Source organism: Streptomyces sp. NPDC001157 (genome assembly GCF_053598255.1).
Window position 1 is genome coordinate 1 of the sequence record NZ_JBSFJW010000046.1, and the last position, 55256, is coordinate 55256.

Sequence of the window (55256 nt, forward strand, 5' to 3'; positions counted from 1 at the left end):
GTGCACATAGGCGTACCGCACGTCGAACGGCGCGGCGGCCGCCGAGGAGTCGTCCATCGAACCGCCGACGAGCACCGTGCTGCTGCCCATGAAACGCTTCGTCGAGCTGCCGCCACCGGTCACGGGAGACGGAGTCGACGACGGGTGCGAGCCGCTCGGAGCCTGGCTCGCCGGAGAGCTGCCGCCGGGCGTGGGCGTGGGGGTGGGGGTGCTGCCGGGGTTCCCCGCGTTCCCGGTGCCGCCGAAGCTGCCTGCCGGGACGAGCTTCCACTGCTGGTTGGCGCCGCCCCGGTCGCGGTTCTGGACGATGTGGCTCCCGTCGGACTTGGAGCCGCCCCGGACCTCGACGGCCATGCCGCTGAAGCGGTTGATCAGACGCACGTAGCCGTCCGACGACTTCTTCATGCGGAACTGCTGGTTGGCGCCGTTCAAATCGCGCCACTGCACCAGCTTGGAGCCGGCGGTCTTCGACCAGCCGTAGTCGTCCAGCACCTTGCCGGAGTTCCGGTTCTGCAGCCGGTAGTTCCCGTCACCCGCGTCGATGAACTTCCACTGCTGATTGGTCCCGCCGTTACGGCTCCACTGCACCAGCGAACCACCGTCGGACGTGCCGTAGGCGACGCTGTCCAGCACCTCGCCGCTGTTGCGATTGACCAGCACGTACCAGGCGTTCGTGTTCACGGTTCCCGCTGAGGCCGTGCTTCCCGCTGAGGCCGTGTTGACCACGACCACGGAGCCGCCCATGACCGCCAGGCCGACGGCCGCCCAGAAACTCCGGCGCTGGTACAGCCGACGGCCACGGTGAGTCTGCCGCCGCCCCAGAACGGCCGAGCGGAACGACGCGCGATCACGACGGGCGCGGCCACGGCGGGCGCGGCCGCCGGCCGACGCCTCCGGCGACGTGGATGGGCGAGGGACCATGTCCATGCTCTCTTTCAGCTGTGGCTTCTGATCTGACGTCCTGTCCGGACACCACCCAGTTGTCACAGCCCCCGGAAAGGTTGCCCGACCAGGAGATCTTTTTTCAGGCTCCGCGCGCCGACCGGCGATCACGTCGTCGGCTCGGAGCGGCGGGTTCGCGACCCGCCCACCCGTGGTCCAAGCGGCTGTGCCTGGCGTCAGCGTGCGAACTTTTCGATGGCCGCCGGGGTGACGGGGGTGAAGAAGTTGACGAGGTTGCCGTCGGGGTCGCGGAACAGCAGCGACCGGTTGCCCCAGGGCATCGTGGTGGGCCCGTTGACGAAGTCGGTGACGAAGCCGATCAGGTTCTGGTGCACGCGGTCCACGTCGTCGACGAGGAACTCGGTGATCACGCTGTGGTTGTCCGCCGGGCGGGCGGAGCCCGGAGCGAACAGCGGGACGGTGCGGGTGCCGGCGATCGCGAGGGTGGCGCCCGCGGTCCTGAGTTCGGCGAAGTCCTCGGTGGCCCACGTCGCCCGCGCCCCTGTTGCTCGCTCGTAGAACTCGACGAGGCGCGCCACGTCGCCGGTGATGATGCGGATCGAGACGAAGTCCATGGGGATCTCCTTGCTGCTGGAATCGTCGACGTCGCTGCACGTCGCTCGCATCGCAGGCTAGGAGAAATAGGGGACAGAATCGGTCCTCTATCGGCGTTAGGCTGCGAACATGCCTCGACCCACCGGCCGCGTGCTGACACTCCTGGAGCTGCTGCAGTCGGGCGGCACCCGGACGGTGGCCGAACTCGCCGACCGGCTCGGCGTCGAGGGGCGCACCGTGCGGCGGTACGTGGACCAACTGGTCGACCTGGACGTGCCGGTGGAATCGGTACGCGGCCGCTACGGCGGGTACCGGCTCGCCCCGGGGTACCGCCTGCCTCCGCTCATGCTCAGCGACGACGAGGCGCTGGCCGTGCTGCTCGGCCTGGTCGCCGGACGCCGGGCGGGGTTGACGACGGCAGTGCGCACGGCGAGCGAGACGGCGTCGGCGAAGATCCGGCGAGTGCTGCCGGGGCACATCGCCCGCAGGCTCGACACCCTCCTGGAGGCCGTCGCCTTCACGGATCAGCCCGGTGATTTCGACAGCCCGGACGCCGAGGTCCTGCTCACCATCGCGGATGCGGTGCGCCACCGCCGGCCGGTCTCGATCCGCTACACCGATCGTGACGGACAACGCAGTGAACGCACGCTGCACGCGTACGGGGTCGTGGCCCACGCGGGTCGGTGGTACGTCACCGGCCGGGACGCCCGGATCGGCGAGGACCGGACCTTCCGGCTCGATCGCATCGCAGACGCGCGGACCCTGCCCGGCTCATTCGAAGCGCCCGCGGGACCCGATCCGGCACAGCGCCTGTTGTCAGCGTTCGCCACGGCCGCGTACCGGCACGAGGTGACCTTGCGGATCCACGGGACGGTCGAGCAGATCCGCGCCCGCCTTCCCGCCGGCGTCGCGAGCCTGGAGGAGTACGCGCCCGTGGCGGGCGAGGACACGGCGACCGAGCGCTGGCTGCGCGTCGAGCTGCGGGCGGAGCGGCTCGACTGGTTGCCTCCGGTACTCGCCTCACTCGACCGGCCGTTCGTCATCGAGCGCCCGGATGAACTGCGCGACCTCGTCATCGCCCTCGCCGATCGCCTCGCGTCCCACGCCCGCCAGGCCTGACGGCGCTCTTTTGACTGGATTGCGCTGCTCGCGGCAGAGCGTCACAAGCGGGTGCCCCACCAGGGGGCTGCTCGGCAACAAGTTCCGCAAGGCGCCACACGTTTCTCAGGGTGTGGGTGCGGTGAGATACCGCTGGATTGTGGGGCCGAGCCAGTCCACGATCTCCTCGCGGCTGAGCGCCACGCTCGCCGGGAACCGCAGGACGTAGCGTGTCAGCGCGAGTCCCAGCACGGTCGAGGCGCACAGTGCCGCCCGTGTCTGTGCCTGCTCCGGTTCGGGGCCCACCTGGCGGGCCAACGGGATCAACTGCTCGCGCAGCACGCTCTGCATGCGTTCCGCGGCGGCGGGGTCGGTGGCGCCGACCCGCATCAGTGCGGTGAGCTCCCCGTTCTCCTCCCACAGGGTGAGGAAGTGGCTCACCAGCGTGCGGCCGAGCGCCTCGATCGGTTCGACGGGCAGGTCGGGCAGCCCGGGGTCGATCGCGACGGCAGCTGCGAACAGGCCCGCCTTGCTGTCGTAGTAGCGCATCACCATCGACGGGTCGATCTTCGCGTCGCGCGCGATGGCCCGGATGGTCGCCTTCTCGTAGCCCTCCGACGCGAACCGCTCGCGGGCCGCGGTGAGGATCGCGGCGCGGGTTGCGTCGGAACGCCGTACGGCCTGCTGGTTATCCGTGGTGCCGGTCATGCCTACGAATGTAGGCCAACGGCTGTTGACAGTCCAGGGTCACGCCCTTACGTTTGCCAACAGCCGTTGCCAACACTTGTTGACCATCAGCATGGGCACAAGTGTCGGCTGGATCGCGGCGCCCCTGAGCGGACAACCGATGGCGAGAGGACCTACCGAAATGGCCACGCTCCAGAGTCTCGACCCGCACATGCCGATGTTCGCGCAGCTCCAGGAGAAGACAGGGCCCGTCGTCCTGGCCAACACCTTCGTCGTACCGAAGGACAGGTCCGAGGCGTTCCTGGCCCTCTTCCGACGACAGGCCGAGTTCATGAAGGCGCAGCCGGGATTCGTCTCCTTGCAGATGCACCAGGGGACGGCGGGCAGTCGGCTACTCATGAACGTGGCGGTCTGGGAATCGACCGAGGCCCTCGCCACCGCGCTCGGCAGCCCGGAGTTCCAGCGCATGGCCGCCGACTTCCCCGACGACATCGTGTCGTACCCGCACATCTTCGAGCAGGTCGACGCCTGACACGGCGGCCGATCAACCCATCACGTGCAGCTCATCCCTGACGAGGGGTCACCATGCCGCTCGTCTGTGGGCCGTCAGCGGCGAGCTCCTCGGCGGACCGGCCCGCGGAGCACCAGGCACCGCGGGCTCAGCCCCCGGTGCCCGTCCCGCTCCCCGGCACCCCGCCCACGGTGAACCCGATCACCGCCCCGCCCCCTTCCCGCTGAGCCGCGAACGGCGCCCCGCCGTGAGCCATGGCGACCTCCCGCACGATCGACAGGCCGAGCCCGGAACCGGGCAGGGAGCGGGCGTCGGCCGCGCGGTAGAAGCGGTCGAAGATACGGATCAGGTCGCCGTCGGCGACGCCGGGGCCGCGGTCGAGGATCTCCACGCGGACCGTGCCCGTCCGGGCGGGCCCGGAGACGGCGATCTCGATGGGCCCGGTGCCGTCGCGGTCGAACTTGGCGGCGTTCTCGACGAGGTTGGAGATCGCGCGCTGCAGCATCCCGGGACGCCCGTCGGTCGTCGTGTCGCCGCTCGCCCGGACCATGACCTGCCGCCCGCTGCGCCGTCGCGCGAGCCCGGCCACGTCCTCCGCGATGTCCGCGAGGTCGACCCGCTGCGGCGGCTCGGTGTCGGACTGCCCGGCCGCCAGGTCCACCAGCTCGTTGACCAGGTCGGTCAGTTCGCGCGCCTCCTGGCTCAGGTCCGCGACCAGCTCGTCGCGGGTGGCCGGAGGCAGTTCGTCGATCCGGCGCAGCAGGGAGATGTTCGTACGCAGCGAGGTGAGCGGCGTCCGCAGTTCGTGGCCCGCGTCCTGGACCAGGCGCCGCTGGTCCTCCTCCGACTGGGCGAGGCGGCCCAGCATGCGGTCGAAGGCGCGGCCGAGGCGGCCCACCTCGTCGTAGCCGGTGACGGGCACCTCGATGCCGAGCCGCCGGGTGCGCGCGACATCCTCCGCGGCCGAGGTCAGCAGGATCAGACGGCGGGTGATGCGCCGCGCCAGCCACCAGCCGAACAGACCCGCCGCGATCACCACCGCGCACATCAGGATCAGCGTGCGCTGCTGCAGCGCCCGCAGCAGGTCCTCGGTGTCGCTGAACTCCTGCGCGACCTGCACCGCGCCCCGCCCGGCGCCGAGCGAGACGGTCGCGACGCGGTAGACGTCCGTGTCGACGTCGACGTCCTTGTGCACGACCAGCTTCCCGGCCGTCCGGGAAGCCGCGACCGACCGGTCGGCGGCGACCACCGGCAGCCCGGGGCTGCCCGGGTCGTCGACCTTGCCGTCCGGCCCCAGTACCTGCACGTCCGTACGGGCGGGCCGCACGATGTCATGGCCCGGCGCCGAGGAGGAGAAGTCGTCCGTCGTCATCCGGTGCTGCCGCACCTCGTCCCGCAGGTCCTGCACGACCTGGTCGAACACGGACTCCTGGTCCACCCGCACCAGCCGGGCCGCGGCACTGTACGACAGCACACCGACGAGCACCGTGACGGCAGCGGTGACCGCGGCGAACGACACCGCGAACGTGGTGCGCAGGGAGACCAGCCCGGGCCGCCTTCTCGCCAGCAGCCGCCTGATTCTCCCCACTAGTCTTCCCGCAGCACGTAACCCACACCGCGCACCGTGTGGATCAGCGCCGGTGCGCCCGGCTCGTCGAGCTTGCGGCGCAGATAGCCGACGTACACGGCGAGGTTCTTGGAACCGGGCCCGAAGTCGTAGCCCCAGATGCGGTCGTAGATGGTGGAGTGGTCGAGGACGATCCCGGCATTGCGCACGAGCAGCTCCAGCAGCTCGAACTCGGTCCGCGTCAGCTCCAGCTCCCGCTCGCCGCGCCAGGCCCGCCGCGCCTGTACGTCCATGCGCAGTCCGGCGGCCTCGATCTGCCGGTCGGAGGCCGCGGGCAGCTCCTTCGGGACGTCGGCCGGGGCCGCGGGGTCCGTGCTGGTCCGGCGCAGCAGCGCACGCAGCCGGGCGAAGACCTCCTCGACGTCGAACGGCTTGACCACGTAGTCGTCCGCGCCCGCGTCCAGGCCGGCGATGCGGTCGGCGGTCTCGACGAGCGCGGTGAGCATGAGGATCGGCGTGCGGTCGCCCTCGGCGCGCAGCACCCGGCAGACCTGCAGCCCGTCGATGCCGGGCATCATCACGTCGAGCAGGAGCACGTCCGGCGGGGTCTTGTGGGCCTGCGCCAGCGCCTCGACGCCGTCGGCGACCGCGGTCACCTGGTAGCCCTCCAGGCTCAGGGCCCGCTCCAGGGCGTGACGGATGGCGCGGTCGTCTTCGGCGAGCAGCACAGTTTGGGGCACGTACCCATACTGCCAAGGCGGCCCGCGGTTCAGCCGAGGACGGAGGCCGTACGATCTGCCTTTTTACCGGCCTCTCACCGTCACACGGGCAACCCGGCGGTCCCTCCTACCGTCCTCTCACGGAAGGGCCGGACAGTGCCGCCAGCTGCTCCGCGAACGGCACCACCTCGAAGCCATCGGTCCGGGCCGGGCCCGCCGCCGACAGGCCGCTCATCAGACCCGCCAGTTCCCCGGCCGCCCGTTCGATCCGCCCGTCCAGTCCCTCCGCGCCCCAGTCCTCCGACGCGGCGTACACCCCGGTCGGGACGACCACCGCGCGCAGATGGGCGAAGAGCGGACGCAGCGCGTGGTCCAGCACCAGGGAGTGCCGGGCCGTGCCGCCGGTCGCCGCGATCAGCACCGGCTTTCCCGCCAGCGCGTCTTTGTCGAGGACGTCGAAGAAGGACTTGAACAGCCCGCTGTACGACGCCGAGAAGACAGGGGTGACGACGACGAGACCGTCGGCCCCGGTGACCGCTTCCTGCGCGGCGGAGAGCTTCCGCCCGGGGAACCCGTTGGTGAAGTTGTGCGCGATCTCCACCGCGAGGTCGCGCAGCTCGACGACCTCGATGTCGACCGTGGCCTGCCGACCCACCGCGGCGGCCAGCCGGTCGCCCAGCAGCCGGGTGGACGACGGGACGCTCAGCCCCGCCGAGACGACGACCAGCTTCATACGGCGGCCTCCTCCTTCTCCGCGGCGGCCTTCAGCGACGCGTGCGTCGGCGCCTCGGGCACGTTCGCCGGGCGCCCGGCCGCGAACTCCTTGCGCAGCACCGGCACGACCTCCTCGCCCAGCATGTCGATCTGCTCCAGCACGGTCTTCAGCGGCAGCCCCGCGTGGTCCACCAGGAACAGCTGGCGCTGGTAGTCACCGGCGTACTCGCGGAAGGACAGCGTCTTCTCGATCACCTGCTGCGGGGAGCCGACGGTGAGCGGGGTCTGGTCGGTGAAGTCCTCCAGGGAGGGCCCGTGGCCGTAGACCGGCGCGTTGTCGAAGTACGGCCGGAACTCCCGCACCGCGTCCTGCGAGTTGTGCCGCATGAACACCTGGCCGCCCAGGCCGACGATCGCCTGCTCGGGGGTGCCGTGCCCGTAGTGCGCGTACCGGGACCGGTACAGCTCGACCATCCGCTTGGTGTGGTCGGCCGGCCAGAAGATGTTGTTGTGGAAGAAGCCGTCGCCGTAGAACGCGGCCTGTTCGGCGATCTCCGGCGAGCGGATCGAGCCGTGCCAGACGAACGGCGGGACGCCGTCCAGAGGCCGCGGGGTGGAGGTGAAGCCCTGCAGCGGGGTGCGGAACTTGCCCTCCCAGTTCACGACGTCCTCGCGCCACAGCCGGCGCAGCAGGGCGTAGTTCTCGATGGCGAGATTGATGCCCTCGCGGATGTCCTGGCCGAACCAGGGATAGACCGGTCCGGTGTTGCCGCGGCCCATCATCAGGTCCACCCGGCCGTCGGCCAGGTGCTGGAGCATCGCGAAGTCCTCGGCGATCTTCACCGGGTCGTTGGTGGTGATGAGGGTGGTGGAGGTGGAGAGGATCAGCTTCTCGGTCCGCGCGGCGACGTAGCCGAGCATCGTGGTCGGTGACGATGGCACGAACGGCGGGTTGTGGTGCTCACCGGTCGCGAAGACGTCCAGGCCGACCTCCTCGGCCTTCAGCGCGATGGCGACCATGGCCTTGATGCGCTCGCGCTCGGTCGGCGTACGCCCGGTGGTCGGGTCCGGCGTGACGTCGCCGACGCTGAAGATCCCGAACTGCATGGTCGCTCAACCTCCAAGTTGTTGACCGTTCAACTATAGCCGCTCAACAGTCCCCCCGGCCCCCTTATTCCGGCGATTGTCAGTGCCCCGTCCTACGATCCCGACATGGCCGCCCCACGCCGTGACACCCGAGGCATCGTCGGCGCCGCGGACTTCCTCGCCCGCGTGGACTTCCGCCGCCCGGACCCCGCCGAGCCGCTGCGCCGCCATGTCGAGCACTACTGGCTGATCGACTGGGACCTGGACGAGCCGTACGTCTCGCACGTGGTCCCGCACCCCGCGGTCCACATCGTCTTCCAGCAGTTCGCGGACCAGGAACCGTTCGTCGAGGTCGCCGGCGTCCAGCAGGGGCTGTTCGCGCAGAAGCTGGAGGGGCGCGGCCGGGTGTGCGGCATCAAGTTCCGGCCCGGCGGCTTCCGCCCCTTCGCACCCGGGCAGCCGGTGAGCGAGTGGACGGGCCGGCGGGTCCGTTTCCCCGAGGCCTTCCCGACAGCGGATCCCGCGGCCGTCCTCACCCCGGCCGACGAGAGCGCCCGGATCGCCGCCCTCGACACCTTCCTGCTCTCCCTCTCCCCTCGCCCCGACCCGCAGGCCGACCTCGCGAGGACCCTGGTCGAGCGCATCCGCACCGACCGCACGATCCGCCGAGTCGCCGACTTCGCCCGCGCCGAGGGGATGTCCGTACGGCTGCTGCAGCGGCTGTTCGCCGGGTATGTCGGCGCGGGCCCCAAGTGGGTCATCCTGCGCTACCGCATCCATGAGGCCCTGGAGCACGCGGAGACGGACCGCGAGGTGGACTGGGCTGCCCTGGCGGGCGACCTCGGCTATGCCGACCAGGCCCATCTGGTGCGGGACTTCACGGCGACGGTCGGGGTGCCGCCCACCGCCTACGCCGCCAGAACCGCCGGCTAGCGAAATCCCCTTGACGCCCGGCGGCGCACTCCGCATATTTATCTGCGTGACACAGACTCTTCTTAACGCAGCGGAAAGTCCTCCGCTCTCCACCCGTGCCCGCTGGGCCGTCCTCGCCGTCGTGCTCGCCGCCGACGTCCTCGACCTCCTCGACGCGACGATCACCAACATCGCCGCGCCCACCATCACCCGGGACCTCGGCGGCGGCGCGAGCCTCGTCCAGTGGCTCGGCGCCTCCTACGCCCTCGCACTCGGCGTGCTGCTGGTGCCCGGCGGACGGCTCGGCGACAAGTACGGGCGCAGACGGCTGTTCCTGACCGGACTCGCCGGGTTCGTCGCCGCCTCGCTGGCCTGCGGACTCGCCCCGAACCCGACCGCACTGGTCCTCTCCCGGCTCGTCCAGGGCGCCTTCGGGGCGCTCGTCATCCCGCAGGGCTTCGGCATCCTCGGCGCGACCTGGCCACGCGAGGAGATCGGCAAGGCCTTCAGCCTCTTCGGGCCCGTCATGGGCCTGTCCGCGGTCGGCGGCCCGATCCTCGCCGGCTTCCTCGTCGACGCCGACCTCGCCGGCCTCGGCTGGCGCCCCATGTTCCTGATCAACCTGCTCCTCGGCGGCGCCGCCCTGCTCGCCGCCGTCCGGCTGCTCCCCCGCGACACCGGCGACCCGTCCGTCCGCGTGGACATCCCGGGTGCGGCCCTGCTCGGCGGCGCGATGCTCGGCCTGCTCGGCGGCCTCATCGACGGCTCGGCGTCCGGCTGGACGACCCGCCCGCTCGCCCTGCTGCTGCTCGGTCTCGCGCTGTTCGCCGCCTTCTGCCACCGCCAGCGCACCGCCGCCGAACCCCTGATCCGCCCGACCCTGCTCCGCAACCGCGGCTTCACCTCGGGCCTGGTCCTCGGCGTCCTCGCCTTCGCCGCGGTCGCCGGCCTCCTCTACGTCGTCTCCCTCCACCTCCAGCGAGGCCTCGGCCGCTCCCCCGCCGGCACCGCACTCGGCCTGATCCCGCTCTCCGCGGGCATCGTCGTCGCGTCCATCGCCTGCTACCGGCTGATCCACACCTACGGCCGACGGCTCGTCGTCGCCGGGCTGCTGATGATCCTCGGCGGCTGCGGCTGCCTCGCCCTCCTCCCCCACGGGTCCGGCTGGACCCTCGTCCCGCCCCTCCTGCTGACCGGCCTCGGCATGGGCACCTGCTTCGGCACGGTCTACGACGTCACCATCGGCGACATCGCCCCCGACGAGGCCGGCAGCGCGAGCGGCTCCCTCAACGCGGTGCAGCAGCTCGCCAACGCGATCGGCGCGGCAGCCGTGACGACCGTGTACTTCAAGGCGGTCGGCGGCGGCGAGACCCACGCCCTGCTCGCAAGCCTCGCCGTGGTCGCCGCGGCCGTCACCCTGTGCCTGCCCCTCGTACGGCTGCTGCCGCGCAAGGCCCCCCAAGGGGACCACTAGGCCCTACGGGACGAGAACCAACCGGCCGCGCACCCCGCCCTCCGCCAGGCGGGCGTGCGCCTTCGCCGCGTCCTCCAGGGCGTACGTCTCGGCCACCCGCAACGTCAGCACCCCCTCGTCCACCAGCCCCACGAGCTCGGCCAGCCGCGCCCCGTCGGCGCTCACCTCCACCGCACCGGTCCGCACACCGCGCACCGACGCCGGGGCCGCCTGCGGGATGACGCCGACGTACGCGCCCCCGTCCCGCACCCACTCCACGGCCGCCTCACCGAGGATCGCCGCGTCCAGCACGGCGTCGACGCTCCCCGCCCCGACGGCTGCGGAGGTGAAGTGCGCGGCCCCCAGGGACCGTACGAGCTCCTCGTCGTCCTCCCTGGCCAGCGCGGTCACGGTCACCCCCCGATGCGCGGCGAGCTGCACGGCGAACCCGCCGACCGCACCCGCCGCCCCCGTCACCAGCAGCGACTGCCCCGGCGCCAACTCCAGCAGATCCAGGGCCTGTACGGCGGTCAGGGCGTTCAGCGGCAGGGTCGCCGCGTGCACGGCGTCCACCGTGGCCGGCGCCTTGGCGACCGCGTTCGTGTCGACGACGACGTACTCGGCGTGCGTGCCCAGCGGCTGCACCATGCCGTAGTCCAGCGCGACCACCTCGTCGCCGACGCTCCACGCGGTGGCCACTCCCGTCGCGTCCACGGTCCCGGCGACGTCCCAGCCGAACCCGATCTGCTTGCCCGCGCCCCCGAAGGCACCGGCCCGCACCCCCGCGTCCACCGGGTTCAGCGCGGCCGCCGCGACCCTGATCCGCACCTGCCCGGCCGCCGGCTCCGGCACCTCCACGTCCACGACCTCCACAGCCTCGGGCCCGCCGAACGTCCTCACCACTGCAGCACGCATCGTCATTTCTCCCGTAATGAGACTCGATGAGCCTCTTCGAATGGTTTCGCTCTGCGGGCAACAACCCTAGGAAGAGTTACTATCCAGGAGGAAGTAGTTACCTGGAGGTGCCTACCTCACCGGAAGGAGAGCCATGGCGACCATGACCGCGGCCCAGAAGCGCGAACAGGCCCGCGTGGAGTACGACGCGTTCCTCCGCGCCTGCCCCACCAACCAGCTCCTCGACCGCCTCAGCGACAAATGGGTCAGCCTCGTCCTCGCGGCCCTCACCTCCGGACCCATGCGCTACAGCGACCTCAGCCGCAAGATCGCGGGCGTCAGCCCCAAGATGCTGACGCAGACGCTGCGTTCACTGGAACGCGACGGCATCCTCACCCGCACGGTCACCCCGTCCGTACCGGTCCGCGTCGACTACGAACTCACCGAACTCGGCGGCAGCCTCGCCCAGTTGATGACCGCGGTGAAGACCTGGGCCGAGACCCACTTCGACGAGGTCCACGAGGCACGCGAACGCTACGACACCGAGAACGCCTGACCGCTCACACCTCGCCCGCGCGCAACCGCGCCACCTGCTGCGCGCTGAACTCCACCGTGCGCCGCATGTGCCCGATGACCACGGCGAGCTCGGCGTCGTCCAGCTCCGCGAAGAGGGCGGACCAGCCACCGCCCAGCCGGTCCCACATCCGCCCGAACTCCGCGATCCGCTCCGGCACCGTCGCCACCAGCACCCGCCGCCGGTCCTCCGCGTCCCGCTCCCGTACGACGTAGCCCGCCTTCTCCAGGCGGTCCACCAGCCGCGTCGCCGAACCGGTCGTCAGCCCCGTCATCTCGGCGATCCGGCCGCTGGTCACCGGACCGCCCTCCAGCGTCAGCAGATTCAGACACTGCAGATCGGTGGGATGCAGCCCCAGATGGTCGGCCACGGCCTGGTTGAACAGGGCGTACGAAGCCATGTAGCGACGCGAGACACCGGCCAGCTCGTCGAGCAGCCGCTCCCGCACGTTCCCGGCCATGCCCCGCTCCTCTTCGCCCCACTTCGTCTGCGCCGTGCAGAGATCGTACGACGCAACCTCCCTAGAAGGAGTACTCGTCCCCGGTGGCGAGCACGAGCACCCGCTCCCGGTCGTTGTGCCGGTGCCGGTCGACCGTGCCCCCGTTCCACGCCGTGTCGATCTCCACCCGCACCTCGGACGGCGTCCCCCGCAGCCGCAGCCGCAACCGGATCGGCCGGGCCACCGCCTTCGCGGCCAGCGCCCCCACCCGGCACAGCATCACCCGCTCCCCCGACCGCACACACCCGGCCGGCAGCGCCTGCTTGTTCACCGGCGCCACCGACCAGCGCAGCCGCACCGTCGCATCCGGCACCGCGGACGGCCCGTAGTTGCGCGGCGTGAGCCGCAGATCCACCCGGCCGCCGACCATGGACACGACACCGTGGTACGCCAGATCGGCCTCCGGAGCACCGACGGCACCGACGGGCAGAGCCGCCACCAGCACCACCCCCAGGGCAGCAGCCCCGACCACAGGAACCCGCATCCTCCGCATACCGCCACTCCTCACTCCACGCAGTCGTACGGATGTATCCCACGCGGAGCACAGGGCAGGCGCCGTCCAACAGGTGACAGGACACCTGCCGGTGAAAGTCGGCATGCCAAGCTGCAGGCATGCTCGTCGCCCGCTCCGCCGCCCTCTTCGTCGTCGCCGCCCTCTTCGAGATCGGCGGCGCCTGGCTGATCTGGCAGGGCGTGCGGGAACACCGCGGCTGGCTCTGGATCACCGGCGGCATCCTCGCCCTCGGCGCCTACGGCTTCGTCGCCACCCTCCAGCCCGACGCCCACTTCGGCCGCATCCTCGCCGCGTACGGCGGCATCTTCGTGGCCGGCTCGATCCTGTGGGGCATGGTCGCCGACGGCTACCGCCCCGACCGCTGGGACGTGACGGGCGCCCTGGTGTGCCTGGCCGGGATGGCTCTCATCATGTGGGCGCCGCGGAACGGCGGCTGAGCCTCACTTACGCTGGACGGACCCGACCGCCGACCCAACACCAGGAGCACCGCATGGCACCCGCACCGTCCGCCGCCTCCCGCATCGCCGTCGTGACGGGTGCGAGCAGCGGAATCGGCGCCGCCACCGCCCGGCAGCTCGCCGCAGCCGGCTACCGGGTCGTCCTCACCGCCCGCCGCAAGGACCGCATCGAGGCACTGGCCGAGGAGATCAACGCGGCCGGCCACCAGGCCACGGCGTACCAGCTGGACGTCACGGACCGCGCCGCGGTCGACGAGTTCGCGACAGCCTTCAAGACCATCGGCGTCCTGGTCAACAACGCGGGCGGCGCACTCGGCGCCGACCCCGTCGCCACCGGCGACCCCGCCGACTGGCGCACCATGTACGAGACCAACGTCCTCGGCACCCTCAACGTCACCCAGGCCCTGCTCCCCAAGCTGGTCGCAAGCGGCGACGGCACGGTCGTCGTGCTCTCCTCCACCGCCGGCCTCAGCACCTACGAGGGCGGCGCGGGCTACGTCGCCGCCAAGCACGGCGCCCACGTCCTCGCCGAGACCCTCCGCCTGGAGATCGTCGGCCAGCCGGTCCGCGTCATCGAGATCGCCCCCGGCATGGTCAAGACCGACGAGTTCGCCCTCACCCGCTTCGGCGGCGACCAGGAGAAGGCCTCGAAGGTCTACGAAGGCGTCGCCGAACCCCTCACGGCCGACGACGTCGCGGACACCATCACCTGGGCGGTCACCCGCCCCCACCACGTCAACGTCGACCTCCTGGTCCTCCGCCCGCGCGCGCAGGCCTCCAACACGAAGGTCCACAGGGAGCTGTGATGGCGGAACCGGAGCCTGCCGCGGAGGCGAACGACGCAGAGAAACAGCGCCTCGCACTCGAGAAGAAGCGCGAGCGCTATGTCTGGTACTACCTCGCATACTTCCTCTTCGGCATCCACATCGTGGCCTTCGTGATGATCTACGCGGTGCTGCACGCCAAGTAGGCATAGGGTCACAGCCTGTGGACCGACACTTAGCTTTCGACGCGCTGCACAACTTCCGCGACCTGGGCGGCTATACGACACCGGACGGCCTGCGCATCCGCCCCGGCCGCCTGTACCGCGCGGACTCCCCGGGCAAGCTGACCGAGGGCACACAGGACTGGGACCGCTTCCTCTCCCTGGGCATCCGCACGGTCATCGACCTGCGCCACCCCTGGGAGGCGGAGGCGCGCGGGCGCGTCCCCTCCCACCCCTCCTTCGCGTACCACAACCTCAGCATCGAGCACCGCCCCTACGACCAGGCGGCCCAGGCCCCGGGCGTCGACCCCGGCCCGTACCTGGCGGAGCGCTACATGGAGGTGGCGGAGGACGGGGTGAAGGAGATCCGCCGAGCCCTGGAACTGGTGGCGGAGGCAGCGGAGTCGGCAGAACCGGTCGTCTTCCACTGCGCCTCGGGCAAGGACCGTACGGGCCAACTGGCGGCGCTGATCCTGACGTTGCTGGGCATCCCGGAAGAGACCGTCATCGAGGACTACAGCCTCACGGAACTGGCCACACCCGGAATCCTGGCGAGCTGGAAGTCGCGAAACGACGGCCGCGAACCGACCTGGCCGGGCTTCGGCCGGGCCCCACAGCAGGTGATGCGCACCTTCCTGGCCTCCATGAAGCAGCGCTACGGCTCGCTGGAGGACTACATCACGCGGGAACTGTCCCTGGACGCAGAGGCGTTGGCGACAACCCTCCGCACGGCCCTCCTGGAACCCCGGCCCACCGACTGGCCCACCCTCACCTTCCGCAAGGCGACCCGGCCCGACGCCCGCACCCTCGTCCGCCTCCGCGACTCCGCCGCCCTCTGGCAACTGGCCCGGGGAATCGACCAGTGGAAGCCGGGCGAGAAGGACGAGACCCACTTCCGCACACGCATGCAGGAGGGCGAGGTCTGGCTGGCCCACTCAGGCCCCCACCTGGCCGGCGCCTGGGAACTCTGCTGGGAGGACGAGGCCGCCTGGGGCCCCCGCCCAGCCGACGCGGGCTACATCCACCGCCTGATGACGACCCCGCACACGGCGCCACCGGGGACAGGCCGCAGCATGCTGACGGAGGCGGAGTCCCGCATCGCGGCCACGGGCCGCCCGTACGCCCGTCTGGACTGCCTGGCGTCCAACCCGAGGCTGCGCACGTACTACGAGTCGGCGGGCTACAGGGTCGTGGGCGAACAGCGGGCGAAGGACGGCGGGTTGGGGAGTCCGTATGCGGTGACGTTGCTGGAGAAACGGCTCGCTTAACTCACAGGAGTGAACCTCGTCGATCACCCGAACGGCCGGCGAACTGGCGATCTAGGCTCGCAGTACAACATCAAAATGACGGCCCTCGACCGGGATGCCGCCCAGCCGAGGGCCTGACCAGCAAGGAAGGAATAGCTTCCTCATGGCTGACTGCGAGCCTAGCGCCCACCGGTTCATGGACCTGAGGGTGCCCGAGTACGCGTACATGTTCGGCTTCTTGCAGGCGGACGGGCACCTCAAGCAAGGGCCCGGCAGGAAAGGCCGGTTGAGCGTCGAGATCAACGCCCGGGATATCGATCTCCTACGCAAGTTCCAGAAGCTGACGCCGTACTACAGCAGCGTCACCGAGCGGACCCGGTCCACGAACTTCGCCGAGACCGCTCACTCAGCGATCTGGAGCCTCTGTTCTCTGGAGGCCAGGACCATCGTCAACGAACTCGGCCTGCCCTACGGCCGCAAGTCGAAAACGATCGCTCCCCCTCACGTCGAGGTCTCGACTGGCGACTACCTGCGAGGTCTCATCGACGCAGACGGCTCGGTCGGCTTCACGGGCAAGGGGGTCCCGTTCATCTCCCTCACCACGGCCAGTACTGCCATCGCGTCTTACCTGCGCGACTACGCCAGGGATGTGACGGGAGCCGAGCGCATCATCAAGCCCAACGCCCGGGACAGTATCTACAACCTCTTCTATGCGAGGGGAGCAGCCCAGCGCCTGGCGGCCGACCTGTACTACCCCGGTTGCCTGTCCCTGGAACGCAAGCGCACGACTGCCAGCTCCATCACGTCCTGGATCCGCCCGACCGGTCGAAAGCCGGGGCCAGAACGCATCCAATGGACTTCCGAAAAGGACAGGTTGCTGCTCTCCGCAGCGACTATCGACGACGCCTGCGCCAAGCTGGGTCACTCGCAGAATGCCTGCCGAGCTCGCTTGAACAAGTTGCTCGATGGGCTTGTACCACTGCCCAACTGAAGAAGGCCCCCGGTTTCAACCGGGGGCCTCTTGCATCAGCCCTTCACGCAAACGACCTGCTTCAACTTCGCCACGACCTCGACCAGGTCCCGCTGCTGATCGATGACCTGCTCGATCGGCTTGTAGGCACCCGGAATCTCGTCCACGACGCCGGAGTCCTTACGGCACTCCACGCCCCTCGTCTGCTCCTCCAGGTCCTTCGTCGAGAAGCGCCGCTTGGCCGCGTTGCGGCTCATACGCCGACCCGCGCCGTGCGACGCCGAGTTGAAGGCCTTCTCGTTGCCGAGGCCCTTCACGATGTACGAACCGGTGCCCATCGAGCCCGGGATGATGCCGTACTCCCCAGTCCTCGCACTGATCGCCCCCTTGCGCGTGACGAGCAGGTCCATGCCCTCGTAGCGCTCGCGGCTCACATAGTTGTGGTGGCAGCTCACCTCAGGCTCGAAGGTCACTCGTGCCTTCTTGAACTCCCTGAGGATCACGTCCTTGAAGAGGGCCATCATGATCGACCGGTTGTACTTCGCGTACTCCTGAGCCCAGTAGAGATCGTTCTGGTACGCCGCCATCTGCGGGGTGTCCGCGACGAAGACCGCCAGGTCCCGGTCGATCAGCCCCTGATTGTGCGGGAGCTTCTGAGCCACGCCGATGTGATGCTCGGCCAGTTCCTTGCCGATGTTCCGCGAGCCAGAGTGGAGCATGAGCCAGACCGAACCCTGATCACTTATGCAAACTTCTGCAAAGTGGTTTCCGGATCCGAGCGTTCCCATCTGCTTTTCGGCACGATCGTGACGGAATTTGACCACTTCGGCGACCCCGTCGAACCGCCCCCAGAAGTCCTCCCACCCCCCGGTGGCGAACCCATGCAGCCGCCCCGGCTCCACAGGACTGTCATGCATCCCCCGCCCCACCGGAATGGCCTGCTCGATCTTCGACCGAAGCCGCGACAGATCCCCCGGCAGATCGTTAGCGGTCAGCGACGTCTTGACGGCAGACATCCCGCACCCGATATCCACCCCCACCGCCGCAGGACAAACAGCCCCCTGCATGGCAATGACGGACCCGACCGTCGCCCCCTTCCCGTAATGCACATCCGGCATCACGGCCAGCCCCTTGATCCACGGCAGTGTCGCGACGTTGCGGAGCTGCTGCAGGGCCACGTCCTCGACCGTCGCCGGGTCCGTCCACATGCGGATCGGGACCTTCGCGCCCGGCATCTCTACGTACGACATATCGTCCTCATTCCCCCGAAAACATGACAGAAGTCTTAGATCGCAAAACCGGCGCCAAGGTCGATGAAAAAGGACAACGGACCGGCGTCCACGGCAGTGCGTGCGATACACATTGTCTCCAGGGGAAGCCCCCGCGCGGCAAGCGATTAACCAGCGGGGACACTGGAGCAACGGCCACAGAGCCACCGTCGAGAGGAGCCTGACCGTGCAGCGGAAGGCGTACGTATCCGGCGTCGCCGCGCTCCTCGTGGCGCTGCTGGCAGGCTGCACAAGCGGTTCGGGCAGTGGTGGTGCGACGGATGACGCGAACCCCGGTGATGCCGGTACGGCGAGTGTCGTGGCGCAGCCGGGGAAGTACCGCACGCTGCCGGGGCCGTGCAGTGCGGTGAGCCATGACACGCTGGACTCGCTGCTGCCCGGTATCGAGCAGATCGCGGACGCGGACCAGCAGGAAAGGGCGTACGCGGGCGACGCCACTCTTGCGTATGACAACGACCGCAAGGCCGGTTGCCGCTGGAAGGTGGACTCGACGACAGCGACCGACCGGTTGCTGGTGGATTTCGAGCGTGTCGTCTCCTATGACAACTCGGTGAGCGACGACACCCAGGCGCAGGAGTTGTTCGCGGGGAAGGAGACGGCGGCCGATCTGCCCGAGCCGACGAGTTCCGACAGCGGTTCCAGTTCCGCTTCCAGTCCCAGTACGAGCGCCAGTGCCAGTGCCAGTTCGAGTCCCAGTGCCGCCGCTGCCGGTTCTTCGGCCTCGGTCTCACCTTCGGACTCCGGCTCCGGCTCCGAGTCCGCCTCGTCGTCCGCGACCCCGGCCAATCTCCAGCCCCGTACTCTCGACGATCTTGGTGACGAGGCGTTCCTGGACGACGTTGTGAGTGGCTCGGGTTCGACGGCTCGGCAGCGCACGGTGACTGTGGTGTTCCGCACGTCCAACGTCATTGTGACCATCGAGTACGAGGAGCAGCCGGCTGCTGTCGGTGTCGTGCCGGACAGCAAGGAAATGCAGGACAGGGCCCAGAAACTGGCGGCACAGCTGGCGGACACGCTGGGTGGTTAGGGGTCGTTCGGGTGCCTCGGGCGCCCCTTCGTAATGCTGAAGAAGCGGAAGCACACAGTTTCCTCACCGCGTACGGTGGCTCCTCGGACCCGATCCGCCGACCTCAGGAACCACAGCGTCATGAGTGAAGGAACCATGCAGCGACCAGCAGAGCGAGACCAGCGCAGCCGGCGAGTGAAGCGAGTGGGGCGGCCAGGCCGTCTGCTTGCGGGCGCGGTCGCAGTCCCCGTGATGGTGTTCGCCGCCGGCTGCTCCTCGGACTCCGGCTCCGGTGACGGGGGCAGCAAGGGCGCGAGCGCCGGTGAGACGGCACCCGCGACGGCGAGTACGGCGCCGACGGTGCAGGCGGCGGCGTACAAGAAGTTGCCGGGTTCGTGTGGGGTGTTGTCGCAGAAGACGCTGGGTTCGCTCGTGCCGAAGGGTGTCAAGTCCGGCAAGGCGGGCAAGTCCGGCGATACGGCGACGCGGGCGAGCTGTTCGTGGAGCAGTCTGGACAACAACGGCGTGAAGGGCTCGCAGTTCCGGTGGCTCAATGTGTCGCTGCTGCGCTTCGAGTCGGATGCGACGCGCGGTGAGGGCGACCAGTTGGCGCATGCGTACTTCGAGAAGCAGGTGAAGGACGCCCAGGGGGCTCAGGGTGCGAAGAACCTGAAGTCGCAGCCGGTTGCCGGGACGGGTGCCGAGGCGATGCTGGTGCGCTACGACCTGAAGAAGAAGGAAGGCGCCTTCAGGCAGCAGACGGTGGTGACGCGTGTCGAGAACGTCGTGATCACGCTGGACTACAACGGTGCGGGTCTGGCTGGTGAGAAGACCCCGAGTGCGGACGATCTGGTGAAGGCCGTGGAGGCGGCGGCCAAGGAGGCGGTGGCCTCGGTGTCGGCGGCGAACGGCGCCGGCGGCGGGGGTACGGGCGGTGGTGCGGGCACGGCGAAGCCCTCGCCGTCCAGGTCGGCGTCGAAGTCGGCGTCCCCGTCTCCTTCGAAGTCCGCTTCGGCGTCTCCGTCCTCCTCAGCGTCGAAGAAGAGCTGACTGTCACATCTGGGCCGCGTCTGGACGCCAACTCGCAGCTCAGCACCGCTTTTTGAGGGAGTCCGGCCCCCTGCTTGGGTCGGGCTCCTCCCGTTCCGTTACCTCGTTCGGCGTACACATGTGCCACTCTGTTGCGCGCAACAGCACGCAATGGGAGGGGAGTACGGGTGGCCGCGCCACTGCAGCTGACTCGGATGCACCGGATTCTCATCGGCGTGGTCGTTTCCGGCGCCGTGATCATCGCCGGCATCGGCTTCGCCGGTTCGTATGCGGCGGTCCGTGAGTTGGCCATCAAGAAGGGTTTCGGGAACTTCTCGTATGTCTTCCCGATAGGCATCGACGCGGGTATCTGTGTCCTGCTGGCCCTGGATCTTCTCCTGACGTGGATCCGCATACCTTTCCCGCTGCTGCGTCAGACGGCGTGGCTGCTGACGGCGGCGACGATCGCGTTCAACGGTGCGGCGGCCTGGCCGGACCCGTTGGGTGTGGGGATGCACGCCGTCATCCCTATCCTGTTCGTGGTCGCGGTGGAGGCCGCGCGCCACGCCATCGGCCGTATCGCGGACATCACGGCGGACAAGCACATGGAGGGTGTCCGTCTGACGCGGTGGATGCTCTCGCCGATCCCGACGTTTCTGCTGTGGCGGCGGATGAAGCTGTGGGAGCTGCGCTCCTACGAGCAGGTGATCAAGCTGGAGCAGGAGCGGCTGGTCTATCAGGCCCGGTTGCGTTCGCGCTTCGGCCGGGCGTGGCGGCGGAAGGCTCCGGTGGAGTCGCTGATGCCGCTCAGGCTGGCGCGGTACGGGGTTCCGTTGGCGCAGACGGCTCCGGAGGGTCTGGCGGCGGCGGGCATCGAGCCTGCGTTGCTGCCGCCGGCGCCGGAGATCGCCCGGCCGGTGGAGAGCCGTCCGGCGGTGGCGGCGCCGGCTCCGCGGCCGGTGGAGCAGTTCGAGCAGGTTCCGCAGGCGCAGCTGCCGGAGCAGAGCCAGTGGCTGCATGCCCGGCATCCTCAGCAGGTCGAGTACCACGGTGACTACGATCCGACGTACGACCCGGAGCAGTATGCGCAGTGGTTCGCGGAGCAGCAGCAGGCCGAGCAGTACCAGCAGGAGCAGTTCCGGGAGGAGCAGTTCCGGGAGGAGCAGTTCCGGGAGTCCTCTTCGGAGGAGACCGGCAGCTTCCAGATCCCGGTCAGCCCGGGCCGTACTCGCGAGCTCGGTGAGGGCGGCGGGCCGCCGGAGCCGGACGAGGACGCGTACTACCAGGTCTTCCGTGAGTCGATAAAGAGCGGGAACGGAGCGCCCACTCCCAAGGGGTTCATTGCCGATGTCGAGGCGACGTACGGCATCACGCTTCCGGAGGCCGAGTCCAAGCGCATGGTGAACCGCTTCTCCAACCGTCTCAACGCGGAGATGCAGGAAGAGCACATCGCATGAGAAAGCGCCCGGTGCCGTGCGGCACCGGGCGCTTTCTCATGGCGTCACTGCCCGAGCAGGGCCCGTACGCGCTCCTGCCCGACCGCCAGCAGCAGCGTGGGCAGTCGCGGTCCGGTGTCGCGTCCCACCAGCAGGTGGTACAGCAGCGCGAAGAAGGTCCGCTGGGCGGTCTTGATCTCCGGCGGGAGTTCCTTGGGCGTGGCGTCCGCGGGGAATCCGGCCTGGACCTTGGGCACGCCGTACACGAGGTGCGTCAGTCCGTCGAGGGACCAGTGGTCGGCGAGGCCGTCGGTCAGCAGCCGCAGGGACTGCTGGGATGCCTCGTCGAGGGACTTGAGCAGTTCGGCGTCGGGTTCGTCGCGCACGATGGTCCGCTGGTCGGCGGGGACGTGCGTGTTGATCCAGGCCTCGGCCTTGTCGTAGCGCGGGCGGGCCTCGTCGAGTGAGCCGAGCGGGTCGGCGGGGTCCAGTTCGCTGAGGATCCGCAGGGCCTGGTCCTCGTGGCCGGCGGTGATGTCGGCGACGGAGGCCAGGGTGCGGTACGGGAGCGGGCGCGGGGTCTTCGGCAGTTCGCCGCCGGCGGTGCGCACGGCACGCGAGTGGGCCGCCACGTCGGCCGGGAGGGCGGAGCCGTCGGTGACCTTGGCGTCGAGCTTGTCCCACTCGTCGTAGAGGCGCTGGATCTCCTGGTCGAAGGCGATCTTGAAGGACTGGTTGGGGCGGCGGCGGGCGTACAGCCAGCGCAGGAGCTGTGGCTCCATGATCTTCAGGGCGTCGGCGGGGGTGGGTACGCCGCCGCGTGAGGAGGACATCTTGGCCATGCCGCTGATGCCCACGAAGGCGTACATCGGTCCGATGGGCTGCTTGCCGCCGAAGATTCCGACGATCTGTCCGCCGACCTGGAAGCTCGACCCCGGGGAGGAGTGGTCGACGCCGCTCGGCTCGAAGATCACGCCCTCGTAGGCCCAGCGCATGGGCCAGTCGACCTTCCAGACGAGCTTGCCGCGGTTGAACTCGTTCAGCCGGACGGTCTCGGAGAAGCCGCAGGCGGTGCAGGCGTAGGTCAGCTCGGTCGTCTCGTCGTCGTACGAGGTGACCGTGGTGAGGTCCTTCTCGCAGTTGCCGCAGTAGGGCTTGTACGGGAAGTAGCCGGCGGAGCCGGACGAGCCGTCGTCCTCGGCGGCGGCTCCGGATCCCTCCTCGGCCTCCAGTTCGGCCTCGTCGACGGGCTTCTGCTGCTGCTTGGGCTTGGCCGGGGCCTTCTTGGTGCGGTACTGGTCGAGGATCGCGTCGATGTCGGCGCGGTGTGCGACGGCGTGCAGGATCTGCTCGCGGTACACGCCGGAGGTGTACTGCGCGGTCTGGCTGATGCCGTCGAACTCGACGCCCAGCTCGGCGAGCGACTCGACCATGGCGGCCTTGAAGTGCTCGGCCCAGTTGGGGTGCGTGGACCCCTTGGGGGCGGGCACGGACGTCAGCGGCTTGCCGATGTGCTCGGCCCAGGTCTCGTCGACGCCTGCGACACCGGCCGGCACCTTGCGGTAGCGGTCGTAGTCGTCCCAGGAGATGAGGTGGCGGACCTGGTGGCCGCGGCGGCGGATCTCGTCGGCGACGAGGTGCGGGGTCATGACCTCGCGGAGGTTGCCGAGGTGGATCGGGCCGGAGGGGGACAGGCCGGACGCGACGACCACGGGTTTGCCGGGGGCCCGGCGCTCCGACTCCTCGATGACGTCATCCGCGAAACGGGAGACCCAGTCGGCGGTCTCGGTGCTCTGAGCCACGATCGGTACGTCCTTCTTTCTCCGGGCAGCCAGTACGGTCAATTCGACTGCGCCCCCAGTCTAGGCGGCGCAGCCGCCTCCTTTAGGGGCGCGGGGAACTGCGCGATCAACCCCCACCGCCCCGCAGCCAAAAAAACCGCTTCACCCCCCATGGGATACTGACCACGTCTATCAATCCACGAGGAGAACGGCACCCACTCCCATGGCCCCGGTCAAGTCCCTCAGCAGCTCCGTCAACCAGCAACTCGCCGACGCCATCACTTCCGCCACGCCGGAAACCGACGGAGTCGACCCGCTGCTGCGACGTAGCGACCGGGCCGACTTCCAGGCCAACGGCATCCTCGCGCTGGCCAAGAAGGCGAAGGCGAACCCGAGGGAGCTGGCGACGCAGGTCGTCTCCCACATCACCACCGGTGAGGGTCTGATCAAGGACGTCGAGGTCTCCGGCCCCGGCTTCCTGAACATCACGATCGCGGACCGGGCGATCATCGAGACGCTGGCGGCGCGTGCCGCGGACGGCGACCGGCTCGGTGTGCCGCTGAAGGAGAACCCGGGCATCACGGTCGTCGACTACGCCCAGCCGAACGTGGCGAAGGAGATGCACGTCGGCCATCTGCGCTCGGCGGTCATCGGTGACGCGCTGCGCGGCATGCTCGACTTCACCGGCGAGCAGACGATCGGTCGGCACCACATCGGCGACTGGGGCACCCAGTTCGGCATGCTCATCCAGTACCTGTTCGAGCACCCCGGCGAGCTGGCCCCGGCTCAGGACGTCGACGGCGAGCAGGCCATGTCGAACCTGAACCGGGTGTACAAGGCCTCGCGTGCGGTCTTCGACGCGGATGACGAGTTCAAGGAGCGGGCGCGGAAGCGGGTCGTCGCCCTGCAGTCCGGCGACAAGGAGACCCTTGAGCTGTGGCAGCAGTTCGTGGACGAGTCGAAGGTCTACTTCTACTCGGTCTTCGAGAAGCTGGACATGGAGATCCGCGACGACGAGATCGTCGGCGAGTCCGCGTACAACGAGGGCATGCCCGAGACCGCCCGCCTCCTGGAGGAGATGGGTGTCGCGGAGCGTTCCGAGGGCGCGCTGGTCGTCTTCTTCGACGAGATCCGGGGCAAGGACGACAAGCCGGTCCCGTTGATCGTGCAGAAGGCGGACGGCGGTTTCGGCTACGCGGCCTCCGACCTGACGGCGATCCGCAACCGGGTCACCGACCTGCACGCGACGTCGCTGCTGTACGTCGTGGACGTCCGGCAGTCGCTGCACTTCAAGATGGTCTTCGAGACGGCCCGCCGCGCGGGCTGGCTGAACGACGGCGTCACCGCGCACAACATGGGCTACGGCACGGTGCTGGGCGCGGACGGCAAGCCGTTCAAGACGCGTGAGGGCGAGACCGTACGGCTTGAGGACCTGCTGGACGAGGCGGTCGAGCGGGCCACCGCGGTGGTGCGGGAGAAGGCCGAGAAGGTGGGCCTGACCGAGGACGAGATCGTCGAGAACGGGCGGTACGTCGGGATCGGCGCCGTGAAGTACGCGGACCTGTCGACCTCGCCGAACCGGGACTACAAGTTCGACCTGGACCAGATGGTGTCGCTGAACGGCGACACGAGCGTGTATCTGCAGTACGCGTACGCCCGTATCCGGTCCATCTTCGGCAAGGCCGGCGACCGCACCCCGCTCGCCCACCCGGAGCTCGAACTCGCCCCGGCGGAGAGGGCGTTGGGGCTGCACTTGGACGCGTTCGGCGAGACGGTCTTCGAGGCGGCCGCGGAGTACGCGCCGCACAAGCTGGCCGCTTACCTCTACCAACTGGCGTCCCTGTACACGACGTTCTACGACCAGTGCCCGGTGGTGAAGCCTGCCCCGGCGCAGGAAGTGGCGGAGAACCGTCTGTTCCTGTGCGACGTCACGGCCCGCACCCTGCACCAGGGGATGGCGCTGTTGGGGATCCGGACGCCTGAGCGGCTCTGAGAGCCACCCGGCGGCCGACGCCGGGGACGGCCGTGGATGCGGGTACGCCCCGCCCGGATCGACCGGGCGGGGCGTACCGATCGGTGGGCGGTGCGGTCAGCACCAGCCTCCGCCGAGGTTGGCGAACGCCTTCCAGGCGGCCCTGGTCTTGGGGCCTGCGTCGCCGTCGATGCCGCCGGTGTCGTAGCCGATGTAGACGAGGAAGCGCTGGAGGCCGCGGATGGTGTTGGGGCCGGGGTCGCCGTCCACGGTGCCGGCGTTGTAGCCGCGGTCGTTGAGGAAGGCTTGCCAGGCCTTCCAGCTCTTGGTGCCGAGCTGGCCGTCGATCGTGCCGGGGTCGAACTTCCCGACGGGTGAGGCGTCGCGGACGTAGCACTGGACGCTCTTGCCCTCGGTGGTGTTCAGGCCGAGGTTGTTCGTCGCCTTGATGGTGACGGTCCGGGCGCTCGTGGCCGACGCCGGCGCGGCGAAGCTGGTGCCCGCGGTGGCCAGGCCGCCGGCGGCGAGTCCGACCACGGCGGCGGCGCTGACCAGGGTCCTGGCCAAGGCGTTCGATCGCATTCGTGTCCCTCTCGGGTCGTGGTGTGTGGTGCCGGGACGAGACTGCGGGGCGGTTGGCGAGGGCCGCCATGGCTGCCGCGGAAGTGACGGCCTCGCGGGACGTCCCGCCCGTTGACCTGCAAAGACGTAGGGCGTGACGACGGTGCGGCGGGACGGCTGTCGACGGGTGGTGGCCGATTGCGTATGGGTGCAGGGCGCAGGTTCCGGTGCGGTCTTGTGGATGCTGGGGCAGAATGCGGCTCGGGGTACAGAGGCCACTGACCACGGTCGCTGTTCATGAACGCGTGGGGGGACCACACCATGTCGCGTTGGAAAGCGCTGCCCGCTGAACTCGATCCGCGTGTTCGGCAGCTCCTGGTGCACTTGCGCCGGCTGAAGGACCACAGCGGGCTGAGCGTACGTCGGCTGTCGGCGCGGACGGGGTACAGCCCGAAGTCGTGGGAGCGGTATCTGGGGGGCCGTTCGCTGCCGCCGCGGGAGGCCGTGGAGGCGCTGGCCCGGATCGGCGGCGACGACCCGACCCGGCTGCTCGCGCTGCACGAGGTCGCCGCCGAGGCCTGGGGGAAGCCGCGCGGTGGAACTGCCGTACTGGAGACGGAGGTCGGGGACACCGCCGTACCGGAGCCGGAGATCCTGTCGTCGGAGCCCGGCGGCGGGGGCGCGCGGTCGTTGCGCGTCGCGCTCGTCGCGGGGGCGGTGGCCCTGGTGTTGGCGGTGTCGGCGGCGGTGCTGGTGACCATGCGGCTCATGGACCACGACGGCGGCGCGGCGGAGGGGGCGACGGCCACGGTCACCCTGTCCGCGGGGGCGTCGGCGCCCTCCTACACCTGCGACGTGAAGCGGGTCGACGGCAGTTGGTACGCGGGCAACAGCCGCACGCGGGACGCCACCGTGGGATACGGCGACGCCGGTCCGGACGTGGCCGAGGTGCAGTGTCTGCTGCGCCGGGCGGGTGTCTCGCCGGGCGGCATCGACGGCATGTTCGGCCCGCTGACGCAGGGCGCGGTCAAGGCCTTCCAGAGGCAGGCGCGGCTCGACGTGGACGGTGTCGTCGGCCCGCACACCTGGAAGGCCCTGCGGGGATGACCCCGGAACGGGCCCGACTGGCCGCCGCGCTGCGGGAGTTGAGGACCCGTACCGGTCTGAGCCTGGCGGCTCTCGCGGCGAAGACGGCGTTCAGCAAGTCGTCCTGGGAGCGCTATCTGAACGGCAGGACACTGCCGCCGCGCGCCGCGGTGCAGGAGCTGTGCCGGCTGGCCGGTGAACCGGAAGGCCGCTGTCTGGCGCTGTGGGAGATCGCGGAGTCGGAGTGGAGCGGGCGGGCGACGGAGGCGGGCCGGGCGGATACGCCGGCGCAGGCGTCGTCGCCGGTCACGTCCCCGGCCGCGGATCCCGTCCCGCCCGCGGATCCGGCGGAGGCCGCACAGGGCGGTCGTCACCGGGGTGCGGTCACCGTGGCGGTGCTCGCGTCGGTGTGTGCCGTGGCCGTCGGCGGAGTGGCGGTCGCGCTGCTCCTGCTGCCGCGGCACAGCGGCGAAGCACGGCCGGCCGCCGGGACCAGCTCCCCTCCCGGGCCGCACTGCCGGGCCTCGTCCTGCGAGGGCAAGAGCCCGATCGACATGTACTGCGCCGGGCGACCGGACACCCTCGCCACGCGTCACACGGCCGCCGGGGCCTGGCTGGAACTGCGCTACAGCAAGGAGTGCGGGACGAGTTGGGCACGGATGTGGGGCACCCGGATCGGCGACCGCCTCGAGTTGACGGTGGGCGGCCGGGTCCGCGGCGCCGAGGTCGAGAACACGGTCGACGCGGACAGCTTCGTCTACACGCCGATGACGGTGACCCGCCCCGGGACCGTGCTCCATACCTGTTTCCGCCCGGCCGAGGGTGGCAAGGAAGAGTGCTTCGACTCCGTTTCGCGGTGACTGCGTTTCGTGCGGGCTCTACGCGATGTGGTCTTCCTCCAATTCCGCGTTGAAGCGGTGGGTGAAGCGGTTGACCATGCGTAGGACCACATCCGGCGGGAGTGAGACGCCGTACCTCATCCTCAGGTCCTCCTGGAACCGGTCCGCCGTGGGGTAGCGGCCGTTGATGGACTGCCTGAAGAGCCAGTAGTAGTCCTCCTCGTCCACCCGGCGGCCCTCCGCGGGCGTCGGCGTGGTGGCCTTCTGGATCACGGCCCCGAGCTCCTTGGCCTCCCGCTCCAGCGCGGCCTTCCTCCGCTCGACCGCCGTCAGCAGTTCCTCGGCCCTGACCCGCGCCTCGGTGAGTTGCTCCCAGGTCCGTCTCAGAATGCGACCCGGTACCGAGTGGTGGTGGCCCAGTTGGGCGAGGTCCAGGAGATTCTCGCCGGGCGCCGTCGCCGCGTGGTCGGCGAGGAGGGCGCTCAGGGTCTCGCAGACTTCCGCCGCGTCCGCCGGGCGGCTCCCCGGGTCCTTGGCGAGCAGGCTCAGGATCAGGTCGTTCAGGGCCCCGGGGAGCCCCTTGACCACCTGCCCCGGCGCGACCGGCGCGTCGTCCACCTGCATCCGCAGCACCGCCAACGGATTGCCGCTCATGAACGGCGGCCCTCCCGCCACCGCGTGATACAGCAGGCACCCCAGCGAGTACAGATCACTGCGGTGATCCAGCTCCCGGACACCCTCCGCCTGTTCGGGGGACATCTACAGCGGCGCCCCGAGGTGCGTCCCCCGTCGCCGTCAGCCCGTGCACACTCATCGTCTCGCCCATGAACTTCGCGACCCCGAAGTCCAGGACCTTCACCGTCCCGTCCGGAGTGAGCAGGGCGTTGGCGGGCTTGATGTCCCGGTGGACGATGCCCTGCCGGTGCGCGGCGTCCAGTGCCTCGGCAATCTGCGCGGCCCAGCCCACGGCGAGCGGCCAGGCCGGCGTCGACTCCTTGAGCCGCCGGTCCAGGGACTGTCCCTTCACCAGCTCCATGACGAAGAACAGGGTGGGACGCCCGTCGACCGTCGTATCCCCCCAGTCGTGCACGGTCACGATGTTCTGATGGGCGAGCATCCCGGCCAGTTGCACTTCGCGCCGGAACCGGGCACGGGTCTCCTCCCCGTCCATCCCGGCCTGCGGACGGACGACCTTCACCGCGACGTCCCGCCGCATCCGCTCGTCCTGAGCGGCCCACACCTGGCCCATCCCGCCGGACCCCAGCAGTCCGGTGATCCGGAAACGCCCGGCAAGCACCTCGTTCAGCAACGGTCTCTCTCCCGACGGCGATCTGTCTCAGGACTCCCTCACGAGTATGGCCGCCGCCGGGAGGTCGTCAGTTCCGTTTGGCCGTGACCGCCAGCGTCGCGTAGGACGCGGTGAAGCTGCCGCCCCGTGCGTCGATGGCGGCTCCCACGCCCTCCAGGACCTGCGCCAACCGGTCGGCGGGGAGGCGGGTGAACGCGCCCTGGGTGGGCATGACGTCCAGCCAGGCGTCTCGGGTGTAGGTGAACTCCCAGTCGTGCCGCCACCGTTCGGGTTCGCCGAAGACGCCGGCCGCGCGGATGCCGTCGACAGCCAGGTCGAGCAGCCCGCCGTATGCGTCGGCGGCACGCCTGCGCAGGGCCGCCGCCATGTCGAACGGTGCGTCAGGCACGACGCGTTCGCAGATGCCGGCGACGGTTTCGGCGAGGTCGGGCGGGAGCTGGGGGACATTCGAGAAGGCCGACAGGAGTCCGCCTGCCCGCAGCACCTGGGCCGCCTTGTGCGCGCCGGCGACCGGGTCGACCCAGTGCCAGGCCGTACCGGCGACCACCGCGTCGAACTCCCGCCCACCGGGTTCCCATTCCTCGAAGGCGGCCACCTCGACGTCCAGACCGAGCCGCCGCGCCAGTCCGGCCATCCGGGCATCGGGTTCGACGCCGAGCACGCGGCAGCCGACCGCCCGGAACTGGCGGGCGACGATGCCCGTACCGCACCCCACGTCGAGGAAGTCGGAGCCGGGGCTCGCCGCGACGATCCGCTCCACGAGGGCCTCGGGGTAGCGGGGCCGGGCCCGGTCGTAGCGCTCGGCATCGGCGCCGTAGGACTCGGCGACGTCGCGGCGGCGGTGGGGCTCGCCGGGGGACTGGTTCGATGGAGACGCTAAAGTGGGCATGCGCCCACTATGGGTGGGCGCATGCCCACTCGTCAATGGGCGCGCGCCCACTCACCGAGGCGAGGAGAATCCCCGTATGCCGACAGGCGTGGCCATCCGCGACCCCCGCAGACAGCTTTTCGAAGCAGCCGAACGCATCCTCCTGCGCGCCGGTCCCACGGCACTGACCAGCAGGGCGGTGACGGAGGAGGCGGGTGTCGCAAAGGGCGTCCTGCACCGGCACTTCGCGGACTTCGACGCGTTCCTGGCGGAGCTGGTGGGAGGCCGTATCGCCGCACTGGAGGACCGCTCCGCCGCCCTTCGCACCGCCGCGGGCACCGGAACGGTCACCGATAACCTCACGGACGCACTGACGGACCTGTTCGACGCGGTCGCGGTGGCCGTCGTCGGTCTGGTCATCGCCCGGGACGAACTACGGGCCCGGCTGCGCGCGGCCGGTTCGAGAGGCATCCCGCTGCTGGCCGAGGCTGCGGTGATGCTCGCCGGGTACCTGACCGCCGAGCGGGACCTGGGCCGCATCACGGCCGACGCGGACGCGAAGGTCCTCGCCGGGACCCTGCTGGGCGCGGCGCATCTGCTGTACGTGGACCGGGAGGCGGGGCCGCCGGACGACGAGGCGGTACGGAGGGTCGTCACGACGGTGGTGGCGGGGGTGCTGCGGGGCGAGCGGGGGGCTGTCTAGGGTGTGCCGGGAAGGCTGTCGAGCAGAGATTCCACGGCGGTCCTGCGGTGCCTGAGCCAGTCGACTTCGCCCCTGAGTGTGTCGATGTACTCGTCCACCTGAGTCCGGTGGTAGCCGCGTCGCACGAGCTCGAAGCCGTAGGGCGGGGTGTTGACGCCCCGGCTCGGACCATGGGCGGGGGGAGTCGCTCCCTGTGCGGAGAAGATGTCCTTGATGCGGTCGTTCACTTCCTTCGGCAGGGACAGTCTGGCTTCCGAGGACAGCGCCAAAAGCCGATCCGTGGCCTTGTGCTCCAGCTCTGCGACCTCGCTCATCACAGCGTTACGCTCGGCGAGGAGCCGATCGATGCTCAGGTCCACCTGCTCGGCGTCATAGCCCCTCCGGACCATCTCGAAGTCGACGGAGCCACCTCGCCGACCACTGCCGGTCTCTGTCTCGGCCACCGCGCCCTTGGCTCCCTCGGCGACCGCGGCGGCTCGCACCCGCTCCGCCTCCGCACGCACCCCCAGCGCTTCCTCCTCCGCATCCTTGAGGATCCGCTCGGCCTCGCGCTGCTTCGCGTACGCGTCCCCGTACATCTCCTCCGCGTCCGCACGGGCCTCGCGGAGCACCGCCTCGGCCTGGGCCTCCGCCTCCTCCTTCCGGTTCGCGGCCGCCCGCCACATGTCCAGCGTCTTGTCGAGAATCCGCTGGGCCACAGAGCCGCCGTACCCCAGCTGGGCGGCCTCAAGAAGGCGGCCTCCGCCCTGCACGAGGGCCTGCTCCACCAGTATCGTGCTGAGCGCGTCATGGACGGCGGCGGCATCGGCCGGCCTGTCCCCGGGGCGCTTGGCGAGCAGGCTCAGGACTAGCTCGTCCAGGGCCCACGGCACCCCCTCCACCACCTCACCCGGCGCCATCGGCGTCTCGTCCATCTGCATCCGCAGCACCGCCAGCGGACTGCCGCTCACGAACGGCGGACGCCCCGTCACCGCGTGGTACAGCAGGCACCCCAGCGAGTACAGATCACTGCGGTGGTCCAACTCCCGTTTTCCCTCGGCCTGTTCGGGCGACATGTAGGGCGGCGAACCCAGCAGCGCGCCCGTCACCGTCAGCTCGTGCGCACTCATCGTCTCGCCCATGAACTTCGCCACCCCGAAGTCCAGGACCTTCGCCGTCCCCTCCGGCGTGATCAGCACGTTGGCCGGTTTGATGTCCCGGTGGACGACCCCCTCCCGGTGCGCGGCGTCCAGGGCCTGCGCGATCTGCACGCCCCAGCCCACCGCGACCGGCCACGCAGGGATGCCTTCCGTCAGCCGCTTCGCCAGCGAGAGCCCCCGTACGAGCTCCATCACCAGGTAGAAGACCGGCCGCCCGCCGACCGTCACCTCACCCCAGTCGTGAACCGTCACGATGCGCTGGTGGGACAGCCGCCCGGCCAGCTGCACCTCGCGCCGGAACCGCGCCCGCGTCTCCGCCTCCCGCGTCCCGAACATCGCGTGCACGAGCTTGACCGCCACGGCCCGCCGCATCCGCTCGTCCTGCGCGGCCCAGACCTCGCCCATGCCACCCGAACCGAGCCGTTCCCCGATCCGGAACCGCTCGGCGAGCAGTACGCCCTGCACCGTCCGCCTCCCCCGTCCACAGAACGCCGTTCCCGTACGACGCCCCACCCGTACGGTACGCCGTCACTACCCCCCGGCCGAGTTGAACGAGCTGCCGTACGAGCCACCCGCCGTCCGGCGCAGTCGCCGGGCCTCGTCCTGCATGCGGCGGGCGACCGAGCCCGCGCCGCCGGTGCCTTCGTCCAGGCCGCTGGCCAGGAGTTGGGCGGCGAGGCTGTCGAAGTAATGGGCGGCGGCGAGGAGTTGGTCGTCCGCGTCGGCGGCGGGCACCCGTCCCACCGGGATGCGTTCGAGCAGGTGGCTGATCCGCTGGAGGATCTCGTCCTGGGCGTCCTGAGTCAGGTCCACGGCCCGGCCGGCCTGGGCGAGGATCGAGTTGCAGGAGCGCCTCAGTTCGCCGGCCAACCGGTCCTCGCGGTTGGAGACCGTCAGCACCTGGTCACCGACGAAGCTGTTCTGGACCACACGGTTGCCCACCTGGAGATCCCCGTAGGGCTCGAAGCGCCGCAGGTCGATCGCGCTCGTCGCGCCCAGGGCCGCCCGGAAACAGGGATGGATGTGGAACTCCGTCTCATGCGGCTGGACCGGCAGGTCGTCGTCGCCGAGGAAGACGACGTCGTTGCCCCGCCGCACACCGAGGAAGCCCACGCTGTAGAGGACGTCGACGACACCGGGCAGCGTCAACGCGTCGGCGTAAGCGGGGAAGAGAGCGTGGAGCGAGCCCACTGCCGCCTCGAAGCGCGCCCCGAGAGCCGCCCGTGCGACGACGTACCCGTTGTTCTGGAACAGCGGGAACAGATTCCGCAGGAAGGGGTGGGCGACCTGGTACTCCCCGGCGAGATCCTTGAGCTTCCATCGGGAGAACTCGCGGCCGGCCTCCCGGACGTCCGCCTCGCTGATCCGGTCCCGTCCGTTGACCAGCCAGGCGTTCTCCTGGCACTTGTTGAGGAACTGGATGGCATCGCGCGGCCGGGGCAGACACCGGCGGAAGAGGTAGGAGGCCGTCTCCTCCCCCTCCACGGTCCGCGGGAACACCTCACCCCACAGTTGTTCCGCGCTCACCCCCGCCCCCGCCGAAGCCCGCGCCCGAGCGAGCGCGAGATCGCGCAACGCCTCCTCGCTCCAGATGATCCGCAGCTCGTCGCCCCGGTACTTGTCGCCCTCCCCGAAGGCGAGCGAGTCGTAGATGTCGGCGCGGAGGAAGAGCAGAAAACGCACCGCGCGCCCATACAGCCCCGCTGCGTGCTTGGCGGCCAACAACAGCCCGACCACCATCGAGACGCTGTCCGCCTCCGCCGACCACACCTGTTCCAACTGGTCGACCATCAGCAGGAACGGCCCGTGCGCGCTGTCGCAGGCCAGGTCGCCGAAGGCCCGCGCCACACCGCCCTCGACGACCTCCAGCTGCCGTACGGCCTGGGCCCCTTCGGACGGCGCCTGCGCCAGATCCAGCCCTGCCTTGACCCCGAACGCCTCCAGCGACAAGGAGGTCTGCAGCCCTCGGGCCCCATGTGCGAGCCGGTCCACCAGCCGTCCGCCGCCCGTGTCCTCGCCGTTCTGTTTCAGGAACCGGCCGAGGGCCTTCACCGAGTCGGGCCGCTTGCCGTGCGCGTCCTTGGCATGCGCCACGAGGTGCCGGGCGGCGTGCACGGCGAACACATACCGCCAGATGAGCGCCTTGGCACTGTCCCCCGGCAGCCCCTGCAGCTCGAACCGCCGGATCTCCTCGCCGGCCGCCTCGTCGGGCGTCACGAGCACCCGCCCGGAGTGCTGCTGCCCGCGGTCCGCCATCAGCTGCATGCATACGGCGCTCTTGCCGGACCCCTTGCGCCCGATGATCAGCATCTTGCGCCCGCTGAGGGCGGCGCGATAGGCGGCGTTGGGCAGAAAGCCGCCGCGTAACAGGAGCCCCTCCGTCACATCCCGCTCGGCGTCCTCACGCCCGAAGTGCAGGCGCGCGAGCAGCGGTTCGTCGGCCATCGTTCCCCCTACGTGTCACGGCTGACAGCCGCTCAACACCGTAGCGGCAACGCGAACTCACACCACACGATCTTGCCGGGATCCCGCACGTCCACACCCCACTTGTCACTGAGCGCGGCGACGAGCAGCAGACCGCGTCCGCCTTCGTCGGCGTGGTCGGCGATACAAGGGGTGCCGTCCCCGCTGTCGTGCACCTCGACCCGGAGTACGCCACCGTCGCGACGGACACGGAGAAGGAACCCGCGCCCGGGTGGGACACCGTGCAGGACGGCGTTGGTGGCGAGCTCGCTGACGCACAGTGAGACGTCGTCCGCGCGCGGCCAGTCGGCGAGTCCCCGGAAGGGCGGCGCCCAGGCGGTGAGTTGCCTGGCGGCGGGGACCGAGCGGCGGTGCCGAGGGAAGAACTGGTCGAGCTGGTGGGGGAGTTCGGTTTCGGTGTTCACGGGACGAAGGTCACATAGAGCTACTGGGGTGAGGCAGTGAGTGAGCTAGTACAGCTATGCCGTACGAGCTCACACGAACGCTCGTACGACCCCAGGGGGAAATGAGGTCACGATGAGCCAGCGCAGGAAGAACGCCTCGTCCATGAAGATGCTGGGCAAGCAACTGGCCGCCGCCCGACGGGTGGCCGACCACACGCAGACCAGTCTCGCTGCACTGGTCGGACTGGACGTCGAGACCATCTCGTCGATCGAGCAGGGCAGGCGGGCGTTGTTGCCGGATCTCGCCGCCGCTCTGGACAAACTTCTGGATACGAAGGGCGTGCTGCTGGCGGGGGTCGAGAACCTGCCGGAGATGGATCAGTTTCCGCTGAATGCGGAGCAGTTCAAGGTGCATGTGCGAGAGGCCGTTGCCCAGTCCTGGTACGAGAGCATCGTCCTGCCCGGCCTGCTGCAGGCTCCGGAATACGCCCGCGCGCTCTTCCGGGACCGCGTACCCGCGTACGACGAGGGCGAGATCGAGGCCAGGACGGCGGAGCGAATCGGCCTTCAGGAGATCCTGCATCGAACGTCTCCTCCGACGCTGAGCTTCGTCGTCTGGGAGCCGGTGCTCCATCTCCGGTTCGGAGGGGCAGAGGTCCGCCGCGCTCAACTCCAGCACCTGCGCGAGCTCACCGAACTCCGGCATCTCGCCCTCCAGATCCTGCCTCTCGACGCGCCCTCGCACGCCGGCCTGGGAGGCCCGTTCACCATCCTGGAGAACCCTGACCACCAGCAGCTCGTCTACGCCGAAAGTCAGCTTGGCAGCCACTGGATCTCCGAGAACCCCGAAGGCCCCACCTTCCAGGTCGGCACCGAAGCCTGGGCCGCCTTCCTCGCCGCCACCGCCTGAAACCGGCGTTGTCAGTGGCTGGCTCTACAGTCACTGACATGGCGACTCTTCCCAACCCGCTCCCCCGTCTGTCCGCCCTCGGCCTCGGCCTCCCGCCCGGTCGGCTGGTCGACGAGACCGACGAGGGGCCCTGGCACGAACCCCTTCTCTGGGTCGCGGACGAGCTGCCCGCGCCCGGCGCCTGGGACGCACTGCAGCGCACCGCGCCGGGGGTCGGCCTGCTTCCCGTGCTCGTCGAGGTCGGCGGTGACTTCGGGGGTCCGGAGGAGTGGGAGCCGGCACCCGGCGAGATGTCGTACCCCGGGGATCACGACCCGGAGGAGGTGCTGGCGGAGTACTGGGAGGAGTGTGCGGCGGACGGCGAGGAGTGGCCCGGCCTCGCGCCCGCCTTGCGCACCACCGCCGACCCCGACGCAGCCGCCTCCACCCTCGTGGACACCGTCCTTGCAGGCAGCGGCCCCCTCAAGGACCCCCGTCTCGCCCTCGTCCCCGCCCGCCGCAGCGCCGACATACCGGCGGCGATCGGCTGGACGGGCCCGGACAACCACGAAGGCGACACCGCGCGGCTGTGCTCCGTGCTCCGTTCCTGGGAGGACAGGTTCGGCATACGGGTCGTGGCGCTCGGCTTCGACCAGCTGACGGTGTCCGTCGCCGCTCCGCCCACCACTCTCGCCGAGGCGGAGGCCGTCGCCGCGGAGCACTTCGCGTTCTGCCCGGACAACATCCTTCAGAGCGCGGACACCACCGTGACCGCCTACGCCGAACACCAGCTCCTCAACCAGTCGGCCTGGCACTTCTGGTGGGACTGACGGTCCGCCGCAGACCCACCGCACACAGACGCCGCGGCCGGTCCGGTGGTGGGCACACCGGTCTCGACCGCGGCGTAGGGGGCTGTCTTCAGATCCCGAGAAGGTGCTTCAGGATGACAGCCACACCAACGAGCAGAGCAGCGACGACCATGTGAGACCTCCATGTACGAAATGTGACTGTTTCTGGCGTTCTCAATAACGTCACATCCCGGCCTGCGTTACGGGCGTGTCCCAAACGGGACGGCCTAGCTCCGCAGCCCCTCCCCCAGCCTTCTGAGGCCCTCCCGGATCTCTTCCGGCGTCTGCGTCACAAAGCACAGCCGCAGGGTCGAGCGGTCGGGCTCGCCGGCGTAGAAGGGTGCGCCGGGGACGTACGCCACGTCGTGCCGCACCACCTGCGGCAGCAGCGCGGTGGTGTCGTACGGCTCCGGGAGGCGGGCCCAGAGGAACATGCCGCCCTCGGGCCGGGCCCAGGCCGAGTCGTCGGGAAGTGCCTCGGCCAGCCCGGCGAGCATGGCGTCCCGACGCTCGCGGTAGACGCCCGCGACCCGCGCCACATGGGCGTCCAGGTCACGGTCCGCCAAATACCGTGCCGCCGCCAGCTGGTTGAGGGTCGGAGTGTGCAGGTCGGCGGCCTGCTTGGCGACGACGCATGCGCGCCGCAGCTCCCTGGGCGCCCGCAGCCAGCCGAGCCTGAGGCCCGGCGCCATGACCTTGGAGAAGGAGCCGAGCAGTACGGTCCGGTCGGCCGCCTCCTCGTACGAGGCGATCCACGGCACCCGCTCGCCCTCGAAGCGGAGTTCGCCGTAGGGGTCGTCCTCGACGATCCACAGCCCCCGGCGGGCGGCCACTGCCGCGACGGCCGCCCGGCGGTCGGCCGGCATGGTGCGGCCGGTCGGGTTCTGGAAGGTCGGCACGGTGTACAGCAGCTTGGGCCGCTCCCGCACCACCAGTTCCTCCAGGGCCCCGGGGTCGACGCCGTCGCCGTCTCCGGGCACGGCCACCACGCGCGCGCCGGCGAACGCGAAGACCTGAAGTGCCGCCAGGTAGCAGGGGCTTTCGACGAGGACGACGTCCCCGGGCTCCAGCAGCGCCGTGGCCAGCAGGGACAGGGCCTGCTGTGAGCCGGTGGTGACCAGGATGTCGTCGGCGTCCGTGGGCAGCCCGCGGGCCGCCGTCCGGGCGGCGAGCGCGCCCCGCAGCGTCGGCTCGCCCTCCGTCGTGGAGTACTGCAGGGCCTGCGCGGACGCCGTGCCGAGCACCGCCCCGAAGGCCTCCGCGACCCCCTGCGCGTCGAACAGCTCCGGTGCCGGCAGCCCGCCCGCGAAGTTGATCACCTCGGGGCGGGCGGTGACGGCGAGGATGTCCCGTACCGGCGAACCGCCGATCGACCTGGCCCGCGCAGCGAGCGGCGGGACGGGGGCAAAGGCGGGTGCGACGGTCATGGCACGGCTCCTTCGGCTGTGGTGACGGCGGCTCGTGACCGCAGCCTAGGGATGTACATGCTGTCTACAAGCAGGTTTCCGCGATACGGACGGACCGTTCCCTCAGGGAGTCCGGGCTGCTCCCGGCCCCCCGAAGCGTCCCGTATCGAGCCCTTGGGACGCGACATCCACGCAGGTCAGAGGCTGTCCCCCGGCTTCGGCGTCCCGAATCGCCCGCAGACTGTGGCGCGCGGAGCCGATCACCGCTCAGGCTGGAAGCCCCCAGCCCACCTTCACCGGAAGGCACGTACCACCATGCCCGCCCGAGCCGCTCGTACCCGCCTCCTCGCCGTCACCGCCCTGGTACTCGCCGCGTTCGCGCTGACGGGATGCAGGGACGGGAAGGGCCTTCGGGACGAAGGCCCGGCAACCAGCCGCTCCCTGCACGCTCCCGCCGCGCACGCTCCCGCCGTACGGCACGCGAAGAGGCCGCCCGGTCATGAACCGGGCGGCCTCGAAGCACAGACGATCAGGCGTGGGCCAGGGCCGCTTCCTTCGGGTTCGGGCCGTACTTGTTCTCGCCCGGCTGGCTGTCGGAGCACTGGAAGACCAGCAGCGTGATACCGCCGACGAGCGGGACGAGCCCGAAGAGGATCCACCAGCCGGAGCGGCCCGTGTCGTGCAGACGGCGGACGGACACGCCCAGGCCGGGCAGCAGGATGCCGAGGTAGAAGACAGCGATCACACCGAAGACGGCCGAGCTCTTGGTCGCGAGGGCAAGGACCAGCAGAACCACGTAGATGATTCCGACGAACAGCGCGAAGTTCCAGTACTCCTTGCGGCGCGCACGACCGCTGAACACCGCGTACTTCTTCAGCGCCTCGATGAACCAGCTCACTTGTGTCCCCCAGGGATCGACGTTCGGACCATCCGGAACGGATCAGGCCAGGCGAGAAGGTAAGGACACTGACGAGAACTCGTCAATTCGGCGTGTACAGCACATCGGTTGAGCGCTTTTCGGACAGATCCACCGCGAATCGACCCCGGCCCCGCCGCTGATCACGGAGAACAGCGGGCAACCGCGGCGCGGGAGGGGTCAGTTCGCGGATCCGAGTTGCTTCCGTTGCCGAACCGAGTGCATTCCGAGGCCGTCCGGTGGCCGATTCGAGGCCTGACGTATCCCCATCCGTAGCCCGGATCAGCGCAACTTTTCCGCCACTTCGGTGGCCCAGTACGTGAGGATGTTCTGCGCGCCCGCCCGCTTGATGCCGGTCAGCGTCTCCAGGATCGCCCGGTCGCGGTCGATCCAGCCCTTCTCGGCGGCGGCCTCGATCATCGAGTACTCGCCGGAGATCTGGTAGGCGGCGACCGGTACGTCCGACGCGTCCGCGACCCGCGCGAGGATGTCGAGGAACGGTCCCGCCGGCTTCACCATCACCATGTCGGCGCCCTCTTCGAGGTCGAGCGCCAACTCCCGCAGCGACTCACGCACATTGGCGGGATCCTGCTGATACGTCTTCCGGTCCCCCTTCAGGGAGGACCCGACGGCCTCCCGGAACGGGCCGTAGAACGCGGAGGCGTACTTCACCGTGTAGGCGAGAATCGCGACGTCCTCCCGCCCGATCTGGTCGAGCGCGTCACGGATGACCCCGATCTGCCCGTCCATCATCCCGCTGGGGCCCACCACATGGGCGCCCGCGTCGGCCTGGACCTGGGCCATCTCGGCGTACCGCTCAAGCGTGGCGTCGTTGTCGACGCGCCCTTCCGCGTCGAGCACGCCGCAGTGACCGTGATCGGTCGTCTCGTCGAGACAGAGATCGGACATGACGAGGAGGTCGTCCCCGACCTCGGCCCGCACATCGCGGATCGCAACCTGCAGAATCCCGTCCGGATCGGTCCCCGGCGTCCCGAGGGCGTCCTTCTTCTCCTCCTCCGGCACACCGAACAGCATGATCCCGGAGACCCCGGCGGCCACCGCCTCGGCGGCCGCCTTCTTCAGGCTGTCCCGCGTGTGCTGGACGACGCCGGGCATGGCGGAGATCGGAACGGGCTCGGAGACTCCCTCGCGTACGAAGGCAGGGAGGATGAAGTCCGCCGGGTGCAGCCGGGTCTCAGCGACCATGCGCCGCATGACGGGGGTGGTCCGCAGCCGCCGCGGCCGCGTGCCGGGGAAGGATCCGTACTTCGTCATGCACCTACGCTACGCCCGGCCCACAGGTACCTTTGCCGACGGTATGTCGGGCCTGAGCAGGCGGTCGCCCCCGCGATGCGCCCCGCAACCCCCGGGTCCATCCTGAGAACAGCAAGGAGCAAGGACCGGGCCCCCGTCCCCTCGCCGCGCACGCCGCCCTGCCTGCGCGAAGGAGGAGGACGAGATGACCGCCACCCGCCACACCCCGCATCAGGCGCCGGACCTGTTCGCCCTGTCCGAGATCCACGGCCCCGTACTGCGCCCCGGCAACGACGCCTACGTGGCCGAGGTCACCGGCTTCAACCTGTCGGCTTTCCACAACCCGGACGTCGTGGTCGGAGCGGCAGGCGTCGACGACATCGTGACGGCGATGCGCTGGGCAGGGGCCACCCGGACGCCGGTGGCGGTTCAGGCCACCGGCCACGGCGCGAACTTCCCGATCGAGGGCGGCCTGCTCATCAGCACCACCCGCATGACCGACGTGACGATCGACCCGGCCGAACGCACGGCGACGGTCGCCGCCGGCGCGCGGTGGCGCGACGTCCTGGAGGCTGCCGCCCCCTACGGCCTGGCCCCGCTGAACGGCTCGTCCTCGGACGCGGGCGTCGTCGGCTACACCCTGGGCGGCGGTCTGCCCGTCCTCGGCCGGACCTACGGCTACGCGGCCGACCGGGTCCGCTCCGTCCAGGTCGTCACGCCCGACGCAACCCTGCGCACGGTGACCGCCGACACCGAACCCGACCTCTTCTGGGCGCTGCGCGGCGGCAAGGGCAACGTGGGCGTGGTCACCGAGCTGACCTTCGAGCTGGTCCCGGTCGCCACGGTCCTCGGCGGTGGGATCTACTTCCCCGGCGAACACGCGGAGACGGTCCTGCACACCTGGGCCGACTGGACGACCACCCTGCCCATCGAGATGTGCAGCGCATACACGATCCTGCGCCTGCCGCCCATCCCGCAGGTCCCCGAGCCCTTGCGCGGCGGCTTCTGGGCCCGTGTCGCCCTCGCCTGGACCGGCGACGCGAAGGAGGGCGAGAACCTCCTGACCCCCATCCGCCGGGCCGCACCGGTCGCCATCGACACGGTGGAGGAAATGCCGTACGCCGCCATAGACCGCATCTACCTGGACCCGCACGACCCGCTCCCCGCCCGCGAGGCCTGCACCCTGCTCAGGACGCTGCCCCCGGACGCCCGGACGGCGTTCCTGGACCGGGCGGGCCCGGCCGTCCCCGACCTCCCGCTCCTGCTGATCGAACTCCGCCACATGGGCGGCGAACTCGCCCGCCCGGCCCCCGTCGAGGACGCCATCTGCGCCCGCGACGCCAGCTACCTCCTGGAAACGGTCGGCGTCCTGCCCGACCCGGACATGGCAGCGGCAGTGGAGTCAGCCACGAAGACCCTCCACCACACCATGTCCCCGTGGAGCACCGGCCACACGATGGTCAACCTCCACGGCAGGCCGGGCGACGAGAAGGACCGGGCGCGCGCCTGGTCGGACGAGGTCTACACCCGCCTGACCAGGACGAAGTCCCACTACGACCCGGACAACTTGCTCCGCTACGGCCACACGGTAAGCACGACCCCTGCCTAGCCTGCGAGCACCCGTGCCGCCTGGGGCGGCACGGGTGGGCGCAGGCGGCACCCCGCAAGCGCGGGCGAGCGAACCCGCCCCCACCCCAGCCACCGGTCACGCAGCTACGTCGTCCGCCTCCGCCTGGCCCCCGGCCGCCGCTCACTGGGCCGAGTAACAGGATCCCCCGCATCCAGGGCGGCAGCCCGACGCCGCAACCCAAAATCGGCAAGCGCCTCAGCCAGCTTGTGCACGGACGGCTCCGGAGCCATCACATCCACCCGCAGCCCATGCTCCTCAGCGGTCTTGGCGGTGGCCGGACCGATACAGGCGATCACGGTCACGTTGTGCGGCTTGCCCGCGATACCCACCAGGTTCCGCACGGTGGACGACGAAGTGAACAGCACCGCATCGAAGCCGCCGCCCTTGATCGCCTCCCGCGTATCGGCCGGCGGCGGCGAGGCCCGCACGGTGCGGTAGGCCGTGACGTCGTCGACCTCCCACCCGAGCTCGATCAGCCCGGCGACAAGGGTCTCCGTGGCGATGTCCGCACGCGGCAGGAACACCCGGTCGATCGGGTCGAAAACAGGGTCGTACGGCGGCCAGTCCTCAAGGAGCCCCGCAGCCGACTGCTCCCCACTGGGCACCAGATCCGGCTTCACACCAAACGCAACCAGCGCCTTGGCGGTCTGCTCCCCCACCGCAGCGACCTTGATGCCGGCGAAGGCCCGCGCATCGAGCCCGTACTCCTCGAACTTCTCCCGGACCGCCTTCACCGCGTTGACCGAGGTGAACGCGATCCACTCGTACCGCCCGGTGACGAGCCCCTTCACGGCCCGCTCCATCTGCTGGGGCGTCCGCGGCGGCTCGACGGCGATGGTCGGCACCTCGTGCGGTACGGCCCCGTAGGACCGCAGTTGGTCGGAGAGCGAAGCCGCCTGCTCCTTCGTACGCGGTACGAGGACCTTCCAGCCGAACAGCGGCTTGGACTCGAACCACGACAGCCGGTCGCGCTGGGCGGCGCCGGAACGCTCACCGACCACGGCTATCACCGGCCGCCCGCCTTCGGGCGAGGGCAGCACCTTGGCCTGCTTCAGCGTCTGGGCGATGCTCCCCAGCGTCGCCGTCCAGGTCCGCTGACGCGTGGTCGTACCGGCCACGGTCACGGTGATCGGCGTGTCCGGCTTGCGGCCGGCCGACACCAGCTCGCCCGCGGCCGCGCCCACGGAGTCGAGGGTCGTCGACACGACCACCGTCCCGTCGGAGACACCCACCTCCGTCCAGCAGCGGTCCGAGGCGGTACGGGCGTCCACGAACCGCACGTCCGCGCCCTCGGCGTCGCGCAGCGGAACACCGGCGTACGCGGGCACGCCGACGGCCGCGGCGACACCGGGCACGACCTCGAAGGGCACGCCCGCGGCGGCGCAGGCGAGCATCTCCTCGGCGGCGTACGCGTCGAGTCCGGGGTCCCCGGACACGGCACGGACGACCCGCCTGCCGCCCCGCGTGGCCTCCATGACAAGATGTGCGGCATCCCGTACCACGGGGACCCCAGCGGTTGTTGACGAGCTGTCAACAACCGCGAGCTGAGGTGTGCCTGTGCCCGGAAGAGGGTCCGAGGAAGGACCCCCGTCCGTGTGCACCTCGGCGACGCCTTGTCTGGCGTGCTGACGCACCACGTCGAGCACGTCGTGCTCGGCGACGAGGACGTCCGCGTTCGCCAGCGCCTCCACGGCGCGCAGAGTCAGCAGTCCCGGATCCCCGGGTCCGGCACCGAGGAAGGTGACGTGCCCGTGTTCAAGGCCGGCGGGAAGGGTGGTGGGGCTCAATGTGCTCGCTCCCCCATCAGACCGGCCGCGCCCTGGGCAAGCATCTCGGCAGCGAGTTCACGGCCGAGCGCCATTGCTTGGTCGTACGTCTCGGGCACGGGACCGGTGGTGGACAGCTGCACCGTACGGGAGCCGTCGGTGGTACCGACGACCGCCCGCAGGCGCATTTCCTTGACAATCTGCCCGTCGGCCAGCAGGTCGGCCAGCGCGCCCACAGGGGCGCTGCAGCCGGCCTCCAGGGCGGCGAGCAGTGACCGCTCGGCGGTCACGGCGACCCGGGTGAACGGGTCGTCGAGCTCTCCGAGCGCGGCGATCAGGTCCGCGTGGTCCGCGGCACACTCGATCGCCAGTGCCCCCTGGCCGGGGGCGGGCAGAACGGTGTCGACCGACAGGAAGTCGGTCACTTCATCGCTACGGCCTATCCGGTTGAGGCCGGCGGCGGCAAGGACGACGGCGTCCAGCTCACCGGCCCGCACGTATCCGATCCGGGTATCCACGTTCCCCCGTATCGGGACCGTCTCGATGTCCAGCCGGTGGCTGCGCGCATACGCGTTCAGCTGCGCCGTGCGACGCGGCGAACCCGTACCGATGCGTGCCCCACGCGGCAGGTCGGTGAACTTCAGCGCGTCCCGGGCGACGATCACGTCGCGCGGGTCCTCGCGCGGCGGGACGGCGGCGAGCGCCAGCTCCTCGGGCTGCGCGGTGGGCAGGTCCTTGAGCGAATGAACCGCGAAGTCGACCTCGCCCTTCAGCAGCGCGTCGCGCAGCGCCGTGACGAACACGCCCGTGCCGCCGATCTGCGCGAGGTGCTCGCGGGAGGTGTCGCCGTACGTGGTGATCTCGACGAGCTCGACGGGCCGTCCGGTCACCTGGCTCACGGCGTCCGCCACCTGCCCGGACTGGGCCATGGCGAGTCTGCTTCGCCTCGTCCCCAGTCTCAATGCCTTGCTACTCATGCCGGCCCTCGGTTCTTGCTGTTCTCAGATTCATCGTCGGCGCCCTCGGCCCGGGAGACGGCGGCCACCGCTTCCTGGTCGAGGTCGAACAGGGTCCTCAGGGCATCCGCGTACCCTGCTCCGCCCGGTTCGGCCGCGAGTTGCTTGACTCGTACGGTCGGCGCGTGCAGCAGCTTGTCGACGACGCGCTTGACGGTCTGGGTGATCTCGCTGCGGTGCTTGTCGTCGAGCCCGGGCAGCCGCCCCTCCAGCCGCGCGATCTCATTCGCGACGACGTCGGCGGCCATGGTCCGCAGGGCCACGACGGTGGGGGTGATGTGCGCGGCCCTGAGCGCCGCCCCGAAGGCAGCCACCTCGTCCGCCACGATCCGCCGCACCTGGTCGACGTCGGCCGCCATCGGGGCGTCCGCGGAGGCCTCGGCGAGCGACTCGATGTCGACGAGCCGCACCCCGGGCAGTCGGTGCACGGCCGCGTCGATGTCGCGGGGCATCGCCAGATCGAGAAGGAACAGAACGGGCGCAGGACGCGGAGCCTCGACGACCGCCTCGGCCTTACGGCGCTCCGGAATCCGCCCCACCGTGGCCACGGTGGCGGCAAGCGCGGTGATCAACTCGGCATCGGCCTCGGCCACCCGACGGACAACCTCACGCCGGTCGACGGTCCCGTTGTCCACCCAGGCGGCATGCTGCTCCAGGGTCGCGGCATCCATCCCGGCAACGGCGGCTTCGCCCGCCACGGAGAAGCCTTGCTGCACGGCGGGGAGGTCGAGCGGACAGTTCTCCTCAGCGGCGGAGCCTGCGGGCAGCCGTGCCGCGAGGGCGGCTCCCGACCCAAAGACGGGCGGCGCCCCGTCACCGCCGGGCTGCGCAACCGCCCCCAGGTCGGCACCGGCGTCCGCCACCTCATCGGCGACACGGCCCTGCACCGCCGTAGCAACCGCGCCGGCGGACAGCACCAACCCCGTCGCCCCGGTACAAGACACCACGACATCGGCACGTGTCAGCTCACCCGACACCGCATCCATCGCCACCGCGCGGGCCAGCACACCCCGCTCGGAACCCTCGTTCAAGATCTCGGCGAGCCGCTCGGCTCGCTCCCCCGTGCGATTGGCGATCACGATCTCGCCGACCCCGGCCCGCGCCAGCGTCGCCGCAGCCAACGAGGACATCGACCCCGCCCCGATGACCAACGCCTTCTTCCCCCGGGCCCAGCCCTGCACATCCGCCCCGAAGGCCAGCTGCTCCAGCCCGAAGGTGACCAGCGACTGCCCGGCCCGGTCGATCCCGGTCTCGGAGTGCGCACGCTTGCCGACCCGCAGCGCCTGCTGGAACAGGTCGTTCAGAAGCCGCCCGGCGCTGTGCAGATCCTGCGCCTTGGCCAGCGAGTCCTTGATCTGCCCGAGAATCTGCCCTTCCCCGACGACCATGGAGTCGAGCCCGCAAGCCACCGAGAACAGATGGTGAACGGCCCGGTCCTCGTAGTGGACGTACAGATAGGGCGTGAGCTCGTCCAGCCCCACCCCGCTGTGCTGCGCGAGCAGCGTGGACAGCTCGGCGACACCGGCGTGGAACTTGTCGACGTCGGCGTACAGCTCGATGCGGTTGCAGGTCGCGAGCACCGCGGCCTCGGTGGCGGGCTCCGCGGCGACCGTGTCCTGCAGAAGCTTGACCTGGGCGTCCGCGGTCAGCGCGGCACGCTCCAGGACGCTGACCGGGGCGCTGCGGTGACTCAGCCCGACGACGAGGAGACTCATGCCGGCATCACGGCGGGTACGTCCCCGTCGGGCCCCTGCTCTGCGGACTCCTGGCGGGCGGCGGCGACGGGCCCCGAGCCGTCGGGACTCGCGGCCTCGGCCTCCTCGCCGGCCTTGCGCTGCTCATGGAAGGCGAGAATCTGCAGCTCGATCGACAGATCCACTTTCCGCACGTCGACGCCGTCCGGAACGGACAGCACGGTCGGCGCGAAGTTCAGAATGGAGGTGACCCCGGCGGCCACGAGCCGGTCACAGACCTGCTGGGCGGCGCCGGCGGGAGTGGCGATGACGCCGATGGAGACCCCATTGTCTTCGATGATCTTTTCCAGATCATCGGTGTGCTGCACGGGAATTCCGGCAACCGGCTTCCCGGCCATCGCCGGATCGGCGTCTATGAGAGCCGCGACCCGGAACCCACGGGAGGCGAACCCGCCGTAATTGGCGAGAGCGGCGCCGAGGTTACCGATACCGACGATCACAACCGGCCAGTCCTGGGTGAGCCCCAGCTCACGCGAGATCTGATAGACGAGATACTCGACGTCGTACCCGACACCACGGGTCCCATAGGACCCCAGATAGGAAAAATCCTTGCGCAGTTTGGCGGAGTTGACCCCTGCGGCGGCCGCCAGTTCCTCGGACGAGACCGTGGGTACCGAGCGCTCCGACAGTGCGGTCAGGGCGCGGAGGTACAGCGGAAGCCTGGCGACAGTGGCCTCGGGAATCCCTCGGCTACGGGTCGCCGGTCGGTGAGTTCGGCCAGTTGCCACGGTGCTCCTGCGGGTAGAGCGGGGCTGTAGGCGGTCACACGTACCCAGACCGCCCCGTCGACAGCAGGCTATGTCTTTGTGAACGCGTGCACAAAGATGGTGTCCGATTTGCCCGGCCAACGTGACCGGGGTCACGCGCCCCCGGCGCACTGGTGCGGAACCGGCGCACAGGCACCACCGCTTCTCATCTCGTGGGGGCAAAACCGCACACTCTCCTCTTACGATCCCCGCCCCCGAGACCAGTCGCCGTCGATCCTAAGCGAGGTTCCGGACGACCTGGACTACTCAGTCAGTGCCTTGCGCAACCGCTGCTCGTCCACGCGCCAGAAGGTGTGCTGCCGGCCGTCGACGAGAACCACGGGAATCTGCTCCCAATACTGGTCGTGGAGCTGCTGATCCAGGGAGATGTCCTTCGCCTCCCACTCCACCCCCACCTCCGCGCACACCTTCTCCACCACTAGCTGTGCGTCATCACACAGATGGCACCCGGGCTTGCGAACGAGAGTGACGCTCCGGCTCTGGACGTCCTGGGCCTTACGTCGGAAGAGGGGACTCATGTCAGCCATTCTCGCGCGGCCGCGTGGCGGCGGCACACCCGCAAAAACGCCAAGGGACCGGCGAACCGGATCAGTTCTTTAACGACACGGTCGCGGAGAGTTCACAGCGTCCAAACCTGTCGCGTCTGGAGGCACCGAACAAACTGGCTATGCTCACGGGCATGGCCGCTCTCGGATGGCTCACTCCCCGTAGGCGCTCCGCCACGGCGCGGAGCGTGTTGGCAGGCGAGGCCTCGGCAGAGGCAGCGCGCAAGTCCTCGCAGGACGTCCCCCCGGAGGAACCGGAGTTCCCGGTGCTCGGCGACGACAAGGCCGCAGCCTTCTTCGACCTCGACAACACCGTGATGCAAGGTGCTGCCCTCTTCCACTTCGGGCGGGGCCTCTACAAGCGCAAGTTCTTCGAGACTCGCGACCTCGCCAAGTTCGCCTGGCAGCAGGCGTGGTTCCGGCTGGCCGGCGTCGAGGACCCGGAACACATGCAGGAGGCCCGCGACTCGGCCCTCTCCATCGTGAAGGGCCACCGCGTCGCGGAACTCCAGTCCATCGGCGAGGAGATCTACGACGAGTACATGGCCGAGCGCATCTGGCCGGGCACGCGCGCACTCGCCCAGGCTCACCTGGACGCGGGCCAGCGCGTATGGCTGGTCACAGCGGCCCCGGTCGAGATCGCCACGGTGATCGCCCGCCGTCTCGGCCTCACCGGCGCCCTGGGCACGGTGGCCGAGTCGGTCGACGGCGTCTACACCGGCAAGCTGGTCGGCGAACCCCTCCACGGCCCCGCAAAGGCGGAAGCAGTACGCGCCCTCGCCTCCGCCGAAGGCCTCGACCTCTCCCGCTGCGCCGCGTACAGCGACTCCCACAACGACATCCCCATGCTCTCCCTCGTGGGCCACCCCTACGCGATCAACCCCGACACCAAGCTCCGCAAACACGCCCGCCGACTCGACTGGCGCCTACGCGACTACCGCACCGGCCGCAAGGCAGCCAAGGTAGGCATCCCCGCAGCAGCAGGCGTAGGAGCGGTGGCAGGCGGCACAGCAGCAGCCATCGCCCTCCACAAACGCCGCCGCTGACCCGACCCGGCACAGGAAGCCCACCCCCCGAGGGCAAACCACCACGACCGCGCAAGCCGCCCCGAGGCCGATGCCCGAACAAACACCGTGGCACGCGGCCCCGAGGGCAAGCGGCGGGCAGCAAATAACCCTGCCTGCACCCGCAAGGGTCCATCAATTCCCTGACCGCGCACGGGTGCGCAGCCTCTGTGCGCCAGCCGTTCGTCTTCCGCGGCCTGCAAGGCCGACAACCACCCACGACAGCCCGCCCTCTGGGCCCCGGTACGACTCTCCCATCGCGCCCGACGCTCAAGCCGACGACACCGCGGGCCTCCACTCTGCGGCCCTCCACCATCTCAGCCCGTCCGGCGTTTGAGGACGAGGCCGTTCAGGCCGACCGGGGTACGGGACGGAGCCCCGAAACGGGGCGCGCAGAGGCAGGGCAGAATGCCGCGGGCCCCCAGGGCCAGCCCCGAAGTTAGGGGTGCCGGGGCATCGCCCCGCAAAGGTGCCGGAGAAGCAATACCCACCGGCGTTCAGGGGCCGAAGCCCCTGGCGGGGTCGAAGGGGCGGCAGCCCCTGGGGAGGGGACGGGTAGGGGCGGCGGGGGCGAGAAAACATCAACATCCGCACCACTCCTGATCACACCGCAACCAGCCCCGCCCCGAACACGCCAATCACCACGACCCACCCCCACACCCCCTGTCCAGTCCCATTGGCTGCACACGGCCACAACACGCCCCGTTCCCACTCGAAACCCGACCCATTTCGATCAACAATCAGTCACGCTACGGCACTTGATAGGCCGCCAATCGGTTACAGAAGCGACGTAATCGATGATTTGAGCAACTGGGTGTAGCAGCGCCTGCACGAAGCGTTATTCTCCTCAGACGCAAACCGGTACCCCTCCGTCGCTACGACGGGTGAAAGGTCCCGCACTGCACGTGATGGAAGCTCTGCCTCTGGGAGTCCCGTGTACCCACACGTCGGGGTTGACGCCTCGGGCCTGGCTACGCTGCGCGCAACGGTCCACAACCTGTTGCGCGGCTTCGTCCCCACCGCGTACGCCGTCCCCGCCCTAGCCGTAACCAGCACCCCCGTCGGCCCGTGCTACGCCCTCGCCGACGGCAGCACCGCCGCCGTCGGCAGACGCAGCCGCGCCGCCGGCGCCACCACCACCCGCCGCCCGGCCGCGGACAGCGACAGCGCCCGCATGATGGACCTGGTCGAACGCGCCCAGGCCGGCGAGGCCGACGCCTTCGGCCGCCTCTACGACCAGTACAGCGACACCGTGTACCGGTACATCTATTACCGCGTCGGCGGCAAAGCCACCGCCGAGGACCTCACCAGCGAGACGTTCCTGCGCGCACTGCGCCGCATCGGCACCTTCACCTGGCAGGGCCGCGACTTCGGCGCCTGGCTGGTCACCATCGCCCGCAACCTCGTGGCCGACCACTTCAAGTCGAGCCGCTTCCGCCTCGAGGTGACGACCGGCGAGATGCTCGACGCCAACGAGGTCGAGCGCTCCCCCGAGGACTCCGTCCTGGAGTCCCTCTCCAACGCCGCCCTGCTCGACGCCGTACGACGCCTCAACCCCCAGCAGCAGGAGTGCGTGACGCTCCGCTTCCTCCAGGGCCTCTCGGTCGCCGAGACCGCCCGCGTGATGGGCAAGAACGAGGGCGCCATCAAGACCCTCCAGTACCGAGCCGTACGCACCCTGGCCCGCCTCCTCCCGGACGACGCCCGCTGACACAACGCACGGCACACGCGAACGGACCGGAAACCCGGACGGACCGGAAACCCGGACGCACGGAAAACGGGATACGCGCGGAACACGGGAAGCGCACCGGGAACGCCCCGGCACACACACCGGGCCTGACAGAACACACCGGTACACGCTCAGTGATACCCAACTAGCTGTCAGTGACAGTCCGTTGACTTCCCGATCCGATCATCCGTCGTCCGTAACCCAAGTGCCGAGACGCTCGTTGTGCGGGATGCAGGCTCCCTGTGGTCACTCCCTGGCCGTCTCCGATCACTCGATCGTGTGGATGTGGTCAGAGCGTGCAACCCTCAGGACCCCCTGGGGAGTCGACCGTCATCACGAGAGGAGGTGCCGCCAGTGATCGCGAACGTATCGGCACACCGGCGGGCGAACGCCTTCGCCCAGGCCCTGGAGGAGCAGCCGGACCAGGGCACGGCGGCCGAGCAGTCCGAAGGACCGACCCCGGCCCCGGCTGCTGCGGAACAGACCGAGCAGGGCCGCCTGTTGGCCCTCGCGGAGTGTCTCGGCGAGTTGCCCAGACCGGAGCTCGACCCCGAGGTCAAGGTCGTCCAACGAGCACAACTGGTGGCCGCGTTCGAGGCCATGGTGCAGGAGGGCGTCGGCGGCGAGGCGGCGGACACTGCGGTACCCGAGCAGCGCTCCCGCGGCGCGCACCGGGCGAGCCCACTGGGCAAGCTGCGACCGCGGTCGCGGCTGACCAAGGGCCTGGCCGCGGGCGGGCTCAGCGTCGGTGTCGCGGCGGGCGCCTTCGGCGGAGTCGCCGCCGCCAGCTCGGACGCACTGCCCGGCGACTCGCTCTACGGACTCAAACGCGGCATCGAGGACTTCAAGCTCAACTACCTCTCCGAGGGGGACGACGAGCGCGGAGTGGCCTACCTCGATCAAGCGTCCACCCGGCTGGCCGAGGCCCGCCGACTGATGGAGCGCGGCCGCGGCGGCGGCCACCTCGATCACGAGTCCGTCGGCGAGATCCGCCGCACCCTGTCGGGCATGACCCGCGACGCGTCCGAGGGCCACCGGCTGCTGCACGAGGCGTATGAGCGGGACCCCGGGTCGCTCGGCCCCATCCAGGCCCTGTCCGCCTTCTCGCGCTCGCACCGCGAGGTCTGGGGCGCGCTCCGGCAGAAGCTCCCGGTCCAGCTCGGCGACGTCAGCAACCAGGTGTCGTCGGTGTTCGCCGCCATAGACGAAGAGGTGGCCCCGCTGCAGTCTCTGCTGCCCCCGTCCTCGACCCACGGCGGCGGCAACGGCAAGCACCACGGCTCGGGTCCGGCGTCCAAGGGCACACCCGGCTCCGGCCGGGGATCGACGGCATCCGGCACCGGCAGCGGCTCCTCCAAGCACAGCCACTCCAGCAGCCCCAGCCAGTCGACCGGCTCCACCGGCGAGGGCCTGCTCGGAGGCAGCACCGGCGGCCTCCTCGACCCGCCCAAGGACACCGGCAGCGCCTCCCCGTCGTCCCCCAAGTCCCCATCCACCGAACCTGACGTGACGATCCCGCCCCTGCTCCCAGGCCTGCTCCCCGGCCTCGGCATCGAAAGCGGCGAAACAAACCAGTAGCCCGTACGGCAACGGGGGCGCCCCCTTCTGGAGAGGGGGCGCCCCCGTCGTCGTACAAAAACCCTCAGAAAAACACAGACCGCCGCTGCACCAGCAACTTGTACAACGTGTGCTGGATCTGCTCCCTCACCTGATCCGTCAGATTGAACATCAGCATCGGATCCTCCGCAGCCTCCGGCGGATAACCATCCGTCGGAATCGGCTCCCCGAACTGAATCGTCCACTTCGTCGGCAACGGCACCGCACCCAACGGACCCAGCCACGGAAAGGTCGGCGTCAGCGGGAAGTACGGGAAGCCCAGCAGACGCGCCAGAGACCCCTTCTCATGGCCGTCCTCGCACCGCTACGCGGGCTTCGCACGCCTGCGCCGGACTCCGTCCGCCGACTCCTCAGCCCCGCCCCCGCCTCAGAAAAACACAGACCGCCGCTGCACCAGCAACTTGTACAACGTGTGCTGGATCTGCTCCCTCACCTGATCCGTCAGATTGAACATCAGCATCGGATCCTCCGCAGCCTCCGGCGGATAACCATCCGTCGGAATCGGCTCCCCGAACTGAATCGTCCACTTCGTCGGCAACGGCACCGCACCCAACGGACCCAGCCACGGAAAGGTCGGCGTCAGCGGGAAGTACGGGAAGCCCAGCAGACGCGCCAGGGTCTTCGCGTTGCCGATCATCGGGTAGATCTCCTCCGCCCCGACGATCGAGCACGGGATGATCGGTGTGCCGTGCCGCAGGGCGGTGGAGACGAAGCCGCCGCGGCCGAAGCGCTGGAGCTTGTAGCGCTCGCTGAAGGGCTTGCCGATGCCCTTGAAGCCCTCCGGCATGACCCCGACCAGCTCGCCCTGGCCCAGCAGCCGCTCGGCGTCCTCCGCACAGGCCAGGGTGTGGCCGAGCTTGCGGGCCAGTTCGTTGACCACCGGCAGCATGAAGACGAGGTCCGCCGCGAGCAGGCGCAGATGGCGGCCCGCGGGATGGTTGTCGTGGACGGCGACCTGCATCATCAGGCCGTCCAGCGGGAGCGTCCCGGAGTGGTTGGCGACGATCAGTGCGCCGCCCTCCGCCGGGATGTTCTCCATGCCCTTCACCTCGACCCGGAAGTACTTCTCGTACACCGGCCGCAGCAGGGACATCAGGACCTGGTCGGTCAACTCCTCGTCGTAGCCGAAGTCGTCGACCTCGTAGTCGCCGGTGAGGCGGCGGCGCAGGAAGCCCAGGCCGCTCGCGACGCGCCGCTCCAGGCCACCGTCGTTCTGCGGCCGCGGGGGCGGCTGTTCCTCATGCGTCACAGGAACATCATCCTGCGTGCGCGCCCTGCTGGGCAGGGGCTGGACGTCGCCGACCAGCGCGGGTTCCGTGGCCTTGCGTCGGCTCCCCACGCCCCGGCGCCGCGACGGCCGCTGTACGGCGCTCCCGCGGGACCGGTCGTCGTCGAACGGAATGACCTTGGCATCCGCCATCGTTGATGCGCTCCTCAGTTGGCGCTCTGCGTCGGGGGGTGGCCGCTGCCCGGCAGGGGCAGCGCGGCGATCCGGTCGACGGCCCCCGCAAGGGCCTCCGGCGGCAGGAGCCCGGGTCCATGACTGCGCGCGAAGTCCGCGAACGTCTCCGCGGTCGTGTACTTCGGCTTGAATCCGAGCGTCTCACGCATCTGGTCCGTCGCCACGACCCGGCCGTGCGTCAGCAGCCGGATCTGTTCGGGCGAGAAGTCCGTCATACCCAGCGTACGTACCAGGGAGCCCGCCCAGGTGACGGCAGGCAGCAGCAGGGGCACGGTCGGCCGCCCGAGCCGCCGCGAGCACTGCGACAGCAACAGCACTCCGTCGCCGGCGATATTGAACGTGCCGCTGTTGAGGGTGCCCCGCTCCGGCTCGTGCGAGGCGATCCGCAGCACCTCGATCACGTCGTCCTCGTGCACGAACTGCAGCCGCGGGTCATAGCCGAACACGGTCGGCAGCACCGGCAGCGCGAAGTAGGAGGCGAGCGGCGTGTCGGCCGTCGGCCCCAGGATGTTCGCGAACCGCAGCACACACACGGCCACATCCGGCCGCCGCCGCGCGAAGCCCCGCACATACCCCTCGACCTCGACGGTGTCCTTGGCGAAGCCACCACTCGGCAGGGACTTGGGCGGGGTCGTCTCGGTGAACACCGCGGGATCACGGGGCGCGGACCCGTACACGTGCGTACTGGACTTCACGACGAGCCGCTTCACGGTCGGCGACTTCTGGCAGGCGCCGAGCAACTGCATCGTGCCGATGACGTTGGTCTCCTTGATCGCGGCCCGGCTGCCGCTGCCGAGCCCGGTCGCGCTCACGTCCATGTGTACGACCGTGTCGGCGCCCGTCTCGGCGAGCACGCGCGCGATGGTGGGCTGCCGGATGTCGGCCTGGATGAAATCGGCACCGCCCAGGTGGTGCTCGGGGGGGACCGCGTCCACGGCGACGACCCGGTCCACCTGCGGGTCACGCTGGATCCGTCGTACGAACCGGCCCCCTAGCCTGCGGGCCACTCCGGTCACGAGCACGACCTTGCCCAAGATCTGCGCCTTCCTTTCAGACCGTCCGGTACTCGTAGCGTGCCGCGTTCCCCGTGTGCGGCCAACTTAGCGGGTCGATGTTGCGCTGTGATGACCACCCAATGCACGAAGTGACGACATCCACAGACGTACGAACAGACCAAGCCATGTGAAACGCGTGCGTACGCACAGGCCTTGTGCGAGGTCCCGTGCGCTTCTGGGAGCTTCTGTGAACTCCAAACGCGTGTGGCCCCCCACCGGTTGCGGTGGGGGGCCACAGAGCACGCTCCTGGAGCGTCGCTTACTTCTTGTTGCGACGCTGAACGCGCGTGCGCTTGAGCAGCTTGCGGTGCTTCTTCTTGGCCATCCGCTTGCGCCGCTTCTTGATAACAGAGCCCACGACTACCCTCGCTCACTTCTCATCACTCGGTGCTGGGCGCCATGGGCCCATACGACCTACAAGGGGCCAGCCTACCCGCCCGAGCGCTGAGGTCGTAATCGAGGGTGCCGGGGGAGATCCCGAAGTGCCCTGAGGATCCCCCCGGAGCCGACGTCGTCAGGCGGTTTCCACCCCCACGTAGCTCTCGCGGAGGTACTCGTGAACCGCGTTCTCGGGGACGCGGAAGGACCGCCCCACCCTGATCGCGGGCAGATGACCGCTGTGCACCAAGCGGTACACGGTCATCTTCGACACTCGCATCACCGAGGCGACCTCCGCCACGGTAAGGAACTGAACCTCGCTCAGAGGCCTCTGCTCAGCAGCCATGACACACCTGAACCTTCCGCACTCGACGGCCACCGGCTTCCCCTTCCGGTGACTCTTCGTCGCTGCGTGCTCACTCCCCAATGTAGGGGCGGGTGATGCGAGTGGGGAAGAGGTGCACCCATCGGCGGCCTACTGTGACAGACACGCTCGATTGAGTACGTAGCGGGTAAGCGGCCGGTAGTAATCAGACCGCACAGCGTCATCAAGTGGAACGACGACGGACACGGACCCCTCGGCCTCCCCCACGAAGAGCGCGGGGTCGTCCGTATCGGCGAGCCCAATGGCCTCGAACCCCAGCTGACCTGCCCCGCAGACCCAGCCATGGTCTCCTACGACCAGTTCGGGAAGCGGCCCGCCGGCCTCGGCCGCCGCAGCCAGCGCGGTACGAACCGGGAGCGGTGAATGCGTGTGTACGCCGGTCGCACAACCGGGGCGAGGCGCGCCGGGTTCCCGCACCAGCGCGACTCCCTGTACGTAGTCAAGGTTGTACGTGCGTAGACCGAACCGGGTCGTTATGTCGACACAGCGACCATGCGCCGGTGTG

General features: G+C 69.9%; 55 protein-coding genes and 1 pseudogene (1 of these 56 running past the window's edge). 23 read left to right on the forward strand and 33 right to left on the reverse strand.

Annotation, left to right across the window (positions count from 1 at the left end):
* Together ACWDAG_RS42445 and ACWDAG_RS42450 are read right to left on the reverse strand one after the other, a co-directional pair.
* Positions 1–681, reverse strand: a 681-nt coding sequence (locus ACWDAG_RS42445) for an RICIN domain-containing protein (protein ID WP_450700917.1), incomplete at its 3' end; no start/stop codon positions are given.
* Between the two features lie 437 nt (positions 682–1118).
* A complete protein-coding gene (locus tag ACWDAG_RS42450) occupies positions 1119–1517 on the reverse strand; it encodes a VOC family protein (RefSeq protein WP_450700918.1) in 399 nt (132 codons plus the stop codon).
* A gap of 109 nt (positions 1518–1626) precedes the next feature.
* Here ACWDAG_RS42450 and ACWDAG_RS42455 point away from each other — a divergent pair, with 109 nt between their 5' ends.
* The gene (locus ACWDAG_RS42455; RefSeq protein ID WP_450700919.1) at positions 1627–2616 is read left to right on the forward strand and encodes a helix-turn-helix transcriptional regulator; all 990 of its coding nucleotides are present in this window, start codon (positions 1627–1629) and stop codon (positions 2614–2616) included.
* 105 nt (positions 2617–2721) lie between these two features.
* Here the strand turns inward: ACWDAG_RS42455 and ACWDAG_RS42460 are convergent, their stop codons facing one another.
* Positions 2722–3303 carry a TetR/AcrR family transcriptional regulator gene (locus ACWDAG_RS42460; RefSeq protein WP_450700920.1) on the reverse strand — a complete coding sequence of 194 codons (582 nt, stop codon included), beginning with the start codon at positions 3301–3303 and terminating at the stop codon, positions 2722–2724.
* Positions 3304–3463: 160 nt separating this feature from the next.
* Here ACWDAG_RS42460 and ACWDAG_RS42465 point away from each other — a divergent pair, with 160 nt between their 5' ends.
* Positions 3464–3814 (forward strand): antibiotic biosynthesis monooxygenase family protein, encoded by a 351-nt coding sequence (locus ACWDAG_RS42465; RefSeq protein WP_450700921.1) that lies wholly within the window; start codon positions 3464–3466, stop codon positions 3812–3814.
* Positions 3815–3941: 127 nt separating this feature from the next.
* Here ACWDAG_RS42465 and ACWDAG_RS42470 read toward each other — a convergent pair whose 3' ends face one another.
* The 4 genes from ACWDAG_RS42470 to ACWDAG_RS42485 all read right to left on the reverse strand — a co-directional run bounded on the left by ACWDAG_RS42470 (position 3942) and on the right by ACWDAG_RS42485 (position 7900).
* Positions 3942–5381 carry an ATP-binding protein gene (locus ACWDAG_RS42470; protein ID WP_450700922.1) on the reverse strand — a complete coding sequence of 480 codons (1440 nt, stop codon included), beginning with the start codon at positions 5379–5381 and terminating at the stop codon, positions 3942–3944.
* Positions 5381–6088, reverse strand: coding sequence for a response regulator transcription factor (locus ACWDAG_RS42475; RefSeq protein ID WP_450700974.1), 708 nt, complete (start codon positions 6086–6088; stop codon positions 5381–5383). Before ACWDAG_RS42475 ends, ACWDAG_RS42470 begins: the two co-directional genes overlap by 1 nt.
* A 118-nt stretch (positions 6089–6206) precedes the next feature.
* Positions 6207–6812 (reverse strand): FMN reductase, encoded by a 606-nt coding sequence (locus ACWDAG_RS42480; protein ID WP_450700923.1) that lies wholly within the window; start codon positions 6810–6812, stop codon positions 6207–6209.
* On the reverse strand, positions 6809–7900 hold the full coding sequence (locus ACWDAG_RS42485) for an LLM class flavin-dependent oxidoreductase (protein WP_450700924.1): 1092 nt from the start codon (positions 7898–7900) through the stop codon (positions 6809–6811). The genes ACWDAG_RS42480 and ACWDAG_RS42485 overlap by 4 nt, the downstream gene beginning before the upstream one ends.
* 105 nt (positions 7901–8005) lie before the next feature.
* Here ACWDAG_RS42485 and ACWDAG_RS42490 point away from each other — a divergent pair, with 105 nt between their 5' ends.
* Positions 8006–8812: an AraC family transcriptional regulator gene (locus tag ACWDAG_RS42490; RefSeq protein WP_450700925.1), complete on the forward strand. Its 807-nt coding sequence runs from the start codon at positions 8006–8008 to the stop codon at positions 8810–8812.
* 46 nt (positions 8813–8858) lie between these two features.
* The gene (locus ACWDAG_RS42495; RefSeq protein WP_450700926.1) at positions 8859–10265 is read left to right on the forward strand and encodes an MFS transporter; all 1407 of its coding nucleotides are present in this window, start codon (positions 8859–8861) and stop codon (positions 10263–10265) included.
* Positions 10266–10268: 3 nt separating this feature from the next.
* Here ACWDAG_RS42495 and ACWDAG_RS42500 read toward each other — a convergent pair whose 3' ends face one another.
* Positions 10269–11159, reverse strand: a complete 891-nt coding sequence (locus ACWDAG_RS42500; protein ID WP_450700927.1) for an NADP-dependent oxidoreductase — start codon at positions 11157–11159, stop codon at positions 10269–10271.
* 133 nt (positions 11160–11292) lie between these two features.
* Here ACWDAG_RS42500 and ACWDAG_RS42505 point away from each other — a divergent pair, with 133 nt between their 5' ends.
* Positions 11293–11694 (forward strand): winged helix-turn-helix transcriptional regulator, encoded by a 402-nt coding sequence (locus ACWDAG_RS42505; RefSeq protein WP_450700928.1) that lies wholly within the window; start codon positions 11293–11295, stop codon positions 11692–11694.
* A 4-nt stretch (positions 11695–11698) separates the two neighbouring features.
* Here the strand turns inward: ACWDAG_RS42505 and ACWDAG_RS42510 are convergent, their stop codons facing one another.
* On the reverse strand, positions 11699–12172 hold the full coding sequence (locus ACWDAG_RS42510; RefSeq protein WP_450700929.1) for a MarR family winged helix-turn-helix transcriptional regulator: 474 nt from the start codon (positions 12170–12172) through the stop codon (positions 11699–11701).
* Between the two features lie 61 nt (positions 12173–12233).
* A complete protein-coding gene (locus tag ACWDAG_RS42515; protein WP_450700930.1) occupies positions 12234–12704 on the reverse strand; it encodes a hypothetical protein in 471 nt (156 codons plus the stop codon).
* Positions 12705–12823: 119 nt separating this feature from the next.
* Between ACWDAG_RS42515 and ACWDAG_RS42520 the strand changes: the two genes are divergently transcribed.
* The 5 genes from ACWDAG_RS42520 to ACWDAG_RS42540 all read left to right on the forward strand — a co-directional run bounded on the left by ACWDAG_RS42520 (position 12824) and on the right by ACWDAG_RS42540 (position 16406).
* Positions 12824–13162, forward strand: a complete 339-nt coding sequence (locus ACWDAG_RS42520; protein ID WP_450700931.1) for a YnfA family protein — start codon at positions 12824–12826, stop codon at positions 13160–13162.
* Positions 13163–13215: 53 nt separating this feature from the next.
* Positions 13216–13989 carry an SDR family NAD(P)-dependent oxidoreductase gene (locus tag ACWDAG_RS42525; RefSeq protein ID WP_450700932.1) on the forward strand — a complete coding sequence of 258 codons (774 nt, stop codon included), beginning with the start codon at positions 13216–13218 and terminating at the stop codon, positions 13987–13989.
* The gene (locus ACWDAG_RS42530) at positions 13989–14153 is read left to right on the forward strand and encodes a hypothetical protein (RefSeq protein ID WP_450700933.1); all 165 of its coding nucleotides are present in this window, start codon (positions 13989–13991) and stop codon (positions 14151–14153) included. The genes ACWDAG_RS42525 and ACWDAG_RS42530 overlap by 1 nt, the downstream gene beginning before the upstream one ends.
* A gap of 17 nt (positions 14154–14170) precedes the next feature.
* The gene (locus tag ACWDAG_RS42535; RefSeq protein WP_450700934.1) at positions 14171–15436 is read left to right on the forward strand and encodes a GNAT family N-acetyltransferase; all 1266 of its coding nucleotides are present in this window, start codon (positions 14171–14173) and stop codon (positions 15434–15436) included.
* 142 nt (positions 15437–15578) lie between these two features.
* On the forward strand, positions 15579–16406 hold the full coding sequence (locus ACWDAG_RS42540; RefSeq protein ID WP_450700935.1) for an LAGLIDADG family homing endonuclease: 828 nt from the start codon (positions 15579–15581) through the stop codon (positions 16404–16406).
* 35 nt (positions 16407–16441) lie between these two features.
* Here the strand turns inward: ACWDAG_RS42540 and ACWDAG_RS42545 are convergent, their stop codons facing one another.
* Positions 16442–17635, reverse strand: coding sequence for an RtcB family protein (locus ACWDAG_RS42545; protein ID WP_450700936.1), 1194 nt, complete (start codon positions 17633–17635; stop codon positions 16442–16444).
* 205 nt (positions 17636–17840) lie between these two features.
* On the opposite strand from ACWDAG_RS42545, the gene ACWDAG_RS42550 reads away from it, so the two are divergent.
* The 3 genes from ACWDAG_RS42550 to ACWDAG_RS42560 all read left to right on the forward strand — a co-directional run bounded on the left by ACWDAG_RS42550 (position 17841) and on the right by ACWDAG_RS42560 (position 21166).
* A complete protein-coding gene (locus ACWDAG_RS42550) occupies positions 17841–18701 on the forward strand; it encodes a DUF3558 domain-containing protein (protein WP_450700937.1) in 861 nt (286 codons plus the stop codon).
* Between the two features lie 120 nt (positions 18702–18821).
* Positions 18822–19730 (forward strand): DUF3558 family protein, encoded by a 909-nt coding sequence (locus ACWDAG_RS42555; protein WP_450700938.1) that lies wholly within the window; start codon positions 18822–18824, stop codon positions 19728–19730.
* A gap of 167 nt (positions 19731–19897) precedes the next feature.
* On the forward strand, positions 19898–21166 hold the full coding sequence (locus ACWDAG_RS42560; protein ID WP_450700939.1) for a DUF2637 domain-containing protein: 1269 nt from the start codon (positions 19898–19900) through the stop codon (positions 21164–21166).
* 44 nt (positions 21167–21210) lie between these two features.
* On the opposite strand, the gene lysS is transcribed toward ACWDAG_RS42560, so the two are convergent.
* Positions 21211–22947, reverse strand: a complete 1737-nt coding sequence (gene lysS, locus ACWDAG_RS42565) for a lysine--tRNA ligase (protein ID WP_450700940.1) — start codon at positions 22945–22947, stop codon at positions 21211–21213.
* Positions 22948–23149: 202 nt separating this feature from the next.
* Between lysS and argS the strand changes: the two genes are divergently transcribed.
* Positions 23150–24919 carry an arginine--tRNA ligase gene (gene argS, locus ACWDAG_RS42570; protein ID WP_450700941.1) on the forward strand — a complete coding sequence of 590 codons (1770 nt, stop codon included), beginning with the start codon at positions 23150–23152 and terminating at the stop codon, positions 24917–24919.
* 96 nt (positions 24920–25015) lie between these two features.
* On the opposite strand, the gene ACWDAG_RS42575 is transcribed toward argS, so the two are convergent.
* On the reverse strand, positions 25016–25480 hold the full coding sequence (locus ACWDAG_RS42575) for a peptidoglycan-binding domain-containing protein (RefSeq protein ID WP_450700942.1): 465 nt from the start codon (positions 25478–25480) through the stop codon (positions 25016–25018).
* Positions 25481–25780: 300 nt separating this feature from the next.
* Here ACWDAG_RS42575 and ACWDAG_RS42580 point away from each other — a divergent pair, with 300 nt between their 5' ends.
* Both ACWDAG_RS42580 and ACWDAG_RS42585 read left to right on the forward strand, forming a co-directional pair.
* Positions 25781–26566, forward strand: coding sequence for a peptidoglycan-binding protein (locus ACWDAG_RS42580; RefSeq protein WP_450700943.1), 786 nt, complete (start codon positions 25781–25783; stop codon positions 26564–26566).
* A complete protein-coding gene (locus tag ACWDAG_RS42585) occupies positions 26563–27405 on the forward strand; it encodes a helix-turn-helix domain-containing protein (protein WP_450700944.1) in 843 nt (280 codons plus the stop codon). Before ACWDAG_RS42580 ends, ACWDAG_RS42585 begins: the two co-directional genes overlap by 4 nt.
* 18 nt (positions 27406–27423) lie before the next feature.
* On the opposite strand, the gene ACWDAG_RS42590 is transcribed toward ACWDAG_RS42585, so the two are convergent.
* The 3 genes from ACWDAG_RS42590 to ACWDAG_RS42600 form a co-directional block, all read right to left on the reverse strand.
* On the reverse strand, positions 27424–28143 hold the full coding sequence (locus ACWDAG_RS42590) for a hypothetical protein (protein WP_450700945.1): 720 nt from the start codon (positions 28141–28143) through the stop codon (positions 27424–27426).
* Complete coding sequence (locus tag ACWDAG_RS42595) at positions 28094–28693, reverse strand: serine/threonine-protein kinase (RefSeq protein WP_450700946.1); 600 nt, start codon at positions 28691–28693, stop codon at positions 28094–28096. Before ACWDAG_RS42595 ends, ACWDAG_RS42590 begins: the two co-directional genes overlap by 50 nt.
* Positions 28694–28760: 67 nt before the next feature.
* Complete coding sequence (locus ACWDAG_RS42600) at positions 28761–29582, reverse strand: class I SAM-dependent methyltransferase (protein WP_450700947.1); 822 nt, start codon at positions 29580–29582, stop codon at positions 28761–28763.
* A gap of 76 nt (positions 29583–29658) precedes the next feature.
* On the opposite strand from ACWDAG_RS42600, the gene ACWDAG_RS42605 reads away from it, so the two are divergent.
* Positions 29659–30264, forward strand: coding sequence for a TetR family transcriptional regulator (locus ACWDAG_RS42605; protein ID WP_450700948.1), 606 nt, complete (start codon positions 29659–29661; stop codon positions 30262–30264).
* On the opposite strand, the gene ACWDAG_RS42610 is transcribed toward ACWDAG_RS42605, so the two are convergent.
* From ACWDAG_RS42610 to ACWDAG_RS42620, 3 genes are all read right to left on the reverse strand, one after another.
* Positions 30261–31868, reverse strand: a complete 1608-nt coding sequence (locus tag ACWDAG_RS42610; RefSeq protein WP_450700949.1) for a serine/threonine-protein kinase — start codon at positions 31866–31868, stop codon at positions 30261–30263. The genes ACWDAG_RS42605 and ACWDAG_RS42610 overlap by 4 nt on opposite strands.
* A gap of 66 nt (positions 31869–31934) precedes the next feature.
* Entirely contained in the window at positions 31935–33848 is a 1914-nt protein-coding gene (locus ACWDAG_RS42615; RefSeq protein ID WP_450700950.1) for a P-loop ATPase, Sll1717 family, read from the reverse strand.
* A gap of 32 nt (positions 33849–33880) precedes the next feature.
* Positions 33881–34291 (reverse strand): ATP-binding protein, encoded by a 411-nt coding sequence (locus ACWDAG_RS42620; RefSeq protein ID WP_450700951.1) that lies wholly within the window; start codon positions 34289–34291, stop codon positions 33881–33883.
* A gap of 112 nt (positions 34292–34403) precedes the next feature.
* On the opposite strand from ACWDAG_RS42620, the gene ACWDAG_RS42625 reads away from it, so the two are divergent.
* Entirely contained in the window at positions 34404–35180 is a 777-nt protein-coding gene (locus tag ACWDAG_RS42625) for a helix-turn-helix domain-containing protein (protein WP_450700952.1), read from the forward strand.
* Positions 35181–35218: 38 nt separating this feature from the next.
* Positions 35219–35989: a DUF4253 domain-containing protein gene (locus ACWDAG_RS42630; protein WP_450700953.1), complete on the forward strand. Its 771-nt coding sequence runs from the start codon at positions 35219–35221 to the stop codon at positions 35987–35989.
* Between the two features lie 245 nt (positions 35990–36234).
* Here ACWDAG_RS42630 and ACWDAG_RS42635 read toward each other — a convergent pair whose 3' ends face one another.
* The 3 genes from ACWDAG_RS42635 to hemB form a co-directional block, all read right to left on the reverse strand.
* A complete protein-coding gene (locus ACWDAG_RS42635) occupies positions 36235–37434 on the reverse strand; it encodes an aminotransferase-like domain-containing protein (RefSeq protein WP_450700954.1) in 1200 nt (399 codons plus the stop codon).
* Between the two features lie 508 nt (positions 37435–37942).
* Positions 37943–38311: a DUF805 domain-containing protein gene (locus ACWDAG_RS42640; RefSeq protein WP_450700955.1), complete on the reverse strand. Its 369-nt coding sequence runs from the start codon at positions 38309–38311 to the stop codon at positions 37943–37945.
* 300 nt (positions 38312–38611) lie between these two features.
* On the reverse strand, positions 38612–39604 hold the full coding sequence (hemB, locus tag ACWDAG_RS42645) for a porphobilinogen synthase (protein ID WP_450700956.1): 993 nt from the start codon (positions 39602–39604) through the stop codon (positions 38612–38614).
* A gap of 184 nt (positions 39605–39788) precedes the next feature.
* On the opposite strand from hemB, the gene ACWDAG_RS42650 reads away from it, so the two are divergent.
* Entirely contained in the window at positions 39789–41192 is a 1404-nt protein-coding gene (locus tag ACWDAG_RS42650; RefSeq protein WP_450700957.1) for an FAD-binding oxidoreductase, read from the forward strand.
* Positions 41193–41296: 104 nt separating this feature from the next.
* Here ACWDAG_RS42650 and ACWDAG_RS42655 read toward each other — a convergent pair whose 3' ends face one another.
* The 5 genes from ACWDAG_RS42655 to ACWDAG_RS42675 all read right to left on the reverse strand — a co-directional run bounded on the left by ACWDAG_RS42655 (position 41297) and on the right by ACWDAG_RS42675 (position 47034).
* Positions 41297–43000 (reverse strand): uroporphyrinogen-III synthase, encoded by a 1704-nt coding sequence (locus ACWDAG_RS42655; RefSeq protein ID WP_450700958.1) that lies wholly within the window; start codon positions 42998–43000, stop codon positions 41297–41299.
* A complete protein-coding gene (gene hemC / locus ACWDAG_RS42660; RefSeq protein WP_450700959.1) occupies positions 42997–43956 on the reverse strand; it encodes a hydroxymethylbilane synthase in 960 nt (319 codons plus the stop codon). Before hemC ends, ACWDAG_RS42655 begins: the two co-directional genes overlap by 4 nt.
* Entirely contained in the window at positions 43953–45710 is a 1758-nt protein-coding gene (locus tag ACWDAG_RS42665) for a glutamyl-tRNA reductase (protein WP_450700960.1), read from the reverse strand. The genes hemC and ACWDAG_RS42665 overlap by 4 nt, the downstream gene beginning before the upstream one ends.
* Positions 45707–46477 (reverse strand): redox-sensing transcriptional repressor Rex, encoded by a 771-nt coding sequence (locus tag ACWDAG_RS42670; RefSeq protein ID WP_450700961.1) that lies wholly within the window; start codon positions 46475–46477, stop codon positions 45707–45709. The genes ACWDAG_RS42665 and ACWDAG_RS42670 overlap by 4 nt, the downstream gene beginning before the upstream one ends.
* A 281-nt stretch (positions 46478–46758) precedes the next feature.
* Positions 46759–47034, reverse strand: coding sequence for a glutaredoxin family protein (locus tag ACWDAG_RS42675; protein ID WP_450700962.1), 276 nt, complete (start codon positions 47032–47034; stop codon positions 46759–46761).
* Between the two features lie 161 nt (positions 47035–47195).
* On the opposite strand from ACWDAG_RS42675, the gene ACWDAG_RS42680 reads away from it, so the two are divergent.
* The 3 genes from ACWDAG_RS42680 (at position 47196) to ACWDAG_RS42690 (ending at position 51432) form a co-directional block, all read left to right on the forward strand.
* Positions 47196–48107, forward strand: coding sequence for an HAD family hydrolase (locus ACWDAG_RS42680; protein ID WP_450700963.1), 912 nt, complete (start codon positions 47196–47198; stop codon positions 48105–48107).
* A gap of 952 nt (positions 48108–49059) precedes the next feature.
* Positions 49060–49836, forward strand: a complete 777-nt coding sequence (locus ACWDAG_RS42685) for an ECF subfamily RNA polymerase sigma factor, BldN family (RefSeq protein WP_450700964.1) — start codon at positions 49060–49062, stop codon at positions 49834–49836.
* A gap of 372 nt (positions 49837–50208) precedes the next feature.
* Positions 50209–51432, forward strand: coding sequence for a DUF5667 domain-containing protein (locus ACWDAG_RS42690; protein WP_450700965.1), 1224 nt, complete (start codon positions 50209–50211; stop codon positions 51430–51432).
* A gap of 64 nt (positions 51433–51496) precedes the next feature.
* Here the strand turns inward: ACWDAG_RS42690 and ACWDAG_RS42695 are convergent.
* From ACWDAG_RS42695 to ACWDAG_RS42720, 6 genes and pseudogenes are all read right to left on the reverse strand, one after another.
* Positions 51497–51748: pseudogene (locus ACWDAG_RS42695) on the reverse strand (glycerol acyltransferase); the annotation flags it as partial.
* A 90-nt stretch (positions 51749–51838) separates the two neighbouring features.
* Positions 51839–52891, reverse strand: coding sequence for a lysophospholipid acyltransferase family protein (locus ACWDAG_RS42700; RefSeq protein ID WP_450700966.1), 1053 nt, complete (start codon positions 52889–52891; stop codon positions 51839–51841).
* Between the two features lie 14 nt (positions 52892–52905).
* Positions 52906–53967: an NAD-dependent epimerase/dehydratase family protein gene (locus ACWDAG_RS42705; RefSeq protein ID WP_450700967.1), complete on the reverse strand. Its 1062-nt coding sequence runs from the start codon at positions 53965–53967 to the stop codon at positions 52906–52908.
* 280 nt (positions 53968–54247) lie between these two features.
* Positions 54248–54346: a 30S ribosomal protein bS22 gene (locus ACWDAG_RS42710; protein WP_003948845.1), complete on the reverse strand. Its 99-nt coding sequence runs from the start codon at positions 54344–54346 to the stop codon at positions 54248–54250.
* Positions 54347–54502: 156 nt separating this feature from the next.
* Positions 54503–54712, reverse strand: a complete 210-nt coding sequence (locus ACWDAG_RS42715; protein ID WP_016437488.1) for a helix-turn-helix domain-containing protein — start codon at positions 54710–54712, stop codon at positions 54503–54505.
* 129 nt (positions 54713–54841) lie between these two features.
* Positions 54842–55256, reverse strand: the 3' portion of a protein-coding gene (locus ACWDAG_RS42720) for a phosphatase (protein WP_450700968.1). The gene runs 401 nt beyond the window's last position; only the last 415 of its 816 coding nucleotides appear in the window; its start codon lies off the right edge, out of view; it ends in the stop codon at positions 54842–54844.

What these genes read in the sequence shown, in the direction of transcription:
- ACWDAG_RS42450 (WP_450700918.1), bottom strand. Translation starts at nt 1,517, where the DNA reads ATGGACTTCGTCTCGATCCGCATCATCACCGGCGACGTGGCGCGCCTC.
- ACWDAG_RS42455 (WP_450700919.1), top strand. Translation starts at nt 1,627, where the DNA reads ATGCCTCGACCCACCGGCCGCGTGCTGACACTCCTGGAGCTGCTGCAG.
- ACWDAG_RS42460 (WP_450700920.1), bottom strand. Translation starts at nt 3,303, where the DNA reads ATGACCGGCACCACGGATAACCAGCAGGCCGTACGGCGTTCCGACGCA.
- ACWDAG_RS42465 (WP_450700921.1), top strand. Translation starts at nt 3,464, where the DNA reads ATGGCCACGCTCCAGAGTCTCGACCCGCACATGCCGATGTTCGCGCAG.
- ACWDAG_RS42480 (WP_450700923.1), bottom strand. Translation starts at nt 6,812, where the DNA reads ATGAAGCTGGTCGTCGTCTCGGCGGGGCTGAGCGTCCCGTCGTCCACC.
- ACWDAG_RS42485 (WP_450700924.1), bottom strand. Translation starts at nt 7,900, where the DNA reads ATGCAGTTCGGGATCTTCAGCGTCGGCGACGTCACGCCGGACCCGACC.
- ACWDAG_RS42490 (WP_450700925.1), top strand. Translation starts at nt 8,006, where the DNA reads ATGGCCGCCCCACGCCGTGACACCCGAGGCATCGTCGGCGCCGCGGAC.
- ACWDAG_RS42500 (WP_450700927.1), bottom strand. Translation starts at nt 11,159, where the DNA reads ATGCGTGCTGCAGTGGTGAGGACGTTCGGCGGGCCCGAGGCTGTGGAG.
- ACWDAG_RS42505 (WP_450700928.1), top strand. Translation starts at nt 11,293, where the DNA reads ATGGCGACCATGACCGCGGCCCAGAAGCGCGAACAGGCCCGCGTGGAG.
- ACWDAG_RS42510 (WP_450700929.1), bottom strand. Translation starts at nt 12,172, where the DNA reads ATGGCCGGGAACGTGCGGGAGCGGCTGCTCGACGAGCTGGCCGGTGTC.
- ACWDAG_RS42515 (WP_450700930.1), bottom strand. Translation starts at nt 12,704, where the DNA reads ATGCGGAGGATGCGGGTTCCTGTGGTCGGGGCTGCTGCCCTGGGGGTG.
- ACWDAG_RS42520 (WP_450700931.1), top strand. Translation starts at nt 12,824, where the DNA reads ATGCTCGTCGCCCGCTCCGCCGCCCTCTTCGTCGTCGCCGCCCTCTTC.
- ACWDAG_RS42525 (WP_450700932.1), top strand. Translation starts at nt 13,216, where the DNA reads ATGGCACCCGCACCGTCCGCCGCCTCCCGCATCGCCGTCGTGACGGGT.
- ACWDAG_RS42530 (WP_450700933.1), top strand. Translation starts at nt 13,989, where the DNA reads ATGGCGGAACCGGAGCCTGCCGCGGAGGCGAACGACGCAGAGAAACAG.
- ACWDAG_RS42540 (WP_450700935.1), top strand. Translation starts at nt 15,579, where the DNA reads ATGGCTGACTGCGAGCCTAGCGCCCACCGGTTCATGGACCTGAGGGTG.
- ACWDAG_RS42545 (WP_450700936.1), bottom strand. Translation starts at nt 17,635, where the DNA reads ATGTCGTACGTAGAGATGCCGGGCGCGAAGGTCCCGATCCGCATGTGG.
- ACWDAG_RS42555 (WP_450700938.1), top strand. Translation starts at nt 18,822, where the DNA reads ATGAGTGAAGGAACCATGCAGCGACCAGCAGAGCGAGACCAGCGCAGC.
- argS (WP_450700941.1), top strand. Translation starts at nt 23,150, where the DNA reads ATGGCCCCGGTCAAGTCCCTCAGCAGCTCCGTCAACCAGCAACTCGCC.
- ACWDAG_RS42575 (WP_450700942.1), bottom strand. Translation starts at nt 25,480, where the DNA reads ATGCGATCGAACGCCTTGGCCAGGACCCTGGTCAGCGCCGCCGCCGTG.
- ACWDAG_RS42580 (WP_450700943.1), top strand. Translation starts at nt 25,781, where the DNA reads ATGTCGCGTTGGAAAGCGCTGCCCGCTGAACTCGATCCGCGTGTTCGG.
- ACWDAG_RS42585 (WP_450700944.1), top strand. Translation starts at nt 26,563, where the DNA reads ATGACCCCGGAACGGGCCCGACTGGCCGCCGCGCTGCGGGAGTTGAGG.
- ACWDAG_RS42590 (WP_450700945.1), bottom strand. Translation starts at nt 28,143, where the DNA reads ATGTCCCCCGAACAGGCGGAGGGTGTCCGGGAGCTGGATCACCGCAGT.
- ACWDAG_RS42600 (WP_450700947.1), bottom strand. Translation starts at nt 29,582, where the DNA reads ATGCCCACTTTAGCGTCTCCATCGAACCAGTCCCCCGGCGAGCCCCAC.
- ACWDAG_RS42605 (WP_450700948.1), top strand. Translation starts at nt 29,659, where the DNA reads ATGCCGACAGGCGTGGCCATCCGCGACCCCCGCAGACAGCTTTTCGAA.
- ACWDAG_RS42615 (WP_450700950.1), bottom strand. Translation starts at nt 33,848, where the DNA reads ATGGCCGACGAACCGCTGCTCGCGCGCCTGCACTTCGGGCGTGAGGAC.
- ACWDAG_RS42625 (WP_450700952.1), top strand. Translation starts at nt 34,404, where the DNA reads ATGAGCCAGCGCAGGAAGAACGCCTCGTCCATGAAGATGCTGGGCAAG.
- ACWDAG_RS42630 (WP_450700953.1), top strand. Translation starts at nt 35,219, where the DNA reads ATGGCGACTCTTCCCAACCCGCTCCCCCGTCTGTCCGCCCTCGGCCTC.
- ACWDAG_RS42635 (WP_450700954.1), bottom strand. Translation starts at nt 37,434, where the DNA reads ATGACCGTCGCACCCGCCTTTGCCCCCGTCCCGCCGCTCGCTGCGCGG.
- hemB (WP_450700956.1), bottom strand. Translation starts at nt 39,604, where the DNA reads ATGACGAAGTACGGATCCTTCCCCGGCACGCGGCCGCGGCGGCTGCGG.
- ACWDAG_RS42650 (WP_450700957.1), top strand. Translation starts at nt 39,789, where the DNA reads ATGACCGCCACCCGCCACACCCCGCATCAGGCGCCGGACCTGTTCGCC.
- hemC (WP_450700959.1), bottom strand. Translation starts at nt 43,956, where the DNA reads ATGAGTAGCAAGGCATTGAGACTGGGGACGAGGCGAAGCAGACTCGCC.
- ACWDAG_RS42665 (WP_450700960.1), bottom strand. Translation starts at nt 45,710, where the DNA reads ATGAGTCTCCTCGTCGTCGGGCTGAGTCACCGCAGCGCCCCGGTCAGC.
- ACWDAG_RS42675 (WP_450700962.1), bottom strand. Translation starts at nt 47,034, where the DNA reads ATGAGTCCCCTCTTCCGACGTAAGGCCCAGGACGTCCAGAGCCGGAGC.
- ACWDAG_RS42680 (WP_450700963.1), top strand. Translation starts at nt 47,196, where the DNA reads ATGGCCGCTCTCGGATGGCTCACTCCCCGTAGGCGCTCCGCCACGGCG.
- ACWDAG_RS42700 (WP_450700966.1), bottom strand. Translation starts at nt 52,891, where the DNA reads ATGGCGGATGCCAAGGTCATTCCGTTCGACGACGACCGGTCCCGCGGG.
- ACWDAG_RS42715 (WP_016437488.1), bottom strand. Translation starts at nt 54,712, where the DNA reads ATGGCTGCTGAGCAGAGGCCTCTGAGCGAGGTTCAGTTCCTTACCGTG.